The organism is Candidatus Symbiopectobacterium sp. NZEC135 (assembly GCF_025962695.1).
Genome location: NZ_JAGFPF010000010.1, coordinates 57672 through 113260 on the forward strand (window position 1 = coordinate 57672; position 55589 = coordinate 113260).

The following is a 55589-nucleotide window of genomic DNA, read 5'->3' on the forward strand; positions in this document are numbered from 1 at the left end:
CCGTTGGCTAACAGCTCTTCAGCCAGATCGATGCCCATGCGTTCCGCCTCGCTGGCGGGGCCGATGCGCTCACCGCGAATCATTCTGCTGCCATCGGGTGCACCCACCAAGGCTCTTAGCCAGAGTTGTCCCGCATTGAGTTCAGCATAGCTGCCGATCGGGACTTGGCAGCCACCGTCGAGGCGAAGGTTCATGGCGCGTTCAGCAAGAACGCGGTAGGCGGTCTGTTCATGGTTGAGCGGTGCCAGCAGTTCGCGCACGCGGGCGTCATTTTCCCGGCATTCGATACCAATCGCACCCTGACCCACGGCGGGCAGTGACTCTTCCGGGGGGAGTGGCGTGCGAATGCGTTCTGACAGATTCAGGCGTGAAAGTCCGGCGACGGCCAAAATAATGGCGTCATAGTCGCCGTTGTCCAACTTGCCGAGGCGCGTTCCAACGTTACCGCGCAAATCCCGGATGATCAGATCGGGCCGGCGGGCGCGCAGCTGGCATTGGCGGCGCAGGCTGGAGGTACCGACGCAGCTTTCAAGCGGCAGATCGGCCACGCTGGCATACTGATTCGACACAAAGGCATCGCGCGGATCGTCACGCTCACAAATGGTATACAGGCCAAGGCCGTCGGGGAACGATACCGGCACATCCTTCATCGAGTGTACGGCGATATCCGCGCGGCCTTCCAGCAACGCGCGCTCCAGTTCTTTAACAAACAGTCCCTTGCCGCCCACTTTCGCCAGCGGCGTGTCCAGGATGATGTCGCCGCGCGTCACCATGGGAACCAGTTCAACCTGCAACGTGGGGTAGTAGTGCTGCAACTGCTGTTGCACATAATGTGCTTGCCACAGTGCCAGTGGGCTTTGTCGGGTGGCAATTCTAAGGGTGTTGTCTACCATGCTTAATACCGTTTTTATCATTTTGCGCCATCGTATCACTGCGGCGCTCAGGTGTCAGCGTTCCGGCGCTGAAGGTGCTGGGTAGCGACGGGAAGGTGCGTGTTTTCACCATGAGGTGGGGGTATCGCGGCGTAATCATGCCAGAGAGCGAGGGGCAATAAGAGAAAGTAAGCTAATCGTGGCTAACTTTCTTTAGTTTCTTTACGCTCAATGAGCAAGGTGTTAAATTGATCACGTTTCCAGCACTATCTTATCAGTCACTCCTCTAATTCTATTGCTGATGGGTTTGGAACACGGGGTTTTTTCTAGGCACTGGGATAATCAGGCGGACCGTCTTGTACTTCTACATCGAGACTTTGAAGCAGAGACTGGACGCGATCAACCAACTGCGAGTTGACCGCGCTCTGGAAGCAATGAAACCCGCTTTTCAGCAGGTTTATCGCCTTCTGCCCGTATTATTGCACCACCATCATCCGCTCATGCCGGGCTACCTTGAAGGTAAGGTGCCGCACGGTGTGTGCACTTTCACGCCTGATGAAAATCAACAGCGCTACATCGACAGCATTGAACTGCGCTGGGGGGAAATCCCCGCCATCAATTCGCAAGGTGAATTGCCGATCACCGGCGTTTATTCTATGGGTAGCACCTCGTCCATCGGTCAAAGTTGTTCTTCCGATCTGGATATCTGGGTGTGTCACCAATCTTGGTTAGACCACGAAGAGCACCAGCGTTTACAGCAGAAATGTACCCTGCTGGAGCAATGGGCGGCGGCGCAAGGGGTGGACGTCAGCTTCTTCCTGATTGACGAAAACCGTTTTCGTCACAATGAAAGTGGCAGCCTGGGCGGCGAAGATTGCGGTTCGACGCAGCATATCCTGTTACTGGACGAATTTTATCGCACCGCCGTGCGCATGGCCGGTAAACGCCTGCTGTGGCATATGGTGCCTGTTGAAGAAGAAGAGCATTACGATGAATATGTCCTGTCGCTCTATGCACAGGGTGCGCTTGCACCCAACGAGTGGCTGGATCTGGGCGGATTAAGTTCGCTCTCCGCGGAAGAGTATTTCGGTGCCAGCCTGTGGCAACTGTATAAAAGCATCGACTCCCCGTACAAAGCGGTATTGAAGACCCTGCTGCTTGAAGCTTATTCCTGGCAATACCCTGATACGCGTTTGCTGTCGATGGATATCAAAGCCCGGTTGCACAAAGGGGAGATCGTGGCGTTTGGGCTCGATCCCTATTGTATGATGCTGGATCGGGTGACCGAATACCTCACGCAAATTGAAGACCCGACGCGCCTCGATTTAGCGCGGCGTTGTTTTTATCTCAAAGTGTGCGAAAAACTGTCGCGTGAAAAAGCCTGCGTTGGCTGGCGGCGGCAGATCCTAAGCCAACTGGTGCAAGAGTGGGGCTGGAACAGCGAACACCTTGCCATGCTGGATAATCGCGCCAACTGGAAAATCGAGCGCGTGCGTGAAGCGCACAACGAATTGCTCGATGCGATGATGCAAACCTATCGCAACCTGATCCGCTTTGCGCGGCGCAACAACCTGAGCGTGAGCGCCAGCCCGCAGGATATCGGCGTATTGACGCGTAAGCTGTATGCCGCCTTTGAAGCGCTGCCGGGTAAAGTGACGCTGCTCAATCCGCAAATTTCGCCGGACCTGTCCGAAGCGGATCTGACCTTTATCTACGTTCCGGCGGGCCGTGCCAACCGCTCTGGCTGGTATCTGTACAATCAGGCACCGTCTATGGATGCCATCATCAGCCATCAGCCGCTGGAATATAACCGCTACCTGAACAAGCTGGTGGCGTGGGCCTATTTTAACGGGCTGCTGACGCCGAACACACGCTTGCACATCAAAGGCAGCGAGCAGATCGATATTGCTCGTTTGCGCGAATTGGTGGATGACGTCTCTTGCCACTTCCCGCTGCGTTTACCGGCACCCACGCCCAAGGCGTTGTACAGCCCGTGCGAAATTCGGCATCTGGCGATTATCGTCAATCTGGAGCACGACCCAACGGCGGCATTCCGCAATCAGGTGGTGCATTTTGATTTCCGCCATCTGGACGTATTCAGTTTCGGCGAGCAGCAGCAGTGTCTGGTGGGTAGCATTGACCTGCTGTACCGCAATTCGTGGAATGAAGTGCGCACCCTGCATTTCAACGGCGAACAGTCTGTGCTGGAAGCGCTGAAAACCATTTTGGGCAAAATGCATCAGGATGCGGCGCTGCCGGAATCGCTGGAAGTGTTCTGCTACAGCCAACACCTGCGCGGTTTGATTCGCACGCGTGTGCAGCAACTGGTGTCCGAGTGCATTGAATTGCGTCTGTCCAGCACTCGACAAGAGCCGGGCCGTTTCAAAGCGGTAAAAGTGGCAGGGCAGACGTGGGGTCTGTTCTTCGAACGCCTGAGCGTATCAGTGCAGAAGCTGGAAAATGCGGTGGAGTTCTACGGCGCGATTTCCAACAACAAACTGCAAGGGTTGCCCACACAGGTGGAGACCAACCATATCCACCTGCCCGCCGTCATCGACGGCGTGGCGAGCGAAGGGATCATCCAGTTCTTCTTTGAAGATATGCCCGAAGAGCAAGGCTTTAATATCTTTATTCTGGATGAATCGAACCGCGTTGAGGTTTATCACCACTGTGAAGGCAGCAAGGAAGAGCTGGTACGTGACGTGAGCCGTTTTTACTCTTCGTCCCATGACCGCTTTACCTACGGCTCCAGTTTTATCAATTTCAACCTGCCGCAGTTCTACCAGATTGTGCAGTTGGATGGACGGGCGCAGGTGATTCCTTTTCGCAGCACGACGCTATCTCATTTGAACCTATCGTCGGGCAAAGAAAGCGCGTCGCCCGCCATCAAACAGCGGTTGCACATGCTGTAACGCTCAGGTTGTCCTTGGTGGCAACAGAGCGTTTTCCTGAGCTAATCGAAAGAGACGTCCTCACCGGCCTGCGCACTGCATGCCTGCGCCAGCAGCGCAAAAAAAGATTCGCCGCTGCGATCGCAGATCCACTGTTCATCCCGGTAATTAAAGTGATAGCCACCCGCTTTGGTCGCCAACCATACCTGATGCAGTGGTTCCTGGCGGTTGATGACAATCTTGCTGCCGTTTTCGAAACTCAGTGTCATCACGCCGCCGTTGGTTTCGTAATCGATATCGGCATCGCCCTCGAAGTCGTCCAACGCTTCTTCGATCGTCAACATTAACGCATCCGCTAATTGATGAAACTCACTGTCGTTCATTTTCGATTCCTATTGCTTTTCATGATCCACCTGCGATTATAGAGAGCATGCATAGATGATTGACAGGTCTTAATGACATGAAGCAGGTATTTCGTTCATTTTCTCTGGCGCTGATGCTGCTGGGATTGGTGGGTTGCGGGCTAAAAGGGCCGCTTTATATGCCGAACGGTGAACCGACCAACGTTCCAGACGCACAGAAGAATACGCATCAAAAGCCGTCGATGCGTCCGTAACCGGCACGGTTGCATGTTAATCACGGATAACAGGTCACGATAGCAATTACCGCGCCCGGTTACATGAGCGGAGTCAGTATAATGCAGTTCGCTAAAATGCACGGTTTGGGCAATGATTTTATGGTTGTCGATGCCGTTACACAAAATGTCTATTTCTCGCCAGAGTTGATTCGCCGTTTGGCGGATCGCCATCGCGGGGTAGGGTTTGATCAATTGCTGGTGGTAGAGCCGCCCTACGATCCTGAGCTGGATTTTCACTACCGCATTTTCAATGCGGATGGCAGTGAAGTGGCCCAGTGCGGTAACGGCGCGCGCTGTTTCGCCCGTTTTGTGCGTATCAAAGGGCTGACCAACAAGCGCGATATTGCGGTGAGTACCCATACCGGGCGCATGGTGCTCAGCGTCACGGATGATGAGCTGGTGCGGGTGAACATGGGCGAGCCGGATTTTGAACCTCAGCGCGTGCCGTTTCGGGCCGCAAAGGCGGAGAAGACCTATATCCTGCGCGCCAACGATCATACGGTGCTGTGCGGCGTGGTCTCAATGGGCAATCCCCACTGTGTGATTCAGGTTGACGATGTTGATACGGCCAATGTGGAAACGCTAGGCCCGGTACTGGAAAGCCACGAGCGTTTTCCTGAGCGCGTCAACGTCGGGTTTATGCAGATTGTTGACCGTAGCCACATACGCCTGCGGGTCTACGAGCGTGGCGCGGGCGAAACGCAGGCCTGTGGCAGCGGTGCCTGTGCCGCCGTGGCGGTGGGCATTCAGCAAGGGCTATTGGCGGATGAAGTTCGCGTCTCGTTACCGGGGGGCGATCTGGATATCCATTGGAAAGGGGTCGGGCATCCGCTTTATATGACCGGTCCTGCCACCCATGTCTATGATGGATTTATTCATTTATGAAGCAGGTCGAGGAACAGGCAGAACGCCAGAGCGCACTGAGTGACGAACTGATTTTGCAGTTCCTGCAACAGAACCCTGATTTCTTTATCCGCAATGCGCGGCAGGTCGAGCAAATGCACATTCCGCACCCGGTGCGGGGCACGGTCTCGTTGGTTGAATGGCAGTTAGCGCGCCAGCGACACCAGATTGCGCAGTTGGAAGAAGAGATCACCTTGCTGATGGAGCAGGCGCGCGGCAACGAAGTGTTGTTCCGTCGTCTGCTGGAGTTACAGACTGACTTATCAGCGGCTACCGGTCTGCATGACTTGCTTGAACGCCTGCAACGCTGGACACGCCAACAAGGGTTGGTTGGCGCGGATATTCGCCTGTTCAGTGACAAATGGCGCATCAGTGCGCCTTCGCGCTTTACCCATCTGGCGCTGTCGCGTTCGTTGTTTGAACCGCTGCGCATACAACGTCTGCGTAACAGTAACCACTATCTTGGCAGCCTGAATGGGCCGGAACTGCTGTTACTGCTACCACAGGCACGGCAGGTGGGGTCCGTGGCGCTGTCGCTGTTGGGAAAAAACGACTCACTGGGCGTGGTGATTTTCAGCAGCCGCGACAGCCATCACTACCAAGACGGCATGGGTACCGTGCTGTTGCAACACCTAGCCAACCTGCTGCCGGATATGCTGGCGCGCTGGGTCGAACGGGTATGAACGACCCCGCGCTGCCTTCACCCCTGTTGACCTCGGTCGCCGCGTTTTTACGTTATTTAAAAGCGGAACGTCAACTCAGTCCGCTGACGCAGGAAAATTACTGCCGCCAGTTGGGCGCCATTACCGCCATGCTGGATGAAAGGGGCATCACTGATTGGCACATGCTGGATGCGGCGGGGGTGCGCTCAGTAGCCGCGCGCAGCAAACGCGGTGGGTTGCAAGCGGCAAGCCTGGCGCTGCGTCTTTCGGCACTGCGCAGTTTTCTTGATTGGCAGGTGGCGCAAGGGGCGTTAACTGCCAATCCAGCGCGCGGTATTTCTGCACCCAAAGCGGGCCGACATCTGCCGAAAAACATGGACGTGGATGAAGTAAACCGCCTGTTGGAAATCGATCTCAACGATCCGCTTGCGGTGCGCGATCGCGCTATGCTGGAAGTGATGTACGGTGCGGGCTTACGTTTGGCGGAACTGGTCGGCATGGAGTGTCGTCATGTCGATTTGGACGGCGGCGAAGTGTGGGTCGTGGGTAAAGGCAGCAAAGAGCGCAAGCTGCCGTTGGGACGCACAGCCGTGCACTGGCTGCGTGAGTGGCTGGAACGGCGCGAGCTGTTTGGCCCGGAAGATGATGCCATCTTCATTACCCGACAGGGCAAGCGCATTTCGATGCGCAATGTGCAAAAGCGCTTTGCCGAGTGGGGCGTCAAACAGGGTCTGAGCAGCCACGTTCATCCACATAAGCTACGCCACTCTTTTGCCACCCATATGCTGGAATCGAGTGGTGACCTGCGTGCAGTGCAGGAACTGCTGGGGCATGCCAATCTTTCTACCACGCAAATATATACCCATTTGGATTTTCAACATTTGGCAACGGTGTACGATGCTGCACATCCGCGTGCCAAACGAGGGAAGACATGATGCATTTTTACCGTCCACTGGCACCGATTGCCGCCATGACGTTTGATTTAGACGATACGCTGTACGATAACCGTGACGTGATTCAGCGCACTCAACTGGAATCGGTGCGCTTTCTACAAACCTTGCACCCTGCGCTGGGCGCGGTGCAATCGAGCGATTTACAGCGTATTCGCGACGCGCTGCGCGAGCAGGAGCCAGAGATATACCATGATGTCACGGAGTGGCGTCGGCGGGCGGTAGAGCAATTGTTGCTGGAGGCGGGGCTTGATGCACAGACGGCCAGCCACGGTGCCGCGCAGGCGATGGCGAACTTTGCTCACTGGCGCAGCCAGATTACCCCGACGCAAGAAACCCATGATACGTTGCACGCCTTATCCCAGCGCTGGCCGCTGGTGGCTATTACCAATGGCAATGCCGATCCCAGCCGCTTCGGGCTGGATCGCTACTTTCAGTTTATCTTGCGCGCCGGGCCGGACGGCCGTGCCAAACCCTTTGGTGATATGTATCATCGGGCGGCGCAGGCGCTGGGCGTGGCACCGGGGCAGATTCTGCATGTGGGTGACGACTTGACCACCGACGTGGCAGGCGCGGTGCGTAACGGCTTGCAAGCGTGCTGGATTAACCTGCATGCAGGCAACCTGATGAAAATTGACGACGCACGGTTATTGCCGCATGTGGAAATTTCACGGTTGGCATTGCTCACAACGCTGCTATAATTCTGCTAATTTAGCTGTATAAATCACCAGTGAAGTAAGTGCCCCTGGGGTTACTGCTTGTCTGTTAACGGATAACTGTACCGATGGACGTTTCTGAACTTCTTGATGGCCTGAACAATAAACAGCGCGATGTGGTTGCCGCGCCGCGTGGGAATCTTCTGGTACTGGCGGGCGCCGGAAGCGGCAAAACGCGGGTGCTGGTGCATCGTATCGCCTGGTTGACGTCCGTTGAGCAGTGCTCGCCCTATTCCATCATGGCGGTGACGTTTACCAACAAGGCGGCGGCGGAGATGCGCCACCGTATCGAGCATTTGATCGGCACCAGTCAGGGCGGCATGTGGATCGGTACTTTCCACGGTCTGGCGCACCGCCTGTTGCGTGCGCACCATCTCGATGCCGGTTTGCCGCAGGATTTTCAGATTCTGGACAGCGAGGATCAGTTGCGTCTGCTCAAGCGCTTGATTCGGGCGCTGAATCTGGATGATAAACAGTGGCCGGCGCGCCAGGCGATGTGGTACATCAACGGCAAGAAAGACGAAGGTCTGCGCCCGCAGCATATCGAAAGCTATGGCAATCCCGTTGAGCAGACCTGGCTCAAAGTGTATCAAGCCTATCAGGAAGCGTGCGATCGCGCCGGACTGGTCGATTTTGCCGAACTCCTGCTGCGCGCTCACGAACTGTGGCTGAACAAACCTCATATTCTCAGTCACTACCGCGAGCGCTTCACCAATATTTTGGTGGACGAATTTCAGGATACCAACCGTATTCAGTACGCTTGGATCCGCATGCTGGCGGGAGATACTGCCAGCGTGATGATCGTCGGTGATGACGATCAGTCAATTTATGGCTGGCGCGGGGCGCAGGTGGAAAACATCCAGCTGTTTTTAAATGACTTCCCCAAAGCCGAAACCATTCGTCTGGAGCAGAACTATCGCTCTACCGGCAATATTCTTACTGCGGCTAATGCGCTGATTGCGCACAACGGCGGGCGGTTGGGTAAAAACCTGTGGACGGACGATGCGCAGGGGGACCCGATCTCTCTGTACTGTGCGTTTAACGAGCTGGATGAAGCCCGTTTTGTGGTGAATCGCATCAAGGTGTGGCAGGAAAATGGCGGCGCACTCAAGGAAAACGCCATCCTGTATCGCAGCAACGCCCAATCGCGCGTGCTGGAAGAGGCCTTGTTGCAACAGAACATGCCGTACCGGATTTATGGCGGCATGCGCTTCTTCGAGCGTCAGGAAATCAAAGATGCGCTCGCCTATTTGCGCCTGATTGCCAACCGCAATGATGATGCCGCCTTCGAGCGCGTGGTAAATACCCCAACGCGCGGTATCGGCGATCGTACCCTGGACGTGGTGCGTCAGACCGCGCGCGATCGGCAGGTGACGCTGTGGCAATCCAGCCGCGTGCTGTTGCAGGAAAAAGCGCTGGCGGGGCGTGCTGCTTCTGCGTTACAGCGCTTCCTTGAGTTGGTGGAAGCGCTGGCCTATGAAACCGCCGATTTGCCGTTGCACGTGCAGACCGACCGCGCCATCAAAGATTCCGGCCTGTGGCAGATGTACGAGCAGGAAAACGGTGAGAAAGGGCAAGCGCGGGTAGAAAACCTGGAAGAATTGGTGACGGCAACGCGTCAGTTCAGCTATCAGGAAGAGGATATGGACCTGATGCCGTTGCAGGCATTTCTCTCTCACGCGGCATTGGAGGCGGGGGAAGGGCAGGCTGATGCTTATCAGGATGCGGTACAACTGATGACGCTGCACTCCGCGAAAGGGCTGGAGTTTCCTCAGGTGTTTATCGTCGGCATGGAAGAGGGCATGTTCCCGAGCCAGATGTCGCTGGATGAGGGTGGGCGTCTCGAAGAAGAGCGCCGTTTGGCCTATGTTGGCGTGACGCGCGCCATGCAGAAGCTCACCCTGACCTATGCTGAAAGCCGACGGCTGTACGGCAAGGAGACCTATCATCGCCCATCGCGTTTTGTGGGTGAACTGCCTGTCGAGTGCGTGGAGGAAGTGCGTCTGCGTGCCAGCGTGTCTCGTCCCGTCAATCACCAGCGCTTGGGTACGCCGATTAGCCAAAGTGACAGTGGCTATGCGTTGGGCCAGCGGGTGCGCCACGACAAATTTGGCGAAGGGACCATCATCAATCTGGAAGGCAGCGGTGAGCATTGCCGTTTACAGGTCGCTTTTCAGGGACAAGGTATCAAGTGGCTGGTCGCCGCCTATGCGCGGTTGGAGACGGTATAACACGGGCATCAACGCTGTCGCGTTTTACAGAAAAGGAGATCAACCGGGATGACGTTAGACGAAATAATCACCGCCCTGCGTGGCAAGAAATGGGTCGACCTGACGCACAGCGTAACAGAATCAATCCCTATCTTTAGCGCGTTTCCCGGTGTGCAGCGCAACACGCTGTATACGGTTGAGCAGGATGGTTTTTTTGCCCAACAGCTCACCTTTGTAACCCAAACGGGCACGCACATTGATGCCCCTGCGCATTTTTCTTTGGGCAAACGCTGTCTGGAGGGCCTTGCCAACAAGGAACTGTTGCTGCCGTTACGCGTGATCCACAGGCAGGAGGCGGTGGATCAGGATGCCGACTACCGTCTTAGCGTGCAGGACATTGTGGATTTCGAGCAACAATACGGTGAGATCCCTGCGGGTTGCTTTGTGGCGTTTGCCAGCGGTTGGAGCACGCGCTGGCCGGATTCGCAGGCTTTTGCCAACAACGATGCCGAAGGTAATAGCCACACGCCGGGCTGGTCCATCGAGGCATTGCGCTTTTTGTTTGAACAGCGCCAGATTGCCGCCGTCGGCCATGAAACGCTGGACACGGATGCCGCCGTGGATTTTCGTCGCAACAATGGGCTGATTGGCGAATTCTATGTGCTCGATCGCGATGCCTGGCAGGTCGAGGTGATGAACAACCTGGATCAGGTGCCTGCGGTCGGGGCGTATCTTCAGGTCAGCTTTCCCAATTTTGCCGGTGCGCCGGGCTTTCCGGTACGGGCGATTGCCTATTTGCCTGACGACGAGTGCTAAACGGCATGGCGGCGGCGTGGGAAAGCCCCTTCGCCGCACCGGCTTATCGTTTGACGCAGAATTGAACAATTCGTGCATCTTTTAACTGTCACAGTTTAAAAGTTGACAGGCTTTTTCATCTCGGCGTAACATGCGCCCATCATTATTCCCGGAGGGCCCCGCCTTGGACACACCCAGTCGATACTGGCTCATTAATCAATTGATTACTAACCATTTCTAAGGCTTCCCGCTGTTGTATCGGTAGCCCTGGTGGTTATCGGTGATGTTGTATCCCTCCGTCATCAAATTGAGTCAGCACCGTCGATTCGAAACCTGTTGGTGCCTTGTCATCACCGTTTCTGTGCTTCAACGCGTCCGTCTTTCTCTGTTATCGCACTAGGAGCACATGGCCTATGCTGAGCGCATTTAAACTGGATAACTGCCGTTTATCCCGTCTGGAACTGGACGACACCGATGATATCGCCGCCTCCGTGTGGGTGGATTTGGTCGAGCCTGAAGATGAAGAGCGTGAGCTGGTGCAAAGCCGGTTGGGGCAGAGCCTGGCAACACGCCCTGAACTGGAAGATATCGAAGCATCGGCTCGTTTCTTCGAAGACGAAGACGGCCTGCATATCCACTCCTTTTTCTTCTTCGAAGACGCGGACGATCACGCTGGAAACTCCACCGTGGCATTCACCATTCGCGATGGGCGTTTGTATACGCTGCGTGAGCGCGAGTTACCGGCCTTTCGTCTGTATCGGATGCGTGCGCGCAATCAGACGCTGGTAGACGGTAACGCCTACGAACTGTTGCTCGATCTGTTTGAAACCAAGATTGAACAGCTGGCCGATGAAATCGAAAACATCTATAGCGATCTGGAATCGCTCAGCCGTGTCATCATGGAAGGGCGTCAGGGCGAAGAGTACGACGAGGCGCTTTCGACGTTGGCGGAATTAGAGGACGTGGGTTGGAAGGTGCGCCTGTGTTTGATGGATACCCAGCGTGCGTTGAATTTTCTGGTGCGCCGCGCGCGCTTGCCGAGCGGGCAACTGGAACAGGCGCGCGAGATCCTGCGCGATATCGAATCCCTGTTGCCGCACAATGAATCCCTGTTTCAGAAGGTCAACTTCCTGATGCAGGCGGCGATGGGCTTTATCAATATTGAGCAGAGCCGTATTATCAAGATCTTCTCGGTGGTTTCCGTGGTGTTCCTGCCGCCGACGCTGGTGGCGTCCAGCTACGGGATGAACTTTGAGTTTATGCCGGAACTGCACTGGTCGTTTGGTTATCCGGGGGCTATCGTGCTGATGATCCTGGCTGGATTGGCTCCGTACCTCTACTTCAAGCGCAAAAACTGGCTGTAACCCTAGCACTGTGCTTCCCGGCGTACGCCGGGAACGTGCCCATTTTCGGCTTCTACGATCATTTACATATTCACCTGCCCCTCCTTCTGTTTAGAATGAAACCTCTACAGGTTTTGTCATATCAGGTTGTCGCTATGGGAAGGGTTTCGCCCTTGGCGCAGTGGGGAGTGCTGCTGGTTGCTTCTCTGCTGCTGGGGTTGGTATTGCAGTGGTTCCATGTTCCGGCCGCGTTTCTGTTAGGGCCGATGATGGTCGGTGTTGTCATGGGTCTGAAAGGGGCGACGATCCGCATGCCTCCTGCGTATTTTTGGGCCGCTAATGCCATCCTTGGCTGTCTGGTGGCGCAGAGCCTTTCCCTGTCTATCTTGAGTCCGCTGTTGCAGGAATGGCCGCTCGTGTTGGGCATTCTGGTGGCGACCCTTGCCGCCAGCGGCTTTTCGGGTTGGTTGCTGGTCAAATTCAGCGCCTTGCCCGGCACCACCGGGGCTTGGGGCGCGTCGCCGGGTGGTGCTTCGGCCATGGTCGCTATGTCGAGCGAATTTGGTGCCGATGTGCGTCTGGTGGCGTTTATGCAATACCTGCGTGTGCTGATGGTGACGGCGGCGGCCGCCTTTGTGGCGCGTTTGAGCCTTGGCGAAACGGCAGCGCATAACACCGCCGCGCTGATCTGGTTTCCTGTTCTCGACTGGCGTTTTTTTGCCACTCTCGGTGTGGCATGCTGCGGCGTGTTGCTGGGGCGCTGGCTGCGCCTGCCGTCCGGCGCACTGCTGGGGCCGATGATCCTCGGTGCCGCGTTACACTCGACGGGCACGCTGACGCTGCAAACACCAGAGTGGATACTGTCATTAGCTTATGCATTTATCGGTTGGAGTGTAGGCTTAAGCTTTACCCGCCCGATCTTCCTGCTGGCGATTCGCACCTTGCCGCAGATGATGGCCTGTATCATCGGTCTGATGGTGTTGTGCGGAGGGATGGCTTACGGTGTAACGCTGTTGCTACCGGTGGATATGCTTACCGCCTATCTGGCGACCAGCCCCGGCGGGCTGGACTCCATTGCCGTTATCGCGGCGGGCAGTAACGTTGACATGGCGTTTGTGATTGCGATGCAAACGCTGCGGCTGTTTTCGACGTTGCTGTTTAGCCCCGTGTTGTCACGTTACATCTCACGCCACACGGCGCTGAACGCGACGTAATTTCTGTTGGGCGATGAGGGCGTCAATGATAAACAGCGCCAGCGCCGCCCAGATAAAGCCAAAGGCCACCATTTTATCGCTGCCGAGCGGTTCGCCATACAGCGTGACGGCGATAATAAACATCAGCGTTGGGCCGAGGTACTGGAAGAACCCAAGCGTAGACAAGCGCATTCTCACCGCAGCGGCGGTGAAAAACAGCAGCGGCACGGTGGTCACGATGCCTGCGCTGACCAACAGCAGATTGAGCGTGGTATTGTTATTGCCAAGGTGGCTGCTCGGGGTATCGGCGATAAAAAACAGATAGATAATTGCCGCAGGCAGCAGCCACAGGGTTTCAATCAGCATGCCGGTCTGACCGTCGACGCCGAGTTTCTTGCGCAACAGGCCATAGATCGCGAAGCTAAAGGCCAGCGCCAGCGCAATCACCGGCACTGAACCAAACTGCCAGAGCTGAATCAACACGCCGCTGAACGCCAACAGTACCGCACACCATTGCAGGCGGCGAAAACGCTCGCCGAGAAAAATCATTCCCAGCATCACGTTAACCAGTGGGTTGATAAAATAGCCCAGGCTGGCTTCCAGAATGTGATTATGGTTTACCGCCCAAATGTAGAGCAGCCAGTTGCCGCCCACTAGCACGGCGGTCAGTGCCAGCATCAGCAGCGTTTTGGGGGATCCCATGACGTGCTGTACCTGACGCCATTTGCGGCTGACGCTCACCAAAACCAGCATGAAGAGAAACGACCAGATAATCCGGTGTGTAAGAATTTCTGTGGCAGGCACCGCGCCAATCAGCTTGAAATAGACGGGTGCGATGCCCCAAATGAAATAGGCACCAAGGGCGAATAACACACCCTGGCGTGATTGCTGTTCATTCATGTGGAAGGCTTACTCAACGGACTGAAGAGGGAGTACTGTACGCGAAACCGCAGTGACTTTCATCTTCTCCTCCCGTTTTGGTGCTTCGTTTCGGTAAATGCTGATTTCTCGTTGTTATATATCGTAATCCTGCGAATCATTCGCCGTTATCCGACGATATAGGTGGCGGTAGCGGTGGCGATATGCACCTGTGCCTCGTTGTGCAACTCGGCGCGTGCCACGGCAATTTTATTGCCGCCACGCAGCAGCGTGCTGGTCAGCGTAAAGTGCTCGCCGCGGCCCGGACGCAGATAGTCCACACGCAGATCGATGGTGCCCATGCGTGCCAGTCGCTGGTGAAATTCCTGAACGCTGATGCCGTTGTGCCGTAACAGCGCGCTGCCGACGCAAACCAGCCCAGCGGCCACATCCAGCCCAGCGGCAATCACACCGCCGTGGAGAATTTTTTGCAACGCATTGCCCACCAACCGTTCCTGACGATCAAACACCAAGATGGCATGGTCGGCTTCAAACTCACGCAGTTCAAGCCCCAGCTCCCGATTGAAGGGCATCTGGTAGATGAAAATATCGCTGACGCGCTGGCGCACGCTCTCCTGCGGCAGCATGGCATCAGGGGGAAGTGTGTCATCCTGCTGGACAAGCGGTAGTGACATAGCGGGCGGCCCTCAGTAACGTTCGGAACAGAGAATAAGGATAGTTTAACGTTAAATTTTTGTTTGTTTTATGAGGCGTTTCTGTTTCTTTTAAGAAAAGCATGAATAAGTAGGAAGTGGATGATTCAAGTACAGATTATGTAGCTAGAATAATAACGAGCAGGTATATCATTTTTCCTTACGTTCATGTTGGTCGGAGATACCGTATGCGCAAAATTGCGGGCGTAGTGGCGCTCTTGTTGGCGGCACAAGTTCAGGCAGAAGAAGCGAAAGTTCAGGTTATACACGACAATCCCGCAGTGCGTGGCAGCATTATTGCGGCGTTGCTACAAGACCATGATAGCCCCTTTATCCTTTACCCTTATGAAAGCAACTATCTGCTTTATACCTACACCACCAACATCAATAAGCAAGCGATCGCCAGTTACGACTGGGCCAAGGAAGCGCGTAAAGATGAAGTGAATTTCCAGTTGAGTCTGGCCTTCCCCATCTGGCGCGGCATCATGGGCGACAATTCATTGTTGGGAGTTTCTTATACCCAGCAATCTTGGTGGCAGATGTCAAATGCCGATGAATCCTCACCGTTTCGTGAAACCAACTATGAACCGCAGGTATTTCTTGGCTGGGCAACGGATTACAGCCTGGGCGGATGGACATTGCGCGATGTGGAAGTGGGGCTGAATCACCAGTCCAACGGCAAGGCCGATCCAACCTCGCGCAGTTGGGATCGCGCCTATATGCGCCTGATGGCGCAAAACGGTAACTGGAAGGTGGATCTCAAACCTTGGTTCCTGATCCCGGATCGCAAGGATGACAACCCGGATATCACCAAATATCTGGGGTATTATCGGGTTCGTGTCGGTTACGTCTGGGGTGACAGCATTTTCAGCGTAGCAGGGCATTACAACTGGAACAGCGGTTACGGTAATGCAGAGCTGGGGTGGAGTTACCCGATAACCAAGCATGTGCGCTTCTATACCAAGGTGTTTAGCGGCTACGGCGAGTCAATGATCGACTATAACCATCGGCAGACGCGTTACGGTGTCGGTGTGATGCTGAACGATATCTTTTGAGGCGCGTTTTCAGAAACAATAATTCTCGTGGTCAAAAGATTGCAGTTTTTATCACAGGCGCTGAAAATAGCGCCTGTTTGATTTTATCGGCCACGGGCTGATGTGATGCAAAGAGGATCGGGGAACGCGTGTCTACGGCGGAAGTGTTAAATAAGGAAGCGTTAGCGGCTCAGGTTCTGCGCGATACGTTCGGTTACCAGCAATTCCGTCCCGGTCAGGATGCGGTCATTCAGGCGGCGGTCAACGGTCAGGATTGTCTGGTGATCATGCCGACCGGGGGCGGGAAATCGCTGTGCTACCAGATCCCCGCATTGGTGCTGGATGGCCTGACGCTGGTGGTGTCTCCGCTGATCTCTTTGATGAAAGACCAGGTGGATCAGCTTCTTGCCTACGGTGTGACGGCAGCCTGCCTGAATTCGACCCAAACGCGTGAGCAGCAGTGGGACGTGATGACCCGCTGTCGCAGCGGAGACATCAAGCTGCTGTATATTGCGCCAGAGCGTTTAACCACGGACAGCTTCTTTGACCAGTTAATACAGTGGAATCCGGCGCTGATTGCCATCGACGAAGCGCACTGTATCTCTCAGTGGGGGCATGATTTCCGCCCAGAATACCGCGCCCTTGGACAAATCAAGCAGCGTTTCCCCTCGCTGCCAGTGGTTGCCTTGACGGCCACCGCCGACGACGCGACGCGCAGTGATATTGTGCGCCTGCTCGATCTGCGCGAGCCGCATATTCATCTGAGCAGCTTCGACAGGCCCAATATCCGCTACACGCTGGTGGAGAAATTCAAACCGCTCGATCAACTGTGGATGTTTGTGCAGGGCCAGCGCGGTAAAAGCGGCATTATTTACTGTAACAGCCGGGCGAAGGTTGAGGATATCAGCGCGCGTTTGCAAAACCGTGGTCTCAGCGTGGCGGCCTATCATGCCGGTTTGGACAACGAACGGCGCGCGCAGGTACAAGAAGCGTTCCTGCGTGACGATTTGCAGGTGGTGGTAGCTACCGTCGCCTTTGGTATGGGTATCAACAAGCCCAACGTGCGCTTTGTGGTGCACTTTGATATTCCGCGCACCATCGAGTCCTACTATCAGGAGACCGGGCGTGCTGGGCGTGATGGCCTGCCTGCTGAAGCGGCGCTGTTTTACGATCCGGCGGACATGGCGTGGTTGCGACGTTGCCTGGAGGAAAAACCGCCCGGCCCGCAGCAAGAAATTGAACGACACAAGTTGAACGCGATGGGAGCGTTCGCGGAGGCGCAAACCTGTCGTCGTCTGGTGCTGCTTAACTATTTTGGTGAGGGGCGGCATGCCCCTTGCGGTAACTGTGATATCTGCCTCGATCCGCCTAAGCGCTATGATGGCCTGGTGGATGCGCAAAAGGCGCTCTCCTGCGTCTATCGGGTGGGGCAGCGCTTCGGCCTGGGCTATGTGGTGGAAGTGCTGCGCGGTGCCAATAACCAGCGTATTCGCGAATGGGGGCACGACAAGCTGCCGGTGTATGGCATTGGCCGTGAGCAATCCCACGAGCATTGGGTCAGCGTGCTGCGTCAACTGATTCACTTGGGGTTCCTCACGCAAAATATTGCCTTGCACTCCGCGGTACAACTCACCGAATCGGCTCGTCCGGTGCTGCGCGGTGAGATACCGTTGCAGTTGGCGGTGCCGCGCGTGGTTAACCTGAAGCCGAAAGCGAACCAGAAATCGTACACCGGGCTTTACGATCGCAAGCTGTTTGCCAAACTGCGCAAATTACGCAAAGCCATTGCTGATGAGGGCGATATTCCGCCTTATGTGGTGTTCAGTGATGCCACGCTGCTGGAAATGGCCGATCGCTTGCCAGTGACGGCCAGCGAATTGTTGACGATTAACGGCGTCGGGCAGCGTAAACTGGAGCGATTCGGTACACCCTTTATGTCGCTGATCCGTGAGCATCTGGACGACGGTGACGATGTGCGCTGATCGGCCTTGAACTTTTAGACTCTGTGGTAAAAAAGGAAAATATCATGATGTTGTTTTTGACCGTGGCGATGGTGCACTTTGTGGCATTGATGAGCCCGGGGCCGGATTTCTTTTTTGTTTCCCAGACGGCGGCAAGTCGCTCGCGCAAAGAAGCTATGATGGGCGTGCTGGGGATTTCTCTGGGTGTCATGGTGTGGGCGGCCATTGCGTTGATGGGGTTGCACCTGTTACTGCAAAAAATGGCATGGTTGCACGATGCCATTACCATTGGCGGTGGATTGTATCTGTGCTGGATGGGCTGGCATATGTTGCGCGCAGCGCGTCGCAAAGGGGAACAGCAAACGGTTGAAACTGTAGAATTGCCGTCGAAAGGGAAAACCTTTATGCGCGGTCTGCTGACCAACCTGGCTAACCCGAAAGCGCTGATCTATTTCGGCAGCGTGTTCTCCCTGTTTGTGGGCGACAGCGTTGGCACCGGTGAGCGCTGGGGACTGTTTGCCTTGATCTCACTGGAAACATTGCTGTGGTTTAGCCTGGTGGCGATGGTGTTTGCCTTGCCGGCGATGCGTCGCGGCTATCAGCGTTTGGCTAAATGGATCGATGGTCTGGCAGGGGTGCTGTTTACTGGCTTTGGGCTGCATCTGATTATTTCGCGCTAAGCGAGCGTGGCGTAGCATTCCCGCTTTTTATTCTCGCCGCCGGTTGGCGGCGAGTGACCGATTACACCTTACGCGCCGTTGCCAGTAGCGCGCCGACCAGCATAAATAATGAGCCAAACAGCCGATTGAGCAGGCGGATTTGGCGCGGCCCTTTCAGCCATACCGCAATGCGGGTGGCGAGCGTGGCGTAACCGATCATCACCACGATATCGACGGCTACGGTGGTCACCCCTAAAATCAGATACTGAGCGACCTGCGGCTGGTGCGGCACGATAAACTGTGGGAACAGCGCCGCCAGAAAAACGATGCTTTTCGGGTTGGTCAGGTTGACCAGAACGGCACGACGAAACAGCTGGCGGCGTGGTAGGGTGCCCGCCAGCGCATGCAGATCGAGTGAGCCCGCAGCGCGCCACTGTTGGATGCCGAGCCAGATCAGATAAGCGGCACCGAGCCATTTCAGAATGTCAAAAGCCAGCAGCGATTGCGATAGCAGCGCACCAAGGCCGATACCCACCAAGACGATATGGATAGCCAGCCCGAGTTGCAGCCCGGCGATGGATGCCGCGGCACCGCGATAGCCGTGACTGATGGCGGTGCTCATGGTGTTAATCGCCCCGGACCCCGGAGAAAGGCTGAGAATCAGCGTTGTGAGAAGATAGGTTAACCACCAGTCGAGGGTCATAGCTGCTTCCTGATTGCATGTTGTTGCATTGGTATGGTTTGCGATCGCCGCAACGGATAATGAAGGCGTTACCGATGCGTTACGTGGTTAAACATTGCGACCGAATGTGCCACAATACGCCATTGCTGATTGTTGTGCCAGCGATCACAAAACTCTCTGGTAGTCCCCGCGTGGCAGGGGGCTAGCGCGGTGCCGTGCAGCAAGGAGAAACGTGATGTCACCCGAAATTTCCAGCCTATTATTAAGAGAAAAACAGTTTTCTGCCTTTGTCACCGGGGCGCTGTTGGATTTCTGGCGTCAGCGCGAAGAGGGGGAATTTCCCGGCGTTGACGGTGTGCCGATCCGCTTTGTGCGATTTACCGCGCCACAGCACACGCGTTTGGTGGTGGTGTTTCCCGGCCGTATCGAAAGCTATGTAAAGTATGGTGAAGTCGCCTACGATTTGTTCCAGGCGGGTTATGATGTGCTGATCATGGATCATCGCGGCCAAGGGCGCTCCGGGCGAATGCTGGAAGACGGTAATCGTGGCCATGTGGTACGCTTTGGTGACTATGTCGACGACGTTGAGCAATTCTGGTTGCACCACGTGGATGCGGTGAAAACGGCCGATCCCTTGCGCTACCAGCGCTGTTTTGCGCTCGCCCACTCGATGGGCGGCGCGATCCTGGGGCATTTTTTGGCACGTCGGCCGGATGCATTTGATGCCGTGGCGCTGTGCGCGCCCATGTGTGGCATTAAATTGCCGATGCCGGGCTGGCTGGCCTCACGCATTGTTGCCTGGGCGGAACTGCACCCGCGCATTCGCGATTATTATGCTATCGGCACCGGACAATGGCGCCCGCTGCCCTATTTGATCAACGTATTAACGCACAGCCGTGAGCGTTATCGCCGCAGCGTGAGTGCCTATGCCGATGAACCCGGCCTGCGCGTTGGTGGCCCGACCTATCATTGGATGCGGGAATCGATGGCCGCCGGGCGTGAACTGATGGCATTGGCGGCACACATTACCACCCCCTTGCTGTTGCTCCAGGCGCAGGAAGATATCGTGGTGGATAATCACAGTCAGGATGCGTTCTGTCAGGCGTTGGCTGAGGCCGGACACCCCTGCGTGGGCGGCACTCCGGTGGTGATTGCGGGTGCCCGCCATGAACTGTTATTCGAAGAAGATGGGATTCGATCGCAGGTGTTTACTCATATTTTCAACCATTTTGCACAATATCCGTAAATGTTGCGGCCAACGCCGCGCCATTTCCCTTAGAGGTGAGAGTTCACTGTTATGTATCACGTCGTTGCTTCCGATTTAGACGGCACGCTGCTGTCGCCAGACCACACGCTGTCTCCATTCGCCAAAGAGACCCTGAAACTGCTGACCGCACAGGGCATCCACTTTGTGTTTGCCACCGGGCGGCATCATCTGGATGTCGCGCAGATTCGTGACGGGCTGGGCATCAGCGCCTTTATGATCACCTCTAACGGCGCACGCGTGCACAACACTCAAGGGGAGCTTATCTTCAGTCACAATCTGGATCAGGATATTGCACACGATCTTTACGGCATGGTGTACAGCAACCCGGAGATGCTGACGCACGTCTACCGCGGCGATGAATGGTTTATGAGTCGCTCTCGTCCGGAAGAGGAACGCTTTTTCCAGGAGTCGGTATTTAAATACAAACTGTTTGAACCGGGTCTGCTCGGCACCGACGGCGTGAGCAAAGTGTTCTTCACCTGTGACAGCCATGAGAAGCTGCTGCCATTGGAAGAGGCGATCAATGCGCGCTGGGGCGATCGGGTTAACGTGAGCTTTTCCACACTGAGTTGTCTGGAGGTGATGGCGGGGGGCGTGTCCAAAGGTCATGCGTTGGAGCAAGTCGCCAAACTGATGGGCCATACCCTGACATCGTGCATTGCGTTTGGCGATGGCATGAACGATTTCGAAATGCTGTCGATGGCGGGCAAAGGGTACATTATGCGCAACGCGCATCAGCGCCTGAAAGATTTACTGCCGCAGTTGGAAGTCATTGGTAGCAATGCGGACGATGCGGTAGCGCACGCGCTGCGTCGTTTGTTTCTCTCGGTGGTGTGAGGGGGTTGCTGGCGGCCAAGGCCGCCAGCAGACAGCTGAAGCGTTCCGCGATTACGCGCGTTTCTCCATTTCTGCCTTATGTTTCTTTTCATTAACCATGACAATAAACAGCAGCAGCACCGCGATGACGCTGCCGCCGATCATCACCATAAAGCCGCCGTCCCAACCGAAAAAGTCAACGGTGTAGCCAACAATGGCGCTGGCCGCAACGGAGCCGCCGAGGTAACCGAACAGGCCGGTAAAGCCTGCCGCTGTGCCCGCCGCTTTTTTCGGTGCCAGTTCCAGCGCGTGCAAGCCGATCAGCATGACAGGGCCGTAGATCAGGAAGCCGATAACGATCATGCAGGCCATATCGATGCCAGGGTTGCCGGCAGGGTTCAGCCAGTAAACCACGGTCGCGATGGTGACCAGTGTCATAAAGAACACCCCAGTGGCACCACGATTGCCCTTGAACACCTTGTCAGACATCCAACCGCACAGCAGCGTGCCGGGGATCCCCGCATATTCGTACAGGAAGTATGCCCAGGAGGATTTATCCAGCGCGAAGTGCTTCACTTCTTTCAGGTAGGTCGGTGACCAGTCGAGAATACCGTAACGCAGCAGGTAGACGAACACGTTAGCGATGGCGATATACCACAGCAGTTTGTTCGGGAACACATACTGCATGAAGATCTCTTTTGCCGTCAGTTCCTTCTCTGAGGTTTCGGTGTAATCCGCAGGATAGTCATTTTTGTATTCTTCAATCGGCGGCAGGCCGCAGGATTGCGGGGTGTCGCGCATCATCACGAAGGCGAACACCGCAATCAGGATCGCGCCAAACGCTGGCATGTAGAGTGCCGCTCTCCAGTCATGGAACCAGGCCATCCCCAGCAGGAACAGCAGCGGTGGGATCCCGCCCCCCACGTTGTGAGCACAGTTCCAGACAGAAACAATACCGCCGCGCTCTTTCTGCGACCACCAGTGCACCATGGTACGTCCGCACGGTGGCCACCCCATACCCTGGAACCAGCCGCACAGGAACAGCAGCACAAACATGATGGCGATGCTCGATGTTGCCCAAGGCACGAAGCCCATAAACAGCATCACAGCCGCCGCCAGAATCAACCCCGCGGGCAAGAATACGCGCGGGTTGGAACGGTCGGAGATGGAGCCCATGATAAATTTGGAAAAACCATAGGCGATAGAAATCCCTGATAACGCAAAGCCAAGGTCACCGCGAGAGAACCCTTGTTCAATCAGGTACGGCATGGCTAATGCGAAATTTTTTCTTACCAGATAGTAAGCGGCATAACCGAAAAAGATCCCAAAAAAAATCTGCCAGCGCAGACGACGGTATAACGGATCGACCCGATCGTCGCTCACTCTGGGCTGGTGCTGGGCGGGTTTAAAAATACTCAGCATAACGTTCTCCAATACGCTTAAAAGCGATAATTATTTTGTATTAAATCGCGCGTATGGTAGCGAAATGGCGCAGGGTTTCAATGTGAGCCACCGCTAAAACGTTACATTTTTATGACGGTCGTTCAATTATTGTGCTTTGCTTAACAAAATCCCCCCTATAGACACCCTTTTGGGTGTGACTTTTATCGCGAAACGGCTACATACTCGGTTCGTTATTTTCGTTTTTTGCTCGAATTTGCTCTTTATCAATCATTTTTTTTCTTTTCTGTGTCTGAATACCCTTAATGAAGATCCGGAAAGGTGACACCATCATGGAAAACAGCACAGCCTACCGCGAAACCGACGTTATCGTGATTGGCGGCGGCGCGACTGGCGCGGGAACCTTGCGCGACCTGGCACTCAGGGGACTGCGTTGCCTGCTGCTGGAGCGCTTTGACATCGCGACAGGCGCCACCGGGCGTAACCACGGGTTGCTGCACAGCGGTTCGCGCTATGCGGTAACTGACAGTGAATCCGCGCGCGAATGTATTGAAGAAAACCAGATTTTACGCCGCATTGCCCGGCACTGCGTGGAACCGACAGATGGTCTGTTCTTGACACTGCCTGAAGACGATTTGGCCTATCAATCCCAGTTTATTGCGGCCTGTCAGCAGGCGGGTATCAATGCCCAAGCGATTGATCCGCAAGAAGCGCTGCGCCTTGAACCTGCCGCCAACCCGCAGCTGATTGGTGCGGTGCGCGTGCCGGATGGCACCGTTGATCCGTTTCGGCTCACCACCGCCAATATGGTGGATGCGTGTGAGCACGGGGCGGAAGTATTGACCTATCACGAAGTGCTGGGACTGATACGTCAGGGCGATCGTGTCACTGGCGTGCGCGTTTTCGACCATAAACAACAACGCACTCTCGATCTCTATGCACAGGTGGTGATTAACGCAGCCGGCATCTGGGGACAGCGCATTGCCGAATATGCGGATCTGCGCGTGCGCATGTTCCCTGCCAAAGGCGCGTTGCTGATTCTCGGCCACCGTATCAACAATATGGTGATTAACCGCTGCCGTAAGCCCGCCGATGCCGACATTTTGGTACCGGGTGACACCATTTCGCTGATCGGCACCACCTCAACCCGTGTGGACTATGACCAGATAGACAACATGTCCGTCACGCCGCAAGAAGTAGAGATCCTGATGCGTGAAGGGGCGAAACTGGCTCCGATGATGGCGCAGACGCGCATTTTGCGCGCCTATGCGGGCGTGCGTCCGCTGGTGGCAAGCGATAATGATCCGAGCGGGCGCAGCGTAAGCCGCGGTATCGTGCTGCTTGACCACGCCAGCCGCGACGGTCTGGAAGGGTTTGTCACCATTACCGGCGGCAAATTAATGACGTACCGTCTGATGGCGGAGTGGGTCACCGACAAGGTGTGTGAAAAGCTGGGGCACAGCGCGCGCTGCACCACGGCGGAACGGCCACTGCCCGGCTCCGCCAGCGCCTCGACGGAACAACCTGCTGCCGTAACGTCAGGCACGCGCGCCTTTTCTGCGCCGCTGCGCGGCTCCGCGATTTATCGCCACGGCGATCGCGCGGCGCGCGTACTGTCTGGCGAGTATGCCGACAGTAGCCTGGTGTGCGAATGCGAAGCGGTCACGGCGGGTGAGGTGCGTTATGCCGTGGAAGCACTCAAGGTCAACAACCTGATTGACCTGCGGCGGCGTACCCGTGTCGGGATGGGAACCTGCCAGGGCGAGCTTTGCGCGTGCCGTGCTGCCGGGTTGCTGTGCAAGCTGGGGCAATCGACACCGCCGCAAGCGTTGGCACAGTTGAGCCAGTTTTTAAACGAGCGCTGGAAAGGCGTTCGCCCCATCGCATGGGGCAACGCGCTGCGTGAAAGCGAATTTACCAGTTGGGTGTATCAGGGCTTGTGTGGGCTGAGTATTGAGGATCAGCAGGAGGAACAACATGCGGTATGACGTCGTCATTATCGGTGGCGGGTTAGCCGGGCTCACCTGCGGTATTCGTTTGGCGGAGCAAGGAAAACAGTGCGCCATTGTCAGTTCAGGGCAAAGTGCCCTGCATTTCTGTTCGGGATCGCTGGATTTACTGTCTTTTCTGCCGAATGGCGAGCCGGTCCACCAGCCCCTTGAGGCGCTGTCAGCGCTGGCAAGTCAGGCTCCTGAGCATCCCTATTCTCTGATGGGGGAGTCAGCGGTGCGCCGTTGGGTGCCAGAAGCCGAAGCCCTATTGGCACGCTGTGGTGCGGCCATGACGGGCAGCCATCAGCAAAACCATCTGCGCTTGACGCCGCTCGGCAAATATCGCCCGTGCTGGCTGAGCCCACCGGAGATTGTCACGCGGGAACAGGGCAAACCGCTGGCGTGGCGCGATCCGCTGATTGTGGGTATTGACGGGTTTCTGGATTTCCAAGCTTCTATTGTGGCGGACGCGCTGCAAACGCAGGGCATTGCGGCACAAAGTGCTGATTTGCGTCTACCGGCGTTGGATCGCCTGCGCGGGAACCCCAGCGAGTTCCGTGCGGTCAATATCGCTCGCGTGCTGGATCTGCCGGAAAACGCCAGCGCATTGCTGGCGGAGTTGACGCGGCTGAGCGCGCATCACGATGCCATCATTTTACCGGCTTGTCTGGGTCTGGATACGCCGGATGCCGTGGCGAGGCTGCAAAGTATCTTGGGCAAACCGGTCGGTCTGTTGCCGACGCTTCCGCCGTCGTTACCGGGCGTTCGTTTGCATCAGGCGATGGTGCGTCGTTTCCGCCAATTGGGTGGCATGGTGATGCCGGGCGATAAAGTCGAGCGTGCCGTTCTGGGAGAAACAGAAAAGGCGCTCTATACCCGCAACCACGTCGAGATCCCGCTGCGGGCTCAGCAGGTGGTGCTTGCCAGCGGCAGTTTCTTTAACAACGGGCTGGTGGCTGAGTTTGATCGCGTTGTAGAACCGGTGTTTGGCCTTGATGTGCACTATGCCGCTGAGCGCAGTGAGTGGAGCCGGGAACAGGTGCTGGCGCCTCAGCCGTATCGTCTGTTCGGTGTGAAAACTGATGAAAAACTGCGCCCGCGTATCCAGGGCGTCACGGTGCCCGGTGTCTATGCGATTGGCGCAGTATTGGCAGGGTTTGATCCTCTGGCGCAGGGCTGTGGCGCAGGGGTATCTTTATTGAGCGCGTTGTCGGTTGCCGATACGCTGCTGCAAGGGGAGGTTGCATGAGCCTGCTCAATGACACCAGCTTTGATAACTGTATCAAGTGTACGGTGTGTACCACGTATTGCCCGGTTTCCCGGGTGAATCCCCTTTATCCGGGGCCGAAGCAGGCCGGGCCGGACGGTGAACGTCTGCGTCTGAAAGATCCGGCGCTGTATGACGAGGCGCTGAAATATTGCACCAACTGCAAACGCTGCGAAGTGGCCTGCCCGTCGGATGTCAAAATTGGCGATATTATTCAGCGCGCCAAAGCACGCTATAACCCGCATCGTCCTTCACTGCGTGACACCATCCTCAGCCATACCGATCTGATGGGAACGGTATCCACGCCGTTTGCGCCATTGGTGAATGCGGCGACCGGGCTGAAACCGGTGCGCCAGTTGCTGGATAAAGCTCTGAAAATTGACCATCGACGTCAGTTGCCTAAATACTCGTTCGGCACATTCCGCCGTTGGTATCGTCAACACGCTGAAGCGCAAAAACAGTTTAGCGAGCAGATCGCCTACTTCCACGGCTGCTACGTTAACTACAACCATCCGCAGTTGGGCAAAGATCTGATCCGCGTATTCAATGCGATGGGGATTGGCGTGCAACTGTTGGAAAAAGAGAAGTGCTGCGGTGTGCCGCTGATTGCTAACGGCTTTCATACCAAGGCCAGAAAGCAGGCGCAACAAAACGTGGGCTACCTGGAAGGCGCGATACAAGGTAAAAATCTCACCGTGGTGGCGACATCATCAAGCTGTACGGCGACGCTACGTGACGAATACCCGCATTTGCTGGGGGTCGATAACCATGTGGTGCGCGATAGCATTACGCTGGTGACCCGTGAGCTGTATCGCCTGTTAGAGCAAGGCAAAACGCTGCCGCTGAATCCGCTGCCGCTGCGTGTGGCTTATCACACGCCGTGTCATATGGAAAAAATGGGGTGGACGTCCTACACGTTGGATTTACTGCGCCGCATTCCTGGATTGGAGCTGGTGGTGCTGGAGTCCCAGTGCTGCGGTATCGCCGGAACCTACGGATTTAAAAAGGAAAACTATGCCACCTCGCAGGGGATTGGTGCGCCGCTGTTCCGCCAGATAGAAGAGAGTGGGGTGGACATGGTGATCACAGACTGTGAAACCTGCAAATGGCAGGTAGAGATGTCGACCAGTAAACCTTGTGAGCACCCGATCACGTTATTAGCGCGCGCCCTGGCGACGGAAAAATAATCCTTTACAGACGCGAATGATAATGATTATTATTGTCATGCATTCCAGAGAGACGCGCGCATGTGTTTTCATGCGCTGACTGACTCGCTGTGAAGGCACGACATTGCTCACATTGCTTCCAGTGTTTATTTAGCCAGCTCGGGTGCTGGCTTTTTTTTTTGCCCCTACTCCCCACCTCTTTTAAATTTTTTGAACTGAGCGATGAGTTTTTTACGCTTTCTTATTCGCCGCCTCCCGGTAGACTTAACATAACGACAACATTTGTGGAGGCGATATGATTTATTTACGACAGGCTGAGGCGCGTGGCCATGCAAACCACGGTTGGCTTGATAGCTGGCATAGTTTCTCCTTTGCAGACTACTACGATCCCAACTTTATGGGGTTCTCTGCGTTACGTGTGATCAATGAGGACCGCATTGAAGGTGGGCAAGGGTTTGGCACCCACCCGCACAAAGACATGGAAATCCTGACCTATGTGCTGTCCGGCACGGTGGAACATCAGGACAGCATGGGAAACAAAGAGCAGATCCCTGCGGGTGAATTTCAGATCATGAGCGCAGGGACCGGGATTCGCCATTCGGAATACAATGCCAGTCAGGATGAGCTGTTGCATTTGTACCAGATTTGGATCATTCCGGAAAAAGCGGGTATCACACCGCGTTATGAGCAACGGCGCTTTGACGCACCGCAGGGCCGTCAACTGGTGTTGTCACCGGATGCACGTGACGGTTCTCTGAAGGTGTATCAGGACATGACGCTGTCGCGTTGGGCGCTGAAAGCGCAAGAACAGTCGGTATATCAGGTGCCGGCGGGCCGTCGCGTGTGGATTCAGGTGGTACGGGGGGCGGTGGAAATTAACGGTCAGGCAGCAGGCGAAAGTGATGCGCTGGCGATATGGGACGAAGAAACCCTCTCGATACGCGCCGCGCAACAGAGTGAGATCTTGCTGTTCGATCTGCCGCCGGTATAACGAATAACGGTGCGTACCCGTGACGCACCGTTTTTTGATCTTCTCAGGGGGCCTCTGCGGGAAGCAACGTGCAGAGCGCCGCACTGTCAGTCAACACGCTATCGACATCTTCATAAGATTGCGTAGTGACGATGCTTTTCTCTTCATGCCAGGTATAGAGTGGCACACCGGGGTCGTCGTGGCTTTCCTGCAACACGTAACGTTGCAGCTTGATCGGTTGTGCATCGGTTAAATCCTCTCCCACTTTCTCTGCGGTGATTAAACGCAACCCTTGTGGATAGCGCACCAGTTGAAAATCGAAAATCTTCTGCCGCGATGCGGCGATACGATAATCAAACCAGATAAACGCGTCACTGTTCGGGAGGGGGACTAATGAATAACCGTCCGGGGTTTTGATGTAAAAGCTCAGGCTGCGATTGGGGTGTGAGGTGTTGTTTTCGAAGGTAGCAAGCACCGCGAAATCCGCTGAGGTCGGGTGTGCCAGCGACAGATTATTTACACCCGGTTGCAGCGGCACCAGACTCAACCCCGCAGCACTCTGACACGCAGCTATCGTCGTACCGCTGTAAAACAGCAGGGCGGCGAGGACGCGCCGAGCGTTGGTAAGCAAAAACATAGTAGTGATTATCCCTTTCATGCCCACGTTGGGCGAAAACCGGTCTGTAACCGTCTCATTTCATCAGGTAAGTGCGGATGCCATCGAGGAACATCTGGGTTGAAAGCATGACCAGAATCAGCCCCATCAGTCGCTCCAGTGCGGCAACGCCTTTCTCACCGAGCAAGCGCAAAAAGAGATCGGACATTAGCAGGATGATAAATGAAATCCCCCAGGCGATGCCGAGTGCGAGTGTTAAATGCGGCAACTGATCCGGATATTGATGTGATAACAGCATCAGCGCGGCCAAAATAGACGGTCCGGCGACCAGCGGGATCGCCATCGGCACCAGAAAGGGTTCTTCCCCCGCGGGCAACCCGCTGCTGTTGCTTTCCTGTGACGGGAATATCATGCGGATAGCGATTAAAAACAGCACAATGCCGCCCGAAATCGAGACGGTTTCGGTGCGCAGATTGAGGAACGCCAGAATACGTTCGCCCGCAAACAGAAAAATCAGCATCAGCCCAAGGGCGATCACCATCTCCCGAATCAGCACCACCCGTCGACGTTTCGGATCCAGGTGTTTCAGTACCGACATAAAGATGGGCAAATTGCCCAGCGGATCCATAATTAACAGCAACAGAATGGTTGCTGAGATCATTTCGCTCATGGTGGTGGTGGACTCCTGTTATCCCTTTAATGATGGCACCGCATTAGCCACATTGCTGAAAAAGCCGGTGTCATCGAATAAATTCACTTGCGGCTTCTGATACATTTTGTAAGGTTGATATATCCGTCATACTTCAAGTTGCCTGTGCGTTGGCTGCGTTCACTCACCCGAATCACTTACCTGAGTAAGCGCATCGGGATTCTTTCCCTTGCCGCCTTCCCGCAACGTGAATTATTTAGGGTATAGTCATCACTTTATGTAATATTTGCTGAGTTTGGTGATAAACCGATTGTTATTACCCCTCGCTCTGCCGTCATGATAGTCCTGCCACCACGGTTTGCGCGCGTTTGCGTACGGTAAACCTATTGTTCTGCAAGACATTCACCTGACGAGAACAGGGTAACAGAGTGTGTGTCGGCCGTCAGTACTGCCTGTGTGGCAGTCCAAATTCTTTGTGTCATCCCAAGGCAGGATTGTTACCATGAAAAATGTTGGTTTTATCGGCTGGCGCGGTATGGTGGGTTCCGTTCTGATGCAGCGTATGCAGGAAGAGCGTGATTTTGACCTGATTCGTCCGGTGTTCTTTTCCACGTCACAACACGGTCAGGCTGCTCCGGTTCTGGGTGGACAGCAAGGCACGTTGCAAGATGCCTACAATCTGGATGCACTGCGCGCGCTGGATATCATCATCACCTGTCAGGGCGGTGATTACACCAATGAGGTTTACCCGAAGTTGCGCGAAAGCGGCTGGCAGGGGTATTGGATCGATGCGGCCTCTTCGCTGCGTATGCGCGACGACGCCATCATTATCCTCGACCCGGTCAACCATGCTGTGATCAAACAGGGCTTGGACAACGGCATTAAAACGTTCGTTGGCGGCAACTGTACCGTTAGCCTGATGCTGATGTCGCTGGGTGGCCTATTTGCGCACGATCTGGTGGAATGGGCTTCGGTGGCGACCTATCAAGCGGCATCCGGCGGCGGCGCGCGCCATATGCGCGAATTGCTGGTTCAAATGGGTCTGCTGCATAATGATGTGGCGAAAGAGTTGCAGGATCCTGCCTCTGCCATTCTGGATATCGAACGTAAAGTCACCGCGCTGACGCGCAGTGGCACGCTACCGACCGACAATTTTGGTGTACCGTTGGCGGGCAGCTTGATCCCGTGGATCGACAAACAACTGGATAATGGTCAGAGCCGCGAAGAGTGGAAAGGCCAGGCTGAAACCAACAAGATCCTCGGCACCCAGTCCGTGATCCCAGTGGATGGTTTGTGCGTCCGCGTCGGGGCGCTGCGCTGCCATAGCCAGGCGTTCACGCTGAAACTGAAGAAAGATGTTCCGGTGTCTGAAATCGAACAACTGCTGGCAACCCATAACGATTGGGTGAAAGTGGTACCCAACGATCGCGAGATCTCCATGCGTGAATTGACACCTGCTGCGGTGACCGGCACGCTGTCCACGCCGGTGGGGCGTTTGCGTAAACTGAACATGGGTCCGCAGTATCTCTCCGCTTTTACGGTGGGTGACCAACTGTTGTGGGGCGCGGCGGAACCACTGCGCCGTATGCTGCGCATCCTGCTGTAGTCCTCGCTGGATTGAATGCCCCGCGCCGTGCGGGGCATACCACATCGTCTCACGCGCTGCCATTGCTCCCCTTGTCCTGCTGAAGCCTGCTACGCAGCACGGACTTCATTACCTTGCCGGTCGCTGTCTTTGGTAGCTCACCAAAATGCACCGCTTTGGGTATCTTGTATGCCGCGAGTCGTTGGCGGCAATGTATGACTAGATCCTCGGCGCTGGCCTGCACGCCGTCGCGTAATTCAATAAATGCGCATGGCACCTCACCCCAGAGTGCATCTGGCTGCGCGATGACGGCGGCCACGGCCACGGCGGGATGCTGATACAGCGTGTTCTCGATCTCTATGCTAGAAATGTTTTCCCCACCGGAAATAATAATGTCTTTGCGGCGATCTTTGAGCTGGATGTAGTCATCATCCGTTATCACGCCGAGGTCGCCGGTGTGAAACCAGCCGCCGCGAAAGGCTTCCTCCGTTGACGCGGGGTCGTTAAGGTAGCCTTTCATGCAAAGATTGCCGCGTACCATGATTTCGCCGAGCGTCTTACCGTCTGCGGGTACGGGTAACAACGTGTCGGGATGGCGCACGCTCACCTCGGCCTGCATGTGATGACAAGCCCCCTGTTGCGCGCTCAGTCTGGCGCGCTCGTCATTGGGCAGGCTGTGCCAACGGCGCTGCGGTGCACAGGCCGTTGCCGGGCCATAAACTTCCGTCAGGCCGTAGACGTGTAGCGCCTGAAAGCCCATTTTTTCAATTTTTGTGAGCAGTGCGGGAGACGGCGCGGCCCCTGCGACAAGGGTATGTACATGATGATTTATTCCCTCGCGCAGCGCCGGGGAAGCATCGGCAAGTGATTGTTGCACAATCGGGGCAGCGCAGTAGTGCGTTACCCGCTCGTGGCGAATCAGTTCAAAGACGGTATTGACGTCGAATTTTCGCATACAGACATTCACTCCTGCGCGTGCCGCAATGGCCCAAGGGAAACACCAGCCGTTACAATGAAACATCGGCAGCGTCCACAGGTAGACCGGATGCAGGGGCATGCTCCATTCGAGCAGGTTGCCGAGGGCCGCAAGGTAGGCCCCGCGATGGTGATAGACAACGCCTTTCGGCTGGCTCGTCGTGCCAGAGGTATAGTTGAGGGCGATAGCGTCCCATTCGTCGTCAGGCAGTGCCCATTGAGGCTCATGAGTCGCGTTTGCCAGAAATTGTTCGTATTCGATAGCACCAAAAAAAATACGCGGATCCGCTGGTATCCTGTCGGTTACCTTGATCAGCGGTAATTCTGGGTGTTCCTGCACGACGTGGCGTACAACCTCGGAAAATTCGGTATCAACAATCAGCATCTTCGCATTACCGTGGCGCAGCATGTACAGCAGTGAGGCGGCATCAAGACGGGTATTGAGGGTGTTCAGTACGGCACCTGCCATCGGTACGCCAAAGTGCACTTCAACCATTTCCGGTATATTGGGTAACAGCACGGCGACCGTGCTGCCGCGCTCAATGCCTGCCTGTGCAATCGCGCTGGCCAGACGGCAGGCACGTTGATAGGTTTCGTGCCAGGTACGACGGGTATGGCCGTAGATAATGGCCAACTGGTCGCCGTATACTGTTGCCGCGTGTACTAGAAAATTAAGCGGTGAGAGCGGCGCGTAATTCGCGGCGCATTTGTTAAGCGCGACGGTGGTAGTCATCGTATGTTGTGCCTCGCTATCGGTACCACCAGTGCCATGATCAGGCAGGCGGATAGCAGCGCTGCGTCGAGCACGATCGGCGCTTGTGCGGAAAAGGCCTGCGACAACATGGGGGCCGACGCCTGCCCGGCCGCCTGGCTGAGGAATGTACTGGATCCCAATACGCCATATGTCAGCGGAATGTTGTCTACCGAAACGGTGTCGCTCAGCAGACGATGAAAACTGGTGAAGTAGAGCGCGCCGCCCAGCCCGCCGACGGCGATAAGTAATCCAAATTGTAGCGACCACTGTGACAGATTCATTGCGGCTAGCGGTTGGATCGCCAACAGCGCGAGCGCCAGCGCCAGCCGATGGCGAACGGATAGCCTTGACGTCCAGGGCTTTATCACAAACAGGCCGAGTCCGCCCAAGGCTGCCAGTGAAAACGAATACCCCAACTGCTCGGTGGTGATGCCATTGGCGATCACTGCATAGACAGGCCAGCCTGCCAGCCATAATCCGAGACAGAAAAATTCGATGTGATGGATAACAAAAAGAACTTTCTGGCGCTGAAAAATCCCGCACAAATAGCGCCAGCGCTGCGTTTTCGGTTCTCGCGTGGGGGAGTGGCTGTGGTAACGGGAGCGATGGCAGTGAGCAAGGAGGAAACACAGCGTATACAGCAGTGCCGAGAAGAGAAACGCAGCCTGAATACCATAGCCAGCCACCACTATGCCACCGATTGCCGGGCCCAGCGTGCGGCCGATATTCTGTGACACCACATAACTGTCGTTTACCGCCTCGAAAAAGTGCAACTGCGACATGCGATTCAGAAGCGTTCGCCAGGAAACGACAAATAAGGACAGCCCGACGCCTTCCATCAGACGTGCGGTGATGAGCCAACCGGGATGCTGACCGCATACCAGGATCACGCTGCTGACGATAGCGCAGCCTAGCCCGATAAGGTAATAGCGCTCCGCGTTATCGGCAGTGATGATCAGCCCGGTATACGGCTGGAAGGCGACCCGCCCTATGGCGGCCCCGGCAACAAACAGCCCTGCCTCCTGGGCAGATAAGTGCAGCGTTACAGCTAACAGCGGAATGAAACCCATCGCCGTGCCGGATGCCGTCCAAAAGAGCGTACCTTGCGTAAAGCTCAGGATGACTAACTTATGAGGTGATTCCCGTTTCACATCACTCCCTCTTCATGTTCTACGGCGGGTAATGCCCGCATGGCCTGACCACGTTTTCGATGCGGTTGGCAAAGGTGTTTAATCTCAGCCAGTGTTGTGTAAGACCCTGGCGGTTTCCGGCCATGAGCTGCGTGCGCAGCGCCTCCTCTTCTGTCGTTAACCGGGCAGCATGCTCAAGCAGGGCGGAGGCGAATTCACAGCTGGAAAAATAAGTGATAGCTTCGGCCCGGTTGGTGGGATAGTGGAGGCTTTGCCATTGCTGCAAGGGGCGAAGGCAGCCGTGATCGGCCAGCTTTACCATCAGGCTCAACTGGTAATGTGCGCGCTGGCCATAGCATCCGCTCACCAAATAGCCGCGTGCGACCTGGCGGATGATAGAGAGATTATTCAAAATGGCGTTCACGTTGTCTGACGGGCCGCGGGTCTGTGCAAAGCAGAATGGTCCTGCGAGGTGGCGCGTGCCGTTGAGCAAGCCATAGCGGCGAAATGTGGGGTATTGTCGGATATTGTTGAGGCTATAGACGCAGAGTGAGAGTTTCTCAAAGCGGTGCTGGATGCGCCGGACCTGCTCCAGCGTGGGATGGTCGACACTGTCGAATACCGCCATAAGGTCAATATCTGAATTCGGCCTCATGTCGCCGTGTGCTGCGCTGCCATAGAGATAAAGCGACAGCAGACGATCACCGAAAGCGGCGTTGAGCGCATCGACGATCGGTGCCGTCATGGCGTGAATCGCCGCAGGTGCTGTTTCAGCATGTTGCGCGATCACGTTCTGCGTGTCCGGGTAGCTTGCGGCAATGTGTTGAGTGTAACACTCTGCGATGGCGCTCAGCCGTGCAGCGGCGGTGCGAAAGGTATTGGCGTTTTCCAGCAGTGAGCGCTCAAAGGGCTGCCAGTGGCTGTTGGCATAGGTCAACCAGCGGATGTCTTCTTTATTCATTCCCGCGACTGACAGCGGGTTATGATGACGCGTTTCCAACTGCCCCAATAATTTGCTGAGCCCGTTTTCAGCATAGCGCATCGCCCAGCCCAGTTGGCGCACGCCCCAGACATGCGCTTTTGCGGGCAAATCGCGCAGATAGTAGAGACGAGCGATATGGGTCGTGGCGAAGGCCGCCTGGCGCAGGGCATCCGGGTAATCGGGCTCACCTGCTGCGAGTGCGCGTTCTGTCGATGTGCTACGGTAGGGCCAGGGACAGATGTGGAACGACCAACGACCGTGAGCAGGATAGTCGGCCAATTCTCTTTCCGTCAGATAATTCAGTGACAGCTCGGGGAACTCAGCGTGCAGATACTGTGCTGCACATGCCATTTTTTCTCCACCGTCTTCTTGCACGATCAAATAATAATGGCCGACAGCACGCGATGAATAATCAGGCTGTCGTAAAAAGGCATCTGTCTCTGCAATGCCGGACAGGTTATCGCCAAACAGATATTTGGCAGTGGTGCAAAAATACTGTGTACGGGCATCTGTTTTTTGATTCATGATGGCTATAGATCCATGTATTTTATGTTGTTGACTCAAAAAGAGGTATCCAGTATTTACCCGGCGACGTTTTTCACTCTAGGTAAATACATGTTTAACCCTATTCAGATATCGCGTTTTAATAATAATCCATGTCGGACATTTTGATGTTTTTCTGCATATTTCAGCCGAAATGGTTTTTATCGTAATTAGCTTGAACCCTTGAGTATCGTTTTTTATAAAATAAGTGGATATATTCTTCAGTGATGACAGTCAATTGTGGTTCAGGCGATATGTTGTAAAAGGTTGTAATCATATTTTACAGGTATCTCTATTAAATGGGGTTGGCGTGTCTGGAATGCTTTCTCGAGCGCATCAGGAAAATCAGCGATATCCAAAACTTTTGTCGCTGATACACCATTGGCGTTAGCCAGTAGGGTGAAATCGACCGGGCCGAATTCGGTCAGATGACGTTGTGGTTCAGAACCATTGAGATTCTGGTAATACTTGATAAGGCCAAACGCTGAATCCGACAGAACAACGATAACCACCGGTAACGAATACCGAACAAGGGTTTCAAGCTCCTGACTGGTGGAGTGAAATCCGCCATCACCGCAAAAGGCGATAACGCGGGTTTCGGGATAGCATATCTGTGCCGCCATTGCAGCGGGGAGACCAAAGCCGAAACTGCCGCAGACGTTGGAGCACAAAAAACGGTTTTCCTGGTACGTGGTGGCCAGCAGTCCGGCATACTGTTTGTGCAGCCCGACGTCGCTACAGAATATACCGTCGCGCCCCAGCGCAGTACTTACGGCAGCCACAATGCCGGGAATATCGGTGGCGGTGTCAGGCTGCGAAGCGGGCCGGCGTTTGTCGAAAAATGGCTTCAACCGCTGATGGGATGCTAACCATTCCCGCTTGGGCAAGGCGTAATGGGTAAGTTGATCAAGACTGCGTGTGATATCGCCCAGACAGAGGATATCGGGTTGGAAAATATCGTCCATCGGGACATCGACGCTGTTTATAACCAGTGTGGGTTTATCGTTACCCCACAATGCTGGTTTCAGATCCTCACCGAAGTCATAGCCAATCAAAATCATCAAATCGACACCCTCAAACAACTCGTGCAGCACGGGGGTACGATATACACCATCCAGATATTTGTTAGCGGCAGTCAGAAACTGAGGGTGATCGTCGGGCACGGCACCCTTGGCTGCGAGAGAACAGATTATTGGCGCATTGATCTGTTGCGAAAAACGGCAAACGCTCGCTTGCGAGCCGTCGCGGATAACCTGATTGCCGATGACAATCATCGGATGCGTTGCATGGGTAATGCATTGGGCGGCGCGGATAATATCGGCACGCGCAGGCTTGGCTTTCTTCCTCCGGGTGAGTGGCTGCACGGCTTGCAAGATGTCCAGTGCCTTGCGATCCGGCACCTCGGTTTTCAGCAGATCCAGCGGGATACTGAGATAGGCGGGGCCGGGTAAGCCATCCAGCGTGTGCTGCAACGCGCTCTGGACGTGAGAAACAAGCTCTTCTGCCTTTTCGAGTTGCTGGCTGGATTTTGTGATGCTTGTCATCAATCCGACGTTATCAATGCATTGGTGTGTCAGGTTAAACCTGATCTGTGGGCGAGGAATTTGTGCGGAGCAAGCGACCATGGGAGAGCGGTCCAACATGGCGGAACACACGCCCGTAGCCATATTGGTTAACCCTGGGCCAAACGTGGCCCAGCACATATGAGGCATTCCGGTGAGGCGCCCCGCGACGTCCGCCATAATGCCTGCTGCAAATTCATGTCGTGTTAAATAAAAACGAATACCAAACGCTTCATCAAAGCTTATCGCTTCCGCTTCACCACCAATAATACCGAAACATTTTTTTAAGCCCATGCTGGACATCGTTTTAAGAAAAAGTTCATTAAATTGCATGTTCATCTCCTGTCCGTGAAATTCAGTCAATAATTACGGCCCCGGATGTTTAAATATATAAAATAACTCTGTGGAATGATTTCTTTTATCAGACGCTGTGTTTTTATTTATGAACGCCACAGATTGCTATCTCTGTGAATGGCAGCAAGTAAAAGCGTAAGGCTTGATGATAGGGAGTATAAAGCTTGAATATCAATAAAAAATAAACGTCATGTGAAAATAAAATAATCAATGATAACGGTAGGATGGGAGTTCGGACTTATTATTGCTTCAGTTGTTACTGTACTGCTTTACCGAATTAGTTGATTTTATACATTAAATATATTTGGTGTGATGATAGTTTTCAATGTGTGCTTATGTTCAATGAATATGAAATTTGCACTTTTCTCTCTGTCGCTTAAGAAGAAAGATATCACTTAAGTCAACATCCTATTATAATGCTTCCATTATTACTCCCAAAAATGGGTTTTTCGATACGAGAGCAACATGCAACGACTGACCATCTCTATGGATGACGAACTGGCACTGGACTTTGACGAACTGATGCGTCGCAAAGGGTATGCCAACCGCTCTGAGGCGTTTCGCGATATGTTGCGGCGTGAGCTCGGTGAAATGACCCTGGAACAGGATAAAGAAGGCCCGTGTGTGGCGATATTGAGCTACATTTACGATCATCATGAACGTCAGCTTTCCAGTCGTCTGGCGGAGATGCAACACGATCACCACGGGCTAACCGTGTCAACCATGCACGCTCACCTCAGCCATGATGAGTGCGTTGAAACCTTGATTCTGCGCGGCACCACGGCCCAGGTAGAAGTGTTTGCCGAATCGGTGATGGCGCAAACGGGCGTGAGACACGGCCGACTCAACCTGATACCGTGCTGATATTTGTCCGCTAAAATGGGCAGGAATTAAGCAAGATCAAGGAAGTATGATTTTTTTATAAAACTTCATACTCCATGGTTAAACTGCCTGCGCCAATCTGCTATAAATCGCCTCACAATAATAGCCTCTTCCCCTTTGGGCTCGGTGCACCAGGCACGCTAGTCGACATCGTGTTGCCGCATTCGGCCTGAACGGTATTGAACAGGAATGACCGAGTGAGCTCGATACTTGCCGAAGATAATGACCTTGTCGTTGATGAAAACACCGCATTAAATCAGGACGTCCAACGCTATTGGACGCGCCGCGCCGCCGAATATAGCCACATCAATGCCACCGAACTGGCGAATGCCAAGCGTGCCCGCTGGCTGAAAAAAATCATGGAATATGCCCCTGATGCACCTGTGTTACGCGTGTTGGATATTGGCACTGGTCCCGGTTTTTTTGCCGTAACGCTGGCGCTGGCCGGGCATCGGGTTACCGCTGTGGATATGACGGAAGCGATGCTCGCCGAGGCTCGTGCCAATGCCACGCATTACGGTGTTCACGTCGATTTTGTCTCCGCTGATGTGCATGCGATGCCGCTGGCAGACAACCAGTTCGACCTGATCGTCACGCGTAACGTGACCTGGAATCTGGCTGAACCGCTGCGTGCCTACCGGGAGTGGCACCGTCTGCTGGCCCCCGGTGGTCGCCTGCTTAATTTTGATGCCAACTGGTATCTGCAACTGTTTGATGAATCCTCACGTCTCGGCTATCTGGACGATCGCGCCAATGCTCGCTATCTCGGACTCGACGACCACTACGTGAATACTGATACCAGCGCTATGGAGGCGATCGCGCGCCAACTGCCGCTCAGCCGCGAGCACCGCCCTGAGTGGGATACGCAGGCGTTGCTGCAATGTGGCTACCATAAAATCATGCTGGATACCCGTGTAGGCGACACGTTGTGGGATGAAACCGAAAAAGTTAACTACGCCTCGACGCCGATGTTTATGGTGTGTGCAGAAAAATAGGGACGTTGTATGAGAGCGATAGCAGGATTTTTTCTGGCAGTGTTGATGTTGACGGGCATGGCAAGTGCGGCGGCGCAAACGCCCACGACGCTCAATTATGCCAGCACCAAGGACATTCGTGATATCAACCCGCATCTCTACAGCGGCGAGATGGCAGCGCAGAATATGGTGTTTGAGTCGCTGGTGGTGAATACCGACAACGGTGTACAACCGTGGCTGGCGGATCGTTGGGTGATTTCATCGGATGGCAAAACCTATACCTTCCATCTGCGACAAGGCGTGACCTTCAGCGATGGCGAGCCGTTCAATGCTCAGGCGGTAAAACTGAACATTGATGCGGTGTTGGCCAATTATCAGCGTCACGCTTGGTTGGAACTGGTGCGGCAGATTGAGCGCGTTGAGATTATCGACGATGCTACCGTCGTGCTGCATTTGCGCCATCCCTACTACCCGGCCTTGGTGGAACTGGGGCTGACGCGCCCGTTTCGTTTTATCTCACCGAAAAACTTTATCAATGGGCAAACCAAAGAGGGCGTGAGCGGCTATGCGGGCACGGGGCCCTGGCTGCTCAGCGAACAGGTAAAAAATCAGTATGCGATTTTTACTGCGAATCCGCACTACTGGGGGACCGCGCCACGCTTGCAGCGCGTGGTCTGGCGGGTGATCCCTGACAGGCAAAGCATGTTGATGGCCTTTGAAAAAGGCGATATTCAACTGATTTTCGGCGCTGATGGCGACATGCTGGACGGTGATAATTTTGCTGCGCTGCAAGCAGCAGGACGCTTTAAAACGCTGATCAGTGCGCCTATCGCTTCGCGCGCTTTGGTGTTGAACAGCAGCCGCCCGGCATTATCTGACCGGCAGGTGCGCATCGCGTTGCAATATGCTGTGGATAAACAGGCGATTGCACAAGGGGTGATGTCTGGCAGTGAAAGCGTGGCCGACACGCTGCTGGCCCGCACGGTGCCCTACGCCAATATTGCCGATTTGCCGATGTATCCCTTTGACCGCGCACGGGCTGCGGCGCTGTTGGATGCCGCAGGCTGGGTGCTGCCCAAAGGCGCGGCGCAGCGAGAAAAACAGGGCGTTCCGTTACGTCTGGTGTTCTCTTACAACAGCAATAATGCGGGCGAGCGGCAGATTGCTGAAGTCGTGCAGAGCGATTTCAGGCAGATAGGCGTCACCGTCGAGCTGTTGGGTGAGGAAAAGCAGGCGTATCTGGACAGGCAGAGGTCTGGCGATTTTGATATTCAGTACTCACTGTCCTGGGGGACGCCTTACGATCCGCAATCCTATGTCTCGTCGTTCCGTATTCCGGCCCACGCGGATTATCAGGGGCAAAAAGGGCTACCAAATAAAGCGGAGATCGATGCTGCCATTGGTGCTGTGCTGATCGAGCCCGATGATGTGAAACGCCAGGCGCTGTATCGCCAGATATTTTTAACGCTGGCGCAAGAAGGGGTGTATATCCCGCTGACCTATTCGCGCACCAAAGCGGTGTTTAGTCCGGCGCTACAGGGAGTGTCATTTAATCCTTCGCAGTATGAGATCCCCTTTGAAAAGATGTCCTTTCAATAGGTCTGGGCGCGCGTAATGGGGCGTTATGTGTTGCATCGGTTGCTGTTGATGGTGCCGCTGGTGCTCCTGATTACCGTTGTCACGTTTTTGCTTATCCAATTATCGCCTTCCGATCCGGCGGAGGTGGCCTTACGCGTCAATATGATCGTTCCGACGCCGGAGGCCATTGCTGCGCTGCGTCTTGAACTGGGGTTGGACGCGCCCTTGTGGCAGCAGTATCTGCGCTGGTTAGCGCGCTGCGTGCAATGGGATTGGGGCACGTCGTTTGTGACGCGTACGGCGGTGAGCCATGAATTAGCGCAGGCACTGCCCGCAACGCTGTGGCTGGCAGCGACGGCGCTGGCGATGATTGTGACGTTATCGCTGGCGATTGCTGCGCTGTGTGTGGTGAGCGCTGGGCGTTGGCCAGACAAACTGCTGCGTGCGGGGCTGTTTTTTCTGACGGCGATGCCGAATTACTGGGTGGGACTGTTGCTGATCTGGCTGCTGGCGGTGAAATGGCAGTGGCTGCCAGTGGGGGGCATTGATGCACCGGGGGCGGTTATCCTGCCTGCATTGACGTTGGCATTGGGCTATCTGGGCACTTATGTACGCCTGTTACGTGCCAATATGCTGGCGCACTTACATCAACCCTATGTCGATTATGCGCGCGCACGGGGGTTGAGTTCAGGCCGTATTCTATGGCGCCATGTTCTGGTAAATGCACTGTATTCGCCGTTGGTCGCGCTTGGCATGAGTATCCCGAAACTGTTTGCCGGGACGTTGATTATTGAGAACATTTTTTCCTGGCCGGGGTTAGGACGTCTGTGTGTTTCGGCGATTTTTCAGCGTGATTACCCAATTATTCAAGCCTATGTGTTGTTAATGGCGTTGCTGTTTGTGGTGGGCAATTTTCTCATCGATATCCTGCTGATGTGGCTCGATCCCCGTTTGCGTCGTGGGGTTGCGCTATGATTCGCCGTCTGTGGCGCTGCATTACGCAGGATCCGCTAGCGCTGCTCAGTCTGATTTTCCTGCTGGTTGTGGCGGCGGCGGGCCTGTTGGCCCCCTGGCTGGCACCCCACGATCCGTTGTTGGTTTCCTGGCGCGATAAATATCACGGCATCAGTCTGAATTACCCGCTGGGGGCCGATCACCTCGGCCGCTGCATCTTGTCGCGCCTGCTGTTTGGTATCCGCAATACCCTGTTTATTGCCCTGTTGGCGATGGTCGCCACCATGCTGACGGGCACGGTGCTCGGCATGCTGGCGGGTTACCTGCGCGGACGGATTGATGCTGCACTGATGCGTTTGTGCGATCTGATGCTCTCTTTTCCGGGGGAGGTGATGATCTTTGCGCTGGTCGGCATCTTGGGGCCGGGGCTGCAAAATATCCTGCTGGCGGTGGTGCTGGTGAAGTGGGCATGGTATGCCCGCATGGTGCGTGGCATTGTGCTTCAGTACAGCGATAAACACTATATTCACTATGCTCGCCTGCTGGGCGCCTCTCCCGGCTATTTGATACGACGGCACCTGCTGCCTGTGACGGCGGCGGAACTTATCGTGCTGGCAACAACCGACAGCGGCGCGGTTATCCTGCTGCTTTCGGCGCTGTCCTTTCTCGGGCTGGGCGTGCAGCCCCCAACCCCGGAGTGGGGGGCGATGCTGGGGGAAGCGAAAAACGTGATGATGGTGCACCCGGAACAGATGCTGCCTGCCGGGATCGCCATCGTACTGGTGGTTGCTGCCTGCCAGTACCTCGGGGATAGCCTGCGCGATGCGCTGGACGTTACCGGCGGGGATGAAGGCTGTGCAGCGTCCTCTGATGCGTGAAAGCGTCGGAAAAAAAACCTACGCCGCACGCTCGATATCTGCCAGCGCCTTTTTCGGTTGAATCAGCGGAACACGCACTTCCACACGAGTAAAAATATCGGTTTCGCTCTCGACGGTAATGCCATAGCGGTTGCCATAGCGCGCCTTGATGCGGCGATCGACCAGATTCATGCCTAAACCGTCACCCCCAGTCGGAGGTTGATAGGTGCCTGCATTATCCTCGACCATCAGTTCCAGCGTGTTGGCGCGGTAGCGGCCGCTGATGTGAATATGGCCGCTCTCTATCATCTGCGAAATACCGTGTTTAATGGCGTTTTCCACGATGGGTTGCAGTGAAAACGCAGGCAAACGCGCATCCATCAGTTCTTCCGGCAGCGTAATCTCTACCGTCATGTGGTCAGCGAAACGCGCCTTCTCAATTTCCAGATAGGCGTTGACGTGTTCCATCTCATCGCGCAGCGATACTTCATCGTTGCTGCGCTTCAGGTTTTTGCGAAAGAAGGTGGAAAGTGAGAGCACCAGTTGCCGCGCATGATCCGGGTTGCGCCGAATGACGGCGGAAAGCGTGTTGAGCGCATTAAACAGAAAGTGCGGGTTGACCTGTGCGTGCAACAGCTTGATTTCCGACTGCGCCAGCAGCTGTTTTTGCTGCTCGAAACGCCCGGCCAGAATCTGCGCTGACAGCAGATGAGCAATACCTTCCCCCAGCGTACGGTTGATGCTGGAAAACAGCTTGTTCTTGGGTTCATACAGTTTGATGGTGCCAATTACCCGCTGCTCTTCGCCGCGCAGCGGGATCACCAGGGTCGAACCAAGTTTGCAGTGGGCTGAGACGGAACAGGTATAGGGCACTTCATTGCCGTCGGCGTACACCACCTGATTATTATCGATGGCGCGGTGAGTATGCAGCGAGGTAATCGGTGAGCCCACCTTGTGGTGATCGTCCCCCAGCCCGATAAACGCCAGCAGCTTATCGCGATCGGTGATGGCAACGGCACCGACGCCCAGCTCTTCGTAGAGAATGCGCGCCACGCGCATGCTGTTTTGCTGATCGAACCCTTGGCGCAACGCCCCTTCCGCGCGCGCGGCAATTTGCAGCGCCTTGGCAGAAAACGCCGAGGTGTATTTTTCGAAAATAGCGCGTCTGTCGAGCAGGATGCGCATAAACATGGCGGAGCCTACGGTGTTGGTGATCATCATCGGCAGCGCAATGTCTTTGACCAGTTCAACGGCGCTGTCGAACGGGCGCGCCAGCAGCAGAATGATGATCATTTGCAGCAGTTCCGCGACCAGCGCCGTCAGCCCTACCACCAGCGGCTGGAACAGCATATCGATACGGTTACGCCGCAGCAGATAACGGTGCAGCAGGCCGCCGATCAACCCTTCCGTAATGGTTGACACCATGCAAGCCAGCGCCGTCATTCCCCCCATGGAGTAACGGTGCAACCCACCGGTCAAGCCGACCAGAAAACCGACCGATGGCCCGCCCAGCATCCCGCCCAGCACCGCACCGGTGGCGCGCGTATTGGCGATGGAATCATCAATGTGCAGACCGAAATAGGTGCCCATGATGCAAAACATGGAAAACACCAGATAGCACACTAGCTTGTGCGGCAAACGGATGGTGACCTGCATCAACGGGATAAACAGCGGCGTTTTACTCAGCAAATAGGCAATCACCAGATAGACGCACATCTGCTGGAGTAACGAGAGAATCAAATCGATTTGGCTGACCATGAAAAAAGTACCTCACTGCGCATGCAAGGGGGACATGCATCGGTAATTGTAACGCGATCGGATACGGATAAGTACGGACTGTGAAGAAATTTTGCACCTTTCTCTGGCTGTTTTTGCCCAATTTTCGCGCCGTAGTGCAAACGGTGCTGGAGGAAACGGTAAGAGGAGATGAATAGAATCATTAACAACTGTGTCATAACTTATTCATATAAAAATTAAAGGAAAATTTTAAGTTTCGCCCCGTGCTTTTTGTTTTATTGACTAGACTTATCAATAACGGCGTATGAGTTGTTGCCTTTTCCTGTGCGTGATTACACCTCATTAGGGCACTTCGTTAGATTCCTATTAACGTATTGTTTTTTATTGAATTATTTGAGGTGGTAAAAATACGGCATCGGACTGATGACGTGTTTGCATAATAAATTCAATCGGTTAATTAGAGGATGGATACCATGTCGGAATTATCCGGTGCAATCAACTCGCTGATTGCTGGTCATTACGCCGATCCTTTCTCCCTGTTGGGCATGCATGAAACCGAAAACGGGCTTGAAGTGCGTGCGCTGCTGCCGGATGCGCTGGACGTTTGGGTGCTGGATAGTGCCACCGGGCGTAAAGTCGGGCAGCTACCGCGCATCGACGATCGTGGTTTTTTCTGTGCAGCCCTGCCTCGTCGTAAACGTCCCTTTGGTTACCAACTGGCCGTCACCTGGGCGCATGCCGCTTTGGTTATCGACGATCCCTATCGGTTCGGCACGTTGCTGGATGCCATGGATATTTGGCTGCTGGCGGAGGGCACTCACCTGCGCCCCTTCGAACGCCTCGGCGCACACCTGGTGACGTTGGATGGCGTTGAAGGCACGCGGTTTGCCGTGTGGGCACCGAATGCGCATCGGGTTTCCGTGGTGGGAGAGTTCAATTTCTGGGACGGACGCCGTCACCCGATGCGCTTGTTGCGTGAAAACGGCATCTGGGAGATTTTTCTGCCGGCGGTGCATGCCGGGCAGCTTTACAAATATGAAGTGGTCGATGTGCACGGCAATGTGCAGCTTAAAGCTGACCCTTACGCGTTTGAGGCGCAAATGCGCCCGGAAACCGCCTCCTGCGTGGTTCGGTTGCCGCCCAAAGTTGAATCCAACGCGCAGCGGCGACAGGCGAACAACTTCGATGCACCCATTTCAATTTATGAAGTCCATCTCGCTTCCTGGCGTCGTCATACCGACAATAACTTCTGGCTAAGCTATCAGGATCTGGCAACGCAGTTGGCAGAATATGCCAACGAGATGGGGTTCACCCATATTGAGCTGCTGCCCATCAACGAACATCCGTTTGATGGTAGTTGGGGTTATCAGCCGCTCGGTCTGTACGCGCCGACGCGGCGTTTTGGTACGCCGCAGGATTTCCGTTGTTTTGTCGATACGCTTCACGAGGCGGGCATTAACGTGCTGCTGGATTGGGTGCCGGGGCATTTCCCGACCGATGCCTATGGCTTGGCGCAGTTTGATGGCACCGCGCTGTATGAATATGCCGATCCGAAAGAGGGGTTTCATCAGGATTGGAACACCCTGATTTATAACTACGGCCGCCATGAGGTGCGTAACTATCTGGCGGGTAATGCGCTGTTCTGGATGGAGCATTACGGTATCGACGGTCTGCGGGTGGATGCGGTTGCCTCAATGGTTTACCGCGATTACAGCAGGGCACAGGGCGAATGGGTGCCCAATTATTACGGTGGCAAAGAGAATCTGGAAGCCATCGCCTTCCTGCGTTACACCAACAACATGCTGGGCCATGAGCGCCCCGATGCCATTACCGTGGCTGAGGAGTCCACCGACTATCCGGGGGTGACGTTGCCGCCGGACTGCAATGGCTTAGGCTTCCATTACAAATGGAACATGGGCTGGATGCACGACACGCTGAGCTATATGCAGCAGGATCCGGTACATCGTAAGTACCACCACGACAAGATGACGTTCGGCATGCTCTATGCCTACAGCGAGAATTTTATTCTGCCGCTGTCACACGATGAGGTGGTGCACGGCAAGCGTTCACTGCTCGATCGTATGCCGGGCGACGTGTGGCAAAAATTTGCCAATCTGCGCGCTTATTACGGCTTTATGTGGGCATTTCCCGGTAAGAAACTGCTGTTTATGGGCGGAGAATTCGCGCAGGGGCGGGAGTGGAATCACGATACCAGCCTGGACTGGCATCTGCTGGATGAACCGGAAGGGTGGCACCGTGGCGTACAGCAGTTGGTGAAGGATTTGAACCACTGCTATCGCGTCCAGCCGCCGCTTTATCAGTTGGATTTCCAACCGGAAGGCTTTGAATGGCGGGTGGTGGATGACCGGGAAAACTCGGTATTCGCCTTTATACGCCGCGACAGGCAAGGCAATGAGGTGCTGGTGGTCAGCAATTTCACCCCGGTGCCGCGTCAAGGCTACCGCATCGGCATCAATCAGCCGGGGCGCTGGCGTGAAATTCTCAATACCGACTCCTGGCATTATCACGGTAGCAATCTGGGTAACGGCGGTGCGTTGGAGAGCGAAGCCATTGGCAGCCACGATCGCGCGCATTCGCTGGTATTGACGTTGCCGCCGCTGGCGACGCTCTATCTGGCGAAGGAGAGGCCATGATCGCACTGCTGCCGGGTAAGCCCGCGCCATTGGGTGCCAGCGTCGATCAACAGGGCATTAATTTCGCGCTGTTTTCCGCCTATGCCGAGCGGGTAGAACTGTGTCTGTTTGATGCCCATCAGCAAGAACACCGCCTCACGTTGCCATCCCGCACGGGAGATATCTGGCACGGTTATTTGCCACTCACAGAGCAGGAACCTACTGCGCGCGCCGGACTGCGCTATGGTTACCGCGTCTATGGCCCCTTTGCGCCGCAACAGGGCCACCGTTTTAATCCGAACAAACTGCTGCTCGATCCCTGTGCTCGCCAGTTAGATGGCTGGGTGGTGGATGACGAGAGTCTACACGGTGGCATTGATGCGCCAGACGAGCGCGACAGTGCTCAGGTGATGCCAAAAGCCGTGGTGGTGGATGAACGTTACGATTGGGGCGATGACGCTCCGCCAGCCACTCCGTGGGGCGAGAGTGTTATCTATGAAGCTCACGTGCGTGGCTTGACCCAGTTACATCCCGAGATTCCCGCCGAATTGCGCGGGACGTACAGCGGTGTAGCACACCCGGTCATGATCAATTATCTGAAAAAACTGGGTATTACCGCCATTGAACTGTTGCCCGTGCAGCAGCACGCCGATGAGCCGCGCTTGCAGAAACTCGGGCTGCGTAATTACTGGGGCTACAACGTGCTGTTGCCGTTTGCCGTTGAGACCAGCCTAGCGGCGCGTGATGATGCGCTCAATGAATTCCGCGATATGGTTAAGGCACTGCATCACGCGGGTATCGAAGTGATCCTTGATGTGGTGTTTAACCATTCGGCAGAGCTGGATGTTGAAGGGCCGACGCTGTCGCTGCGCGGCATCGACAACCAGAGCTATTACTGGCTGACCGAACAGGGCGAATACCACAACTGGACCGGCTGCGGTAACGCGCTGCGTCTCAATCATCCTGCGGTGATTGACTGGGTGATGCAGTCCCTGATTTTCTGGCGTGAAACGTGCCACGTGGATGGCTTCCGTTTCGATCTGGCCACCGTTTTGGGCAGAACCCCGGTGTTTGACCCTGCCGCACCGTTGCTTACCGCACTGCGTGAAGAGCCGCGTTTGCACGGTGTGAAACTGATCGCCGAGCCTTGGGATATTGGCGAGGGCGGCTATCAACTCGGGCGTTTCCCTGCCCCCTTTGCCGAGTGGAGCGATCGCTACCGCGACGATATGCGCCGCTTCTGGCTGTGTGGCGATATTTCTCTGGGCGGTTTCGCCCGCCGCTTTGCCGCGTCGAGCGATATCTTTCAACACGCTCCTCGTTTACCGCATGCGTCGGTAAACAAGCTCACCGCGCACGACGGCTTCACGCTGCGCGATCTGGTCAGTTTCAACCATAAGCACAACCATGCCAACGGGGAAGATAACCGCGACGGCACCGGCAGCAATTTTAGCAACAACCACGGCACCGAAGGGCTGGAGGCGGATGATGCCACGCTGGTACGCCGTGCCGCCAGCCAACGGGCGTTGTTGACGACATTGCTGCTGTCGCAGGGCACGCCCATGCTGCTGGCGGGGGATGAGCACGGGCACAGCCAGCAGGGGAATAACAACGCCTACTGTCAGGATAATGACTTGACCTGGCTTAACTGGGAAACGGCGGATAACGCCTTGAGTGCTTTTACCGCCGGGTTGATTCGGCTGCGACGCGCCATCCCCGCGTTACAGCAGGATGCCTGGTGGCAAGAAGGGGATGGTCATGTGCAGTGGCTGAATGAACGGGCGCAGCCGCTCACGTCGTCGGCCTGGGAGCAGGGAGAACGCCGTTTACAAATCGTCCTGTCGTCTGATTGGTTACTGCTGATTAATGCGAGTGCGTCGCCGTGCGAGATGTCGCTGCCCGCAGGAGATTGGCTGGTGTCGCCGCCGTTTGAGGACTCGAAAGCGCTACGCGGCGGGTTTTGGCAAGGGAATGCCCAATCGGTGTGTGTCTGTACACGCCGCAGTAAGGAGTAGGCCATGGTAAATAATGAGAAGCATGATCCCTTGATGCTCGCACGGCAGCTTCCACTGAAATCAGTGGCGCTGATTCTGGCAGGCGGGCGTGGCTCGCGCCTGAAAGACCTGACCGCGCTGCGCGCCAAGCCCGCTGTCCATTTTGGCGGCAAATTCCGTATCATCGATTTCGCCCTCTCGAACTGTCTGAATTCGGGGATTCGCCGCATCGGCGTGATTACCCAATATCAATCTCACACGCTGGTACAGCATATTCAGCGTGGCTGGTCTTTCCTCAATGCTGAGATGAATGAATTTGTCGATCTACTGCCTGCCCAGCAGCGTCAGGAGACCGATCATTGGTATCGCGGCACGGCGGATGCCGTCTGTCAAAACCTCGACATCATTCGACGCTATCGTGCGGAATACGTGGTGATTCTGGCGGGCGATCACATCTACAAAATGGACTATTCGCGCTTGCTCATCGATCACGTCGACAAACAGGCACAGTGTACCGTGGCATGCTTGCCGGTGCCGCTCAACGAAGCGAACGCATTCGGCATCATGAGCGTGGATAAGCAGCGGCGCATTTTGAGCTTTGACGAGAAGCCGGAACAGCCCACGCCGATGCCGGATGACCCTGAAATGGCGCTCGCCAGCATGGGGATCTATGTTTTTAATGCAGACTACCTTTATCGGTTATTGCAAGAGGACGTCAATCAGCCGGGCTCTTCACACGACTTCGGTAAAGATCTGATTCCGAAAATTGTCGCGCAACGCGATGCCTGGGCGCATCCGTTCTCGCTCTCCTGCGTCACCTCGGGTCAGGATGATTGCCATTACTGGCGCGATGTAGGAACGCTTGAAGCCTATTGGCGGGCCAATCTCGATTTGGCCTCGGTCACGCCAGAGTTGGATATGTACGACAGAAACTGGCCAATACGTTCCGCCATGGATCAACTGCCACCGGCCAAGTTTGTACAAGACCGCTCGGGCAGCCACGGTATGACCATGAATTCGCTGGTGTCCGGCGGTTGTATCGTGTCGGGATCGGTGGTGACACATTCGGTGCTGTTCCCCCGCGTGCGGGTGAACTCGTTTTGCAGCATCGATTCGTCCGTGTTGCTGCCGGATGTGAACGTGGGGCGTTCGTGCCGCCTGCGGCGCTGTGTCATCGACCGTGCGTGTGTTCTGCCGGAGGGGACGGTGATTGGCGAAAATGCCGCTGAAGACAGCCGCCGTTTCTACCGCTCGGAAGAGGGAATTGTGCTGGTGACACGCGCCATGTTGGCGAAGCTGTAGTTGACGAGACTGTGGTTGAAGATGCTGTCGCTCAAGAGACCATCGTTCGCGATGGCGTGGTGCGCGACATCACAGATGAGGGGAACGTGGGAGCAAGAATGCGGGTATTACATGTATGTTCAGAGCTGTTTCCGCTGCTGAAAACCGGCGGATTAGCGGACGTTGCGGGGGCGTTGCCAGCAGCGCAAATCGAAGCAGGGCTGGATGTGCGTGTCATTCTGCCCGCCTTTCCCGATCTGAAAAAAGGTGTCGCCAACCTGCAAACGGTGTGTGAGCTGGACACCTTTGCCGGACACATGGCGCTGCTTTATGGGCACTTCAATGGCGTAGGCATTTACCTGATCGATGTGCCAGAACTGTATGAACGCGCAGGTAGTCCATACCACAATCCGGCGCTGTATGCCTATGCAGACAATTACCTGCGTTTCGCCCTGCTGGGATGGGTGGGATGTGAAATGGCCTGCGGGCTCGATCCTTACTGGCGGCCTGAGGTAGTACACGCCCATGACTGGCACGCGGGGTTAACCTGCGCCTATCTGGCGGCACGCCATCGTCCGGCGAAATCGGTATTTACCGTGCACAATCTGGCGTTTCAGGGGTTGTTCCATGCCCGTCATATGGCCGATATTCAACTGCCGGGTGATTTCTTCCAGGTGTACGGCCTGGAGTTTTACGGGCAGATCTCCTACCTCAAGGCTGGGCTGTATTATGCCGATCATGTCACCACCGTCAGCCCAACCTATGCGCACGAAATCACCTTGCCTGAATTTGGCTACGGGATGGAAGGGCTGCTGCGTACGCGGGAAGAGGAGGGGCGGCTGTCGGGCATTCTTAATGGTGTTGATGATGCCATCTGGAGTCCGGCGCACGATGCGCTGCTGTCACATTCCTACGCCCGTGAAACGTTGGTCAATAAAGCGCACAACAAGCGCCAACTGCAAATCTCCATGGGATTGACCGTGGATGAGAAAATCCCGGTGTTTGCTATCGTCAGTCGCCTGACACATCAAAAGGGGCTAGATTTGGTGCTGGAGGCCGTGCCGGAATTGCTGGAGCAAGGGGCGCAACTGGTGGTGCTGGGTGCCGGTGATGCCGATTTGCAGGAAGGGTTCCTGGCGGCGGCGGCAGAATATCCCGGGCAGGTTGGCGTACAGATCGGCTATCACGAAGCGTTTTCGCATCGCATTATTGGCGGCGCTGATGTCATCATGGTGCCCAGCCGCTTTGAGCCCTGCGGGCTCACGCAGTTGTATGGGTTGAAGTACGGCACGCTGCCGCTGGTGCGTCATACCGGCGGTTTGGCGGATACCGTTGCGGATTGCTCGCTGGAGAATCTGGCTGATGGCCTTGCCACCGGTTTTTCCTTCGGCGATTGCAATGTCGATGCGCTTTCCCGAGCGATTCGCCGCGTGTTTGTGTTGTGGTCTCGTCCCACGCTGTGGCGTTATGTGCAACGTCAGGCGATGGCGATGGACTTTAGCTGGCAGGTAGCTGCGCAGGCATATCGTGCACTTTACCAGCGCTTATGACCCTCAATAATTCGCGTTGCGGAAAAGCGGTAAACGCATCTGCAACGTGAAGTGTGACGGGTATAGCCGTGCGTTGCATGGTGAGGACAACATGCAGGGGCGTTAGCGATCTCGGTCAAACAACGCTTGTCGTAACACTCATGATTGGGAATAAACGTAATGAACTCTCCGTTTATCTACAACTCACCCACGCTCAGCGTGGACGCGCTAAAGCATTCCATTGCCTATAAGTTGATGTTCAGCATAGGTAAAGATCCCTCTATCGCCAACAAGCACGAGTGGCTGAACGCCACGCTGCTCGCGGTGCGCGATCGCATGGTAGAGCGCTGGCTACGCTCCAACCGGGCGCAGCTCTCGCAGGATGTGCGACAGGTCTACTATCTCTCGATGGAGTTTCTGCTGGGCCGAACGCTGTCAAATGCGCTGCTGGCGATGGGGCTCTATGAAGACCTGAAGCAAGCGTTGGACGACATGGGGCTGGATCTGGATGAACTGATCGAGGAAGAGAACGATCCAGGGCTGGGTAACGGTGGCCTCGGGCGTTTGGCGGCCTGCTTCCTGGATTCGCTGGCGACCATGGCGCTGCCCGGCCGTGGCTATGGTATCCGCTATGAATACGGCATGTTTGCGCAAAAGATTGTCAACGGTCAGCAGGCCGAATCCCCGGACTATTGGTTGGAATACGGGAACGCCTGGGAATTTCCGCGTCACAGTACGCGCTATACGGTGCGTTTTGGCGGGCGCGTACAGCAGGAAGGGAGCAAGGCGCGCTGGGTGGAAACCGAAGAGATCATTGCCAGTGCCTATGACCAGATAATCCCCGGCTACGACACCGATGCGACCAACACGCTGCGGCTGTGGGGCGCGCAGGCCAGCAGTGAAATCAATCTGGGCAAGTTCAATCAGGGTGATTACTTCGCTGCGGTGGAGGACAAAAACCACTCGGAGAACGTATCACGGGTGCTTTACCCCGATGATTCCACCTACTCCGGGCGTGAGTTACGCCTGCGTCAGGAGTACTTTCTGGTGTCTGCTACGGTGCAGGATATCCTGAGCCGTCACTGGATGATGCACAACACCTATAACAATCTGGCGGATAAATTTGCCATTCACCTTAACGATACCCATCCGGTGTTGGCGATCCCCGAACTGATGCGCTTGTTGATCGATGAACACAAGTTCAAATGGCTGGATGCCTGGCAGGTGGTGACGAGCGTCTTCTCTTACACCAACCATACGCTGATGCAAGAAGCGCTGGAAACCTGGCCGGTGGACATGTTGGGCAAGATATTGCCGCGCCATCTGCAACTGATTTTTGAAATCAATGAGCACTTTCTCGAAGAGGTGCAACAGAAATTCCCGAAAGATAACGAACTGCTGGCGCGCGTTTCCATCATTGATGAAACCAACGGCCGCCGGGTGCGCATGGCCTGGCTGGCGGTGGTCGCCAGCCACAAGGTGAACGGCGTATCGGAGCTGCACTCCGATTTGATGGTACAGTCGCTGTTTGCTGATTTTGCACGCATCTATACCGATCGCTTCTGTAACAAGACCAACGGCGTTACGCCGCGACGCTGGCTGGCGCTGGCGAACCCGTCGTTGTCGAAAGTGCTGGATGATGCGATTGGTAAGAACTGGCGTACCAACCTCCGCCAGTTAGACGATATTAAGCCACAGGCGGATTTTCCAGCGTTTGTGCAGAAGGTGCGTAAGGCGAAGCTGGCGAACAAGCAACGTCTGGCAGAGTATGTGGCCGAGCATCTGGATGTGGTTATCGATCCTGAGGCGTTGTTCGATGTGCAGATCAAGCGCATTCATGAGTACAAACGGCAACTGCTCAATCTGCTGCACATTATTACGCTGTATAACCGCATCAAGGATGAACCCAAGGCCAAGCGCGTGCCGCGCGTGGCGATTTTCGCGGGCAAAGCGGCGTCGGCGTACTACATGGCGAAGCACATCATCAACCTGATCAACGATGTTGCGGCGGTGATCAACCACGATCCCGACATGCATGACAAGCTGAAGGTGGTGTTTATTCCCAACTACAGTGTCAGTCTGGCGCAGATCATCATTCCTGCGGCCGATCTGTCTGAACAGATCTCGTTGGCGGGCACCGAAGCTTCCGGCACCAGTAACATGAAATTTGCGCTCAATGGGGCACTGACCATCGGTACGCTCGATGGAGCCAACGTGGAAATGTTGGAGCACATTGGCGAAGAGAACATGTTTATTTTTGGCAACACCACGGAACAGGTCGAGGCACTGCGCAAGAACGGCTACAACCCGCGTGAAATTTACGAGAAAGACGAGGAGTTACACCGGGTACTGACGCAGATTGCCACCGGGGTTTTCAGCCCGAACGATCCCAGACGCTACGGCGATCTGTTCGATTCGTTGGTGAATTTTGGCGACCATTGGCAGCTGTTGGCGGATTATCGTAGCTATGTTGATACCCATGACCGGGTGGATGAGCTTTACCGCACACCGGATGAATGGACGCGCAGGAGCATCCTTAATATCGCCAATATGGGTAATTTCTCGTCTGACCGTACCATTCAGGAGTATGCCGACGATATCTGGGATATCAAACCGATACGGTTGTAACGTCCCCCACGTCATCCTCGGCGAAAGCCGGGGATCTCTGACAGAAGGAACACGTTTTCCCTGTAGGAGATTCCCGCTTTCGCTGGAAAGACGAGTAGCGTGCAGGATCACCTGTGTGATTACTCCTCAGTACCATAATAGAGTTTCCCGATTTTAATCAACGGTCTGCCCTGTGATTTGCGGTGCAGATTGCTGTCACGCAGAGAATAAACGCAACCGCAGTACTCCTGCTGATAAAACTGCTCTCGCTTGCTGATCTCGATCATGCGCGCCGAACCGCCCCCTTTACGCCAGTTGTAATCCCAGTACACCATGCCCGGATAGTGCGAGGCGGCCCGCTGACCGCAGTCATTAATTTGTTGCATGTTTTTCCAGCGCGAAATGCCGAGCGAGCTGCTGATCACCGTAAAGTCGTTTTCCGCCGCATACAGCGCGGTACGCTCGAAGCGCATATCAAAACACATGGTGCAGCGCACGCCGCGCTCCGGTTCCCACTCCATTCCTTTTGCCCGTTCAAACCAGTTATCCGTGTCGTAGTCGGCATCAATAAAGGGCACCCCATGCTTCTGGGCGAAGCGAATATTTTCTTCCTTACGGATGAGATACTCCTTCTGCGGATGAATATTGGGGTTGTAGAAGAAAATGGTGTAGTGAATCCCGGAGGCCTGAATGGCTTCCATCACTTCTCCTGAACACGGTGCGCAGCACGAATGCAGCAGGAGGTTGTCCGCCCCATTGGGCAGCGTCAGCGTCGGGCGTTTCAATGGCGTACTGGTCATATATTCCGTTATGTGGCTGGCTGTACTTGTTTGAAGTGTAGCATTGCTAACGCGCAGGGCGGCTAACGGCCTCACCCGGTGCGTTTTCTTGCAATATTGATGCGTGTTTTTTGCACAGAGCCATTTTCATGATCTGTCTCATTTCCAGTGTAAATTCCCACCCTTTTTCTGGGGAAATCGGTAGAATTTCCGGCCCTGATAACCCTCTGTGTTGAAGAGTTGACCGTGTCCACAAGCCTGATTGTTCCTGAACGCCATCTGTTTTCTTACCCACGCTACTGGGCCGAGTGCTACGGCACTGCGCCATTCTTGCCCATGAGCCGCGCAGAGATGGATGAACTGGGCTGGGACAGCTGCGACATTGTGCTGGTAACAGGGGATGCTTATGTGGACCATCCCAGTTTTGGTATGGCGATCGTTGGCAGGATGTTGGAGTCACAGGGGTTTCGGGTTGGGATTATTGCCCAGCCGGACTGGACGCAGAAAAACGACTTTATGCGCCTGGGCAAGCCGAACCTGTTTTACGGCGTGACGGCAGGCAATATGGATTCGATGATCAACCATTACACTGCCGATCGTAAAGCGCGCCATGATGATGCGTATACGCCAGATAATATCGCCGGTAAGCGTCCAGACCGCGCCACGCTGGTTTATAC

44 protein-coding genes and 1 pseudogene (1 of these 45 only partly in view) are annotated in these 55589 nt (G+C 55.2%); 31 read left to right on the forward strand and 14 right to left on the reverse strand.

All coding sequences use genetic code 11. From position 1 onward, the window contains the following. A protein-coding gene (gene hemC, locus J5224_RS08120; RefSeq protein WP_264624875.1) for a hydroxymethylbilane synthase crosses the window boundary here: on the reverse strand, nt 1–893 show its 5' portion. 49 nt of this gene lie to the left of the window's left edge; 893 of the gene's 942 nt are visible here — the first part of the coding sequence; the start codon lies at nt 891–893; the stop codon falls past the left edge of the window. A gap of 335 nt (nt 894–1228) precedes the next feature. On the opposite strand from hemC, the gene J5224_RS08125 reads away from it, so the two are divergent. Next, the gene (locus J5224_RS08125) at nt 1229–3784 is read left to right on the forward strand and encodes a class I adenylate cyclase (RefSeq protein ID WP_264624876.1); all 2556 of its coding nucleotides are present in this window, start codon (nt 1229–1231) and stop codon (nt 3782–3784) included. A gap of 41 nt (nt 3785–3825) precedes the next feature. Here the strand turns inward: J5224_RS08125 and cyaY are convergent, their stop codons facing one another. Further along, nucleotides 3826–4146: an iron donor protein CyaY gene (gene cyaY / locus J5224_RS08130; protein WP_264624877.1), complete on the reverse strand. Its 321-nt coding sequence runs from the start codon at nt 4144–4146 to the stop codon at nt 3826–3828. A 77-nt stretch (nt 4147–4223) separates the two neighbouring features. Between cyaY and lptM the strand changes: the two genes are divergently transcribed. The 9 genes from lptM to J5224_RS08175 all read left to right on the forward strand — a co-directional run bounded on the left by lptM (nt 4224) and on the right by J5224_RS08175 (nt 13193). Then, a complete protein-coding gene (gene lptM / locus J5224_RS08135; RefSeq protein WP_319802423.1) occupies nt 4224–4379 on the forward strand; it encodes an LPS translocon maturation chaperone LptM in 156 nt (51 codons plus the stop codon). Nucleotides 4380–4460: 81 nt separating this feature from the next. After that, a complete protein-coding gene (gene dapF, locus J5224_RS08140) occupies nt 4461–5285 on the forward strand; it encodes a diaminopimelate epimerase (protein ID WP_264624879.1) in 825 nt (274 codons plus the stop codon). Beyond that, nucleotides 5282–5986 (forward strand): DUF484 domain-containing protein, encoded by a 705-nt coding sequence (locus tag J5224_RS08145; protein ID WP_264624880.1) that lies wholly within the window; start codon nt 5282–5284, stop codon nt 5984–5986. Before dapF ends, J5224_RS08145 begins: the two co-directional genes overlap by 4 nt. After that, the gene (xerC, locus tag J5224_RS08150; protein WP_264624881.1) at nt 5983–6900 is read left to right on the forward strand and encodes a tyrosine recombinase XerC; all 918 of its coding nucleotides are present in this window, start codon (nt 5983–5985) and stop codon (nt 6898–6900) included. The genes J5224_RS08145 and xerC overlap by 4 nt, the downstream gene beginning before the upstream one ends. Further along, the gene (gene yigB / locus J5224_RS08155) at nt 6900–7616 is read left to right on the forward strand and encodes a 5-amino-6-(5-phospho-D-ribitylamino)uracil phosphatase YigB (protein ID WP_264624917.1); all 717 of its coding nucleotides are present in this window, start codon (nt 6900–6902) and stop codon (nt 7614–7616) included. Before xerC ends, yigB begins: the two co-directional genes overlap by 1 nt. A gap of 83 nt (nt 7617–7699) precedes the next feature. Further along, complete coding sequence (uvrD, locus tag J5224_RS08160) at nt 7700–9862, forward strand: DNA helicase II (RefSeq protein ID WP_264624882.1); 2163 nt, start codon at nt 7700–7702, stop codon at nt 9860–9862. A gap of 48 nt (nt 9863–9910) precedes the next feature. Continuing rightward, the gene (locus J5224_RS08165) at nt 9911–10657 is read left to right on the forward strand and encodes a cyclase family protein (protein ID WP_264624883.1); all 747 of its coding nucleotides are present in this window, start codon (nt 9911–9913) and stop codon (nt 10655–10657) included. A 392-nt stretch (nt 10658–11049) separates the two neighbouring features. Continuing rightward, nucleotides 11050–12000, forward strand: coding sequence for a magnesium/cobalt transporter CorA (corA, locus tag J5224_RS08170; RefSeq protein WP_264624884.1), 951 nt, complete (start codon nt 11050–11052; stop codon nt 11998–12000). A gap of 134 nt (nt 12001–12134) precedes the next feature. Then, nucleotides 12135–13193, forward strand: coding sequence for an AbrB family transcriptional regulator (locus J5224_RS08175; protein WP_264624885.1), 1059 nt, complete (start codon nt 12135–12137; stop codon nt 13191–13193). On the opposite strand, the gene rarD is transcribed toward J5224_RS08175, so the two are convergent. Both rarD and J5224_RS08185 read right to left on the reverse strand, forming a co-directional pair. Continuing rightward, nucleotides 13164–14072 carry an EamA family transporter RarD gene (gene rarD, locus J5224_RS08180; protein WP_264624886.1) on the reverse strand — a complete coding sequence of 303 codons (909 nt, stop codon included), beginning with the start codon at nt 14070–14072 and terminating at the stop codon, nt 13164–13166. The two genes, J5224_RS08175 and rarD, sit on opposite strands and share 30 nt — an antisense overlap. Nucleotides 14073–14218: 146 nt before the next feature. Then, entirely contained in the window at nt 14219–14725 is a 507-nt protein-coding gene (locus tag J5224_RS08185; protein WP_319802424.1) for a thioesterase family protein, read from the reverse strand. A 206-nt stretch (nt 14726–14931) separates the two neighbouring features. On the opposite strand from J5224_RS08185, the gene pldA reads away from it, so the two are divergent. The 3 genes from pldA (at nt 14932) to rhtC (ending at nt 18418) form a co-directional block, all read left to right on the forward strand. Beyond that, on the forward strand, nt 14932–15798 hold the full coding sequence (gene pldA, locus J5224_RS08190; protein ID WP_264624887.1) for a phospholipase A: 867 nt from the start codon (nt 14932–14934) through the stop codon (nt 15796–15798). 128 nt (nt 15799–15926) lie between these two features. Next, on the forward strand, nt 15927–17759 hold the full coding sequence (recQ, locus tag J5224_RS08195) for an ATP-dependent DNA helicase RecQ (protein WP_264624888.1): 1833 nt from the start codon (nt 15927–15929) through the stop codon (nt 17757–17759). A 41-nt stretch (nt 17760–17800) separates the two neighbouring features. Continuing rightward, a complete protein-coding gene (gene rhtC, locus J5224_RS08200; protein WP_264624919.1) occupies nt 17801–18418 on the forward strand; it encodes a threonine export protein RhtC in 618 nt (205 codons plus the stop codon). 61 nt (nt 18419–18479) lie between these two features. Here rhtC and rhtB read toward each other — a convergent pair whose 3' ends face one another. Continuing rightward, nucleotides 18480–19100, reverse strand: a complete 621-nt coding sequence (rhtB, locus tag J5224_RS08205; RefSeq protein WP_264624889.1) for a homoserine/homoserine lactone efflux protein — start codon at nt 19098–19100, stop codon at nt 18480–18482. Between the two features lie 214 nt (nt 19101–19314). Between rhtB and pldB the strand changes: the two genes are divergently transcribed. Beyond that, nucleotides 19315–20325: a lysophospholipase L2 gene (gene pldB, locus J5224_RS08210; protein ID WP_264624890.1), complete on the forward strand. Its 1011-nt coding sequence runs from the start codon at nt 19315–19317 to the stop codon at nt 20323–20325. Between the two features lie 51 nt (nt 20326–20376). Further along, nucleotides 20377–21183, forward strand: a complete 807-nt coding sequence (yigL, locus tag J5224_RS08215) for a sugar/pyridoxal phosphate phosphatase YigL (RefSeq protein WP_264624891.1) — start codon at nt 20377–20379, stop codon at nt 21181–21183. A 51-nt stretch (nt 21184–21234) separates the two neighbouring features. On the opposite strand, the gene glpT is transcribed toward yigL, so the two are convergent. After that, a complete protein-coding gene (gene glpT, locus J5224_RS08220; RefSeq protein ID WP_264624892.1) occupies nt 21235–22584 on the reverse strand; it encodes a glycerol-3-phosphate transporter in 1350 nt (449 codons plus the stop codon). 311 nt (nt 22585–22895) lie between these two features. On the opposite strand from glpT, the gene glpA reads away from it, so the two are divergent. The 4 genes from glpA to J5224_RS08240 all read left to right on the forward strand — a co-directional run bounded on the left by glpA (nt 22896) and on the right by J5224_RS08240 (nt 27978). Next, on the forward strand, nt 22896–24551 hold the full coding sequence (gene glpA, locus J5224_RS08225) for an anaerobic glycerol-3-phosphate dehydrogenase subunit A (protein WP_264624893.1): 1656 nt from the start codon (nt 22896–22898) through the stop codon (nt 24549–24551). Beyond that, nucleotides 24541–25803 (forward strand): glycerol-3-phosphate dehydrogenase subunit GlpB, encoded by a 1263-nt coding sequence (glpB, locus tag J5224_RS08230; protein WP_264624894.1) that lies wholly within the window; start codon nt 24541–24543, stop codon nt 25801–25803. Before glpA ends, glpB begins: the two co-directional genes overlap by 11 nt. Beyond that, nucleotides 25800–27008 (forward strand): anaerobic glycerol-3-phosphate dehydrogenase subunit GlpC, encoded by a 1209-nt coding sequence (glpC, locus tag J5224_RS08235; protein ID WP_264624895.1) that lies wholly within the window; start codon nt 25800–25802, stop codon nt 27006–27008. The genes glpB and glpC overlap by 4 nt, the downstream gene beginning before the upstream one ends. 274 nt (nt 27009–27282) lie before the next feature. Further along, a complete protein-coding gene (locus J5224_RS08240) occupies nt 27283–27978 on the forward strand; it encodes a pirin family protein (RefSeq protein ID WP_264624896.1) in 696 nt (231 codons plus the stop codon). Nucleotides 27979–28021: 43 nt separating this feature from the next. Here J5224_RS08240 and J5224_RS08245 read toward each other — a convergent pair whose 3' ends face one another. Further along, nucleotides 28022–28594 carry a carbapenem self-resistance protein CarG family protein gene (locus J5224_RS08245; RefSeq protein ID WP_264624897.1) on the reverse strand — a complete coding sequence of 191 codons (573 nt, stop codon included), beginning with the start codon at nt 28592–28594 and terminating at the stop codon, nt 28022–28024. Nucleotides 28595–28649: 55 nt separating this feature from the next. After that, nucleotides 28650–29243 (reverse strand): YhgN family NAAT transporter, encoded by a 594-nt coding sequence (locus tag J5224_RS08250; protein ID WP_222158844.1) that lies wholly within the window; start codon nt 29241–29243, stop codon nt 28650–28652. Between the two features lie 481 nt (nt 29244–29724). On the opposite strand from J5224_RS08250, the gene asd reads away from it, so the two are divergent. Continuing rightward, nucleotides 29725–30828: an aspartate-semialdehyde dehydrogenase gene (gene asd / locus J5224_RS08255; RefSeq protein ID WP_264624898.1), complete on the forward strand. Its 1104-nt coding sequence runs from the start codon at nt 29725–29727 to the stop codon at nt 30826–30828. A 49-nt stretch (nt 30829–30877) separates the two neighbouring features. On the opposite strand, the gene J5224_RS08260 is transcribed toward asd, so the two are convergent. From J5224_RS08260 to J5224_RS08275, 4 genes are all read right to left on the reverse strand, one after another. Next, the gene (locus tag J5224_RS08260) at nt 30878–32515 is read right to left on the reverse strand and encodes an AMP-binding protein (RefSeq protein WP_264624899.1); all 1638 of its coding nucleotides are present in this window, start codon (nt 32513–32515) and stop codon (nt 30878–30880) included. Beyond that, nucleotides 32512–33687 (reverse strand): MFS transporter, encoded by a 1176-nt coding sequence (locus tag J5224_RS08265; RefSeq protein WP_264624900.1) that lies wholly within the window; start codon nt 33685–33687, stop codon nt 32512–32514. The genes J5224_RS08260 and J5224_RS08265 overlap by 4 nt, the downstream gene beginning before the upstream one ends. A gap of 19 nt (nt 33688–33706) precedes the next feature. Continuing rightward, nucleotides 33707–35173 (reverse strand): nucleotidyltransferase domain-containing protein, encoded by a 1467-nt coding sequence (locus J5224_RS08270; protein ID WP_264624901.1) that lies wholly within the window; start codon nt 35171–35173, stop codon nt 33707–33709. Between the two features lie 263 nt (nt 35174–35436). Then, nucleotides 35437–37086 (reverse strand): thiamine pyrophosphate-binding protein, encoded by a 1650-nt coding sequence (locus J5224_RS08275; RefSeq protein WP_264624902.1) that lies wholly within the window; start codon nt 37084–37086, stop codon nt 35437–35439. A 486-nt stretch (nt 37087–37572) separates the two neighbouring features. On the opposite strand from J5224_RS08275, the gene nikR reads away from it, so the two are divergent. The 5 genes from nikR to opp1C all read left to right on the forward strand — a co-directional run bounded on the left by nikR (nt 37573) and on the right by opp1C (nt 42373). Then, nucleotides 37573–37971: a nickel-responsive transcriptional regulator NikR gene (nikR, locus tag J5224_RS08280; protein WP_264624903.1), complete on the forward strand. Its 399-nt coding sequence runs from the start codon at nt 37573–37575 to the stop codon at nt 37969–37971. A gap of 215 nt (nt 37972–38186) precedes the next feature. Next, on the forward strand, nt 38187–38984 hold the full coding sequence (locus tag J5224_RS08285) for a class I SAM-dependent methyltransferase (RefSeq protein ID WP_264624904.1): 798 nt from the start codon (nt 38187–38189) through the stop codon (nt 38982–38984). A 9-nt stretch (nt 38985–38993) separates the two neighbouring features. Then, nucleotides 38994–40562, forward strand: a complete 1569-nt coding sequence (nikA, locus tag J5224_RS08290) for a nickel ABC transporter substrate-binding protein (RefSeq protein WP_413544654.1) — start codon at nt 38994–38996, stop codon at nt 40560–40562. 15 nt (nt 40563–40577) lie between these two features. Further along, on the forward strand, nt 40578–41516 hold the full coding sequence (gene opp1B / locus J5224_RS08295) for a nickel/cobalt ABC transporter permease (protein ID WP_264624905.1): 939 nt from the start codon (nt 40578–40580) through the stop codon (nt 41514–41516). Further along, the gene (gene opp1C, locus J5224_RS08300; RefSeq protein WP_264624906.1) at nt 41513–42373 is read left to right on the forward strand and encodes a nickel/cobalt ABC transporter permease; all 861 of its coding nucleotides are present in this window, start codon (nt 41513–41515) and stop codon (nt 42371–42373) included. The genes opp1B and opp1C overlap by 4 nt, the downstream gene beginning before the upstream one ends. 18 nt (nt 42374–42391) lie before the next feature. Here opp1C and J5224_RS08305 read toward each other — a convergent pair whose 3' ends face one another. Further along, nucleotides 42392–44110, reverse strand: a complete 1719-nt coding sequence (locus J5224_RS08305) for a sensor histidine kinase (RefSeq protein WP_264624907.1) — start codon at nt 44108–44110, stop codon at nt 42392–42394. A gap of 452 nt (nt 44111–44562) precedes the next feature. Here J5224_RS08305 and glgB point away from each other — a divergent pair, with 452 nt between their 5' ends. The 5 genes from glgB (at nt 44563) to glgP (ending at nt 54154) form a co-directional block, all read left to right on the forward strand. Beyond that, the gene (gene glgB, locus J5224_RS08310) at nt 44563–46743 is read left to right on the forward strand and encodes a 1,4-alpha-glucan branching enzyme (protein WP_264624908.1); all 2181 of its coding nucleotides are present in this window, start codon (nt 44563–44565) and stop codon (nt 46741–46743) included. Then, complete coding sequence (gene glgX / locus J5224_RS08315; protein ID WP_264624909.1) at nt 46740–48737, forward strand: glycogen debranching protein GlgX; 1998 nt, start codon at nt 46740–46742, stop codon at nt 48735–48737. The genes glgB and glgX overlap by 4 nt, the downstream gene beginning before the upstream one ends. 3 nt (nt 48738–48740) lie before the next feature. Then, nucleotides 48741–50018: a glucose-1-phosphate adenylyltransferase gene (gene glgC, locus J5224_RS08320; RefSeq protein ID WP_264624910.1), complete on the forward strand. Its 1278-nt coding sequence runs from the start codon at nt 48741–48743 to the stop codon at nt 50016–50018. Nucleotides 50019–50116: 98 nt separating this feature from the next. Further along, nucleotides 50117–51547 (forward strand): glycogen synthase GlgA, encoded by a 1431-nt coding sequence (glgA, locus tag J5224_RS08325; protein ID WP_264624921.1) that lies wholly within the window; start codon nt 50117–50119, stop codon nt 51545–51547. A gap of 159 nt (nt 51548–51706) precedes the next feature. Beyond that, the gene (gene glgP / locus J5224_RS08330) at nt 51707–54154 is read left to right on the forward strand and encodes a glycogen phosphorylase (protein ID WP_264624911.1); all 2448 of its coding nucleotides are present in this window, start codon (nt 51707–51709) and stop codon (nt 54152–54154) included. A gap of 119 nt (nt 54155–54273) precedes the next feature. Here glgP and J5224_RS08335 read toward each other — a convergent pair whose 3' ends face one another. After that, entirely contained in the window at nt 54274–54933 is a 660-nt protein-coding gene (locus J5224_RS08335; protein ID WP_264624912.1) for an epoxyqueuosine reductase QueH, read from the reverse strand. 225 nt (nt 54934–55158) lie between these two features. On the opposite strand from J5224_RS08335, the pseudogene J5224_RS08340 reads away from it, so the two are divergent. Beyond that, a pseudogene (locus tag J5224_RS08340) lies at nt 55159–55589 on the forward strand (YgiQ family radical SAM protein); the annotation flags it as partial.

Bases quoted from the DNA above. Each gene is read 5' to 3' on its own strand.
- cyaY (WP_264624877.1), bottom strand. From the start codon at position 4,146: ATGAACGACAGTGAGTTTCATCAATTAGCGGATGCGTTAATGTTGACG.
- lptM (WP_319802423.1), top strand. From the start codon at position 4,224: ATGAAGCAGGTATTTCGTTCATTTTCTCTGGCGCTGATGCTGCTGGGA.
- dapF (WP_264624879.1), top strand. From the start codon at position 4,461: ATGCAGTTCGCTAAAATGCACGGTTTGGGCAATGATTTTATGGTTGTC.
- J5224_RS08145 (WP_264624880.1), top strand. From the start codon at position 5,282: ATGAAGCAGGTCGAGGAACAGGCAGAACGCCAGAGCGCACTGAGTGAC.
- xerC (WP_264624881.1), top strand. From the start codon at position 5,983: ATGAACGACCCCGCGCTGCCTTCACCCCTGTTGACCTCGGTCGCCGCG.
- yigB (WP_264624917.1), top strand. From the start codon at position 6,900: ATGCATTTTTACCGTCCACTGGCACCGATTGCCGCCATGACGTTTGAT.
- uvrD (WP_264624882.1), top strand. From the start codon at position 7,700: ATGGACGTTTCTGAACTTCTTGATGGCCTGAACAATAAACAGCGCGAT.
- J5224_RS08165 (WP_264624883.1), top strand. From the start codon at position 9,911: ATGACGTTAGACGAAATAATCACCGCCCTGCGTGGCAAGAAATGGGTC.
- corA (WP_264624884.1), top strand. From the start codon at position 11,050: ATGCTGAGCGCATTTAAACTGGATAACTGCCGTTTATCCCGTCTGGAA.
- J5224_RS08175 (WP_264624885.1), top strand. From the start codon at position 12,135: ATGGGAAGGGTTTCGCCCTTGGCGCAGTGGGGAGTGCTGCTGGTTGCT.
- rarD (WP_264624886.1), bottom strand. From the start codon at position 14,072: ATGAATGAACAGCAATCACGCCAGGGTGTGTTATTCGCCCTTGGTGCC.
- J5224_RS08185 (WP_319802424.1), bottom strand. From the start codon at position 14,725: ATGTCACTACCGCTTGTCCAGCAGGATGACACACTTCCCCCTGATGCC.
- pldA (WP_264624887.1), top strand. From the start codon at position 14,932: ATGCGCAAAATTGCGGGCGTAGTGGCGCTCTTGTTGGCGGCACAAGTT.
- rhtB (WP_264624889.1), bottom strand. From the start codon at position 19,100: ATGACCCTCGACTGGTGGTTAACCTATCTTCTCACAACGCTGATTCTC.
- pldB (WP_264624890.1), top strand. From the start codon at position 19,315: ATGTCACCCGAAATTTCCAGCCTATTATTAAGAGAAAAACAGTTTTCT.
- yigL (WP_264624891.1), top strand. From the start codon at position 20,377: ATGTATCACGTCGTTGCTTCCGATTTAGACGGCACGCTGCTGTCGCCA.
- glpT (WP_264624892.1), bottom strand. From the start codon at position 22,584: ATGCTGAGTATTTTTAAACCCGCCCAGCACCAGCCCAGAGTGAGCGAC.
- glpA (WP_264624893.1), top strand. From the start codon at position 22,896: ATGGAAAACAGCACAGCCTACCGCGAAACCGACGTTATCGTGATTGGC.
- glpB (WP_264624894.1), top strand. From the start codon at position 24,541: ATGCGGTATGACGTCGTCATTATCGGTGGCGGGTTAGCCGGGCTCACC.
- glpC (WP_264624895.1), top strand. From the start codon at position 25,800: ATGAGCCTGCTCAATGACACCAGCTTTGATAACTGTATCAAGTGTACG.
- J5224_RS08240 (WP_264624896.1), top strand. From the start codon at position 27,283: ATGATTTATTTACGACAGGCTGAGGCGCGTGGCCATGCAAACCACGGT.
- J5224_RS08245 (WP_264624897.1), bottom strand. From the start codon at position 28,594: ATGTTTTTGCTTACCAACGCTCGGCGCGTCCTCGCCGCCCTGCTGTTT.
- J5224_RS08250 (WP_222158844.1), bottom strand. From the start codon at position 29,243: ATGAGCGAAATGATCTCAGCAACCATTCTGTTGCTGTTAATTATGGAT.
- asd (WP_264624898.1), top strand. From the start codon at position 29,725: ATGAAAAATGTTGGTTTTATCGGCTGGCGCGGTATGGTGGGTTCCGTT.
- J5224_RS08260 (WP_264624899.1), bottom strand. From the start codon at position 32,515: ATGACTACCACCGTCGCGCTTAACAAATGCGCCGCGAATTACGCGCCG.
- J5224_RS08270 (WP_264624901.1), bottom strand. From the start codon at position 35,173: ATGAATCAAAAAACAGATGCCCGTACACAGTATTTTTGCACCACTGCC.
- J5224_RS08275 (WP_264624902.1), bottom strand. From the start codon at position 37,086: ATGCAATTTAATGAACTTTTTCTTAAAACGATGTCCAGCATGGGCTTA.
- nikR (WP_264624903.1), top strand. From the start codon at position 37,573: ATGCAACGACTGACCATCTCTATGGATGACGAACTGGCACTGGACTTT.
- nikA (WP_413544654.1), top strand. From the start codon at position 38,994: ATGAGAGCGATAGCAGGATTTTTTCTGGCAGTGTTGATGTTGACGGGC.
- opp1B (WP_264624905.1), top strand. From the start codon at position 40,578: ATGGGGCGTTATGTGTTGCATCGGTTGCTGTTGATGGTGCCGCTGGTG.
- opp1C (WP_264624906.1), top strand. From the start codon at position 41,513: ATGATTCGCCGTCTGTGGCGCTGCATTACGCAGGATCCGCTAGCGCTG.
- J5224_RS08305 (WP_264624907.1), bottom strand. From the start codon at position 44,110: ATGGTCAGCCAAATCGATTTGATTCTCTCGTTACTCCAGCAGATGTGC.
- glgB (WP_264624908.1), top strand. From the start codon at position 44,563: ATGTCGGAATTATCCGGTGCAATCAACTCGCTGATTGCTGGTCATTAC.
- glgX (WP_264624909.1), top strand. From the start codon at position 46,740: ATGATCGCACTGCTGCCGGGTAAGCCCGCGCCATTGGGTGCCAGCGTC.
- glgC (WP_264624910.1), top strand. From the start codon at position 48,741: ATGGTAAATAATGAGAAGCATGATCCCTTGATGCTCGCACGGCAGCTT.
- glgA (WP_264624921.1), top strand. From the start codon at position 50,117: ATGCGGGTATTACATGTATGTTCAGAGCTGTTTCCGCTGCTGAAAACC.
- glgP (WP_264624911.1), top strand. From the start codon at position 51,707: ATGAACTCTCCGTTTATCTACAACTCACCCACGCTCAGCGTGGACGCG.
- J5224_RS08335 (WP_264624912.1), bottom strand. From the start codon at position 54,933: ATGACCAGTACGCCATTGAAACGCCCGACGCTGACGCTGCCCAATGGG.